The 41,697-nt window shown below is 63.0% G+C and carries 27 protein-coding genes; 7 read left to right on the top strand and 20 right to left on the bottom strand.

The features are described 5' to 3' along the window. The 4 genes from BEP01S_RS04370 to BEP01S_RS04355 form a co-directional block, all read right to left on the bottom strand. Entirely contained in the window at positions 1–1,827 is a 1,827-nt protein-coding gene (locus BEP01S_RS04370; RefSeq protein WP_062240801.1) for a dipeptide ABC transporter ATP-binding protein, read from the bottom strand. Further along, complete coding sequence (locus tag BEP01S_RS04365) at positions 1,824–2,885, bottom strand: ABC transporter permease (RefSeq protein WP_236853216.1); 1,062 nt, start codon at positions 2,883–2,885, stop codon at positions 1,824–1,826. The genes BEP01S_RS04370 and BEP01S_RS04365 overlap by 4 nt, the downstream gene beginning before the upstream one ends. After that, entirely contained in the window at positions 2,885–3,976 is a 1,092-nt protein-coding gene (locus BEP01S_RS04360; RefSeq protein ID WP_062240799.1) for an ABC transporter permease, read from the bottom strand. Before BEP01S_RS04360 ends, BEP01S_RS04365 begins: the two co-directional genes overlap by 1 nt. A 140-nt stretch (positions 3,977–4,116) precedes the next feature. Then, positions 4,117–5,751 carry an ABC transporter substrate-binding protein gene (locus BEP01S_RS04355; RefSeq protein ID WP_062240796.1) on the bottom strand — a complete coding sequence of 545 codons (1,635 nt, stop codon included), beginning with the start codon at positions 5,749–5,751 and terminating at the stop codon, positions 4,117–4,119. Positions 5,752–6,126: 375 nt separating this feature from the next. Between BEP01S_RS04355 and BEP01S_RS04350 the strand changes: the two genes are divergently transcribed. Next, positions 6,127–7,665, top strand: a complete 1,539-nt coding sequence (locus BEP01S_RS04350; protein WP_062240795.1) for an alanine/glycine:cation symporter family protein — start codon at positions 6,127–6,129, stop codon at positions 7,663–7,665. 243 nt (positions 7,666–7,908) lie between these two features. Here BEP01S_RS04350 and fbaA read toward each other — a convergent pair whose 3' ends face one another. Both fbaA and BEP01S_RS04340 read right to left on the bottom strand, forming a co-directional pair. After that, positions 7,909–8,934, bottom strand: coding sequence for a class II fructose-bisphosphate aldolase (fbaA, locus tag BEP01S_RS04345; RefSeq protein ID WP_062240792.1), 1,026 nt, complete (start codon positions 8,932–8,934; stop codon positions 7,909–7,911). Positions 8,935–9,125: 191 nt separating this feature from the next. After that, positions 9,126–11,087, bottom strand: coding sequence for a BCCT family transporter (locus tag BEP01S_RS04340; RefSeq protein ID WP_083532510.1), 1,962 nt, complete (start codon positions 11,085–11,087; stop codon positions 9,126–9,128). 186 nt (positions 11,088–11,273) lie between these two features. Between BEP01S_RS04340 and BEP01S_RS04335 the strand changes: the two genes are divergently transcribed. The 4 genes from BEP01S_RS04335 (at position 11,274) to BEP01S_RS04320 (ending at position 16,037) form a co-directional block, all read left to right on the top strand. Continuing rightward, complete coding sequence (locus BEP01S_RS04335; RefSeq protein ID WP_062240791.1) at positions 11,274–12,608, top strand: MFS transporter; 1,335 nt, start codon at positions 11,274–11,276, stop codon at positions 12,606–12,608. Positions 12,609–12,745: 137 nt separating this feature from the next. After that, the gene (locus BEP01S_RS04330) at positions 12,746–13,420 is read left to right on the top strand and encodes a TetR/AcrR family transcriptional regulator (protein WP_062240789.1); all 675 of its coding nucleotides are present in this window, start codon (positions 12,746–12,748) and stop codon (positions 13,418–13,420) included. Further along, complete coding sequence (locus BEP01S_RS04325; RefSeq protein ID WP_083532509.1) at positions 13,417–14,355, top strand: ABC transporter ATP-binding protein; 939 nt, start codon at positions 13,417–13,419, stop codon at positions 14,353–14,355. The genes BEP01S_RS04330 and BEP01S_RS04325 overlap by 4 nt, the downstream gene beginning before the upstream one ends. Next, positions 14,352–16,037, top strand: coding sequence for an ABC transporter permease (locus BEP01S_RS04320; RefSeq protein WP_174521214.1), 1,686 nt, complete (start codon positions 14,352–14,354; stop codon positions 16,035–16,037). The genes BEP01S_RS04325 and BEP01S_RS04320 overlap by 4 nt, the downstream gene beginning before the upstream one ends. 3 nt (positions 16,038–16,040) lie before the next feature. Here the strand turns inward: BEP01S_RS04320 and BEP01S_RS04315 are convergent, their stop codons facing one another. Continuing rightward, the gene (locus BEP01S_RS04315) at positions 16,041–18,338 is read right to left on the bottom strand and encodes a response regulator transcription factor (RefSeq protein ID WP_062240787.1); all 2,298 of its coding nucleotides are present in this window, start codon (positions 18,336–18,338) and stop codon (positions 16,041–16,043) included. Between the two features lie 265 nt (positions 18,339–18,603). Between BEP01S_RS04315 and BEP01S_RS04310 the strand changes: the two genes are divergently transcribed. Continuing rightward, the gene (locus BEP01S_RS04310; RefSeq protein ID WP_062240786.1) at positions 18,604–19,809 is read left to right on the top strand and encodes a lipid II:glycine glycyltransferase FemX; all 1,206 of its coding nucleotides are present in this window, start codon (positions 18,604–18,606) and stop codon (positions 19,807–19,809) included. Between the two features lie 46 nt (positions 19,810–19,855). Here the strand turns inward: BEP01S_RS04310 and BEP01S_RS04305 are convergent, their stop codons facing one another. After that, positions 19,856–20,890 carry an ATP-grasp domain-containing protein gene (locus tag BEP01S_RS04305; RefSeq protein ID WP_062240784.1) on the bottom strand — a complete coding sequence of 345 codons (1,035 nt, stop codon included), beginning with the start codon at positions 20,888–20,890 and terminating at the stop codon, positions 19,856–19,858. Between the two features lie 286 nt (positions 20,891–21,176). Between BEP01S_RS04305 and BEP01S_RS04300 the strand changes: the two genes are divergently transcribed. Next, the gene (locus BEP01S_RS04300) at positions 21,177–22,433 is read left to right on the top strand and encodes a type III PLP-dependent enzyme domain-containing protein (protein WP_244882044.1); all 1,257 of its coding nucleotides are present in this window, start codon (positions 21,177–21,179) and stop codon (positions 22,431–22,433) included. A 59-nt stretch (positions 22,434–22,492) separates the two neighbouring features. Here the strand turns inward: BEP01S_RS04300 and BEP01S_RS04295 are convergent, their stop codons facing one another. The 12 genes from BEP01S_RS04295 to BEP01S_RS17320 all read right to left on the bottom strand — a co-directional run bounded on the left by BEP01S_RS04295 (position 22,493) and on the right by BEP01S_RS17320 (position 40,750). Then, positions 22,493–23,614 (bottom strand): ATP-grasp domain-containing protein, encoded by a 1,122-nt coding sequence (locus tag BEP01S_RS04295; RefSeq protein ID WP_157070512.1) that lies wholly within the window; start codon positions 23,612–23,614, stop codon positions 22,493–22,495. A gap of 70 nt (positions 23,615–23,684) precedes the next feature. Beyond that, entirely contained in the window at positions 23,685–25,223 is a 1,539-nt protein-coding gene (locus tag BEP01S_RS04290; protein WP_157070511.1) for an O-antigen polymerase, read from the bottom strand. 20 nt (positions 25,224–25,243) lie between these two features. Beyond that, positions 25,244–26,794 (bottom strand): tyrosine-protein kinase domain-containing protein, encoded by a 1,551-nt coding sequence (locus tag BEP01S_RS04285; protein ID WP_062240768.1) that lies wholly within the window; start codon positions 26,792–26,794, stop codon positions 25,244–25,246. A gap of 108 nt (positions 26,795–26,902) precedes the next feature. Beyond that, positions 26,903–28,081: a glycosyltransferase family 4 protein gene (locus tag BEP01S_RS04280; RefSeq protein WP_039212073.1), complete on the bottom strand. Its 1,179-nt coding sequence runs from the start codon at positions 28,079–28,081 to the stop codon at positions 26,903–26,905. Between the two features lie 4 nt (positions 28,082–28,085). Further along, positions 28,086–29,447, bottom strand: a complete 1,362-nt coding sequence (locus tag BEP01S_RS04275; RefSeq protein ID WP_083532508.1) for a lipopolysaccharide biosynthesis protein — start codon at positions 29,445–29,447, stop codon at positions 28,086–28,088. Then, complete coding sequence (locus tag BEP01S_RS04270) at positions 29,434–30,036, bottom strand: sugar transferase (RefSeq protein WP_244882043.1); 603 nt, start codon at positions 30,034–30,036, stop codon at positions 29,434–29,436. Before BEP01S_RS04270 ends, BEP01S_RS04275 begins: the two co-directional genes overlap by 14 nt. Before the next feature lie 98 nt (positions 30,037–30,134). Continuing rightward, complete coding sequence (locus BEP01S_RS04265; protein WP_039212069.1) at positions 30,135–30,749, bottom strand: arsenate reductase/protein-tyrosine-phosphatase family protein; 615 nt, start codon at positions 30,747–30,749, stop codon at positions 30,135–30,137. Between the two features lie 349 nt (positions 30,750–31,098). After that, on the bottom strand, positions 31,099–32,313 hold the full coding sequence (locus BEP01S_RS04260; protein WP_083532507.1) for a DegT/DnrJ/EryC1/StrS family aminotransferase: 1,215 nt from the start codon (positions 32,311–32,313) through the stop codon (positions 31,099–31,101). Continuing rightward, positions 32,310–34,193: a nucleoside-diphosphate sugar epimerase/dehydratase gene (locus BEP01S_RS04255; protein WP_062240762.1), complete on the bottom strand. Its 1,884-nt coding sequence runs from the start codon at positions 34,191–34,193 to the stop codon at positions 32,310–32,312. The genes BEP01S_RS04260 and BEP01S_RS04255 overlap by 4 nt, the downstream gene beginning before the upstream one ends. Positions 34,194–34,492: 299 nt before the next feature. Next, positions 34,493–37,180, bottom strand: a complete 2,688-nt coding sequence (locus BEP01S_RS04250; RefSeq protein WP_062240761.1) for a helix-turn-helix domain-containing protein — start codon at positions 37,178–37,180, stop codon at positions 34,493–34,495. 283 nt (positions 37,181–37,463) lie between these two features. Then, positions 37,464–40,031 (bottom strand): LuxR C-terminal-related transcriptional regulator, encoded by a 2,568-nt coding sequence (locus BEP01S_RS04245; protein WP_062240759.1) that lies wholly within the window; start codon positions 40,029–40,031, stop codon positions 37,464–37,466. Next, positions 40,016–40,750 (bottom strand): helix-turn-helix transcriptional regulator, encoded by a 735-nt coding sequence (locus tag BEP01S_RS17320; RefSeq protein WP_373277893.1) that lies wholly within the window; start codon positions 40,748–40,750, stop codon positions 40,016–40,018. The genes BEP01S_RS04245 and BEP01S_RS17320 overlap by 16 nt, the downstream gene beginning before the upstream one ends. Positions 40,751–41,697: the final 947 nt, after the last annotated feature.

Below are 41,697 nucleotides of genomic sequence, written 5' to 3'. Positions count from 1 at the left end.
TCAGGGGGTGGTGCGGAGGGTTCTGGCCAGTTCGCGGCGCTCAGCCTGCTCCTTCGGGTCCGGGACCGGCAGCGACGCGATGAGACGCTTCGTGTAGTCGTTGTCCGGTGATCCGAGCACCTGCTCACCCGTGCCCTCTTCGAGCAGCTCACCGTGGAAGAGCACCCCGATGCGGTCGGAGAGCATATCGACCACGGCGAGGTCATGGCTGATGAACAGGGCCGCGAAGTCGAAGCGGTTCTGCAGCTCGACGAAGAGCTCGAGCACCTTCGCCTGCACCGACACGTCGAGAGCCGAGGTCGGCTCATCGGCGATGAGCAGCTCCGGATCGAGCGCCAGCCCACGCGCCAACGACGCCCGCTGGCGCTGACCGCCTGAGAGCTCGTGCGGATAGCGGGCCGCATACGCCTTCGGCAGCTGCACGGAATCGAGGAGTTCGAACACTCGCTGCGACCTGTCGGACGGGCTCATCTCCCGCCGGTGGATCGCGAACGGTTCGGCGATGCACTCCCCGATCGTCAGGTGCGGGTTGAACGAGGCCGCTGGGTCCTGGAACACGAACCCGATCCGTCGCCGGATCTTCGAGAACTCGCGCTCCTTGAATCCGACCATCTCGTGCCCGAGCACCGAGAGGCTGCCGCCGCTGGCCCTGGTCAGGCCCGCGATCGCACGCCCGATCGTGGTCTTGCCCGACCCCGACTCACCGACGAGCCCGTAGACCTCGCCGGCCTTGATGTCGAAGCTGACCTTCTTTACCGCATGGAAGTCCGATTTGCCGATTCCGCCCGGATAGACGATGTCGAGATCGCGTGCGGTCACGATCGATTCGCGTGCGTCCCTCCCCTTCGCCGAGGCGGTCCCGGCCGAGGTCTCACCCGCTGAGTCGGTGCGGCGTGAACCGGCACCGGCCGATGTCTCACCCGTCGACGACGGATCCCCCGCGGTCGCACCGGACCGGGGTTCCGCCTCGGCGGCGGCCGCCTTGCGACTGCCGGCCACGGTCGACCCGATCCGCGGCACTGCCGCGAGCAGCTCACGCGTGTACTGCTCCTGCGGATCATTGAAGAGCTGCTCGACGGACGAGACCTCGACGAGGTCGCCGCGCAGCATCACGGCCACGCGATCGGCGAGGTCGGCGACGACGCCCATGTTGTGGGTGATGAGGACGATGGCCGTGCCCGTCTCGTCCCGCAGTTCGCGCAGCAGGTCGAGGATCTCCGCCTGCACGGTGACGTCGAGGGCGGTGGTCGGCTCGTCGGCGACGATGAGCTTCGCGCCGAGAGCCAAGGCCATGGCGATGACGATGCGCTGCTTCTGCCCGCCCGAGAACTGGTGCGGATAGTAGTCGAAACGGCTTTCGGCATCGGGGATCCCGACCTGCTGCATGGCCGTGACGACGCGTGCCTTGAGGTCGGCCTTGCTCGCCTTCCTATCGTGGGCGCGCAGGCCTTCGGCGATCTGCCATCCGACCGTGTACACGGGGTTGAGCGCGGTCGACGGCTCCTGGAAGACCATCGCCACATCCCGGCCGCGCATGGCCCGCAGCTCATCGGCGGAGACGCTGAGCACGTTCTGCCCGGAGATGACGATGGCTCCGGAGCGCTGTGCCGTCTCCGGCAGCAGCCCGAGGATGGACCGGGCGGTCACGGTCTTGCCGGACCCCGACTCACCCACGATCGCCAGCACCTCACCGGGTGAGACGCTCAGCGATACGTCTTTGACGGCGTGGACGTCCCCGCCGTCGGTGGAGAAGGTGACGTCGAGGCCGTCGACGTCGAGGATGCTGCCGTTCGCCGAGGCAGTCTGCTCGTGTTTCTGCTTGCTCATGCCGAGACCTCCGCAGGCTTGGTGTTCTTGACCTTGGCTTTGCGTCGCACGCGCAGACGCGGGTCGTTGAGGTCGTTCATCGACTCACCGACCAGGGTGATTCCCAGCACCGTGAGCACGATGGCCAGGCCCGGGAACACCGCCGTCCACCACACGCCGGACGTGACGTCCGGCAGTGCCTTGTTGAGGTCGTATCCCCATTCCGACGCCGAGGTGGGTTCGATGCCGAAGCCCAGGAACCCGAGTCCGGCCAGGGTCAGGATCGCCTCGGAGGAGTTGAGTGTGAAGATCAGCGGCAGGGTCCGTGTGGCATTGCGGAAGATGTGCTTGGAAATGATCCGTGTCTTCGAAGCACCGAGGACGATCGCCGATTCGACGAACGGTTCGGCTTTCAGACGCAAGGTCTCGGCACGGACGACGCGGAAGTACTGCGGAATGAAGACGACCGTGATCGAGAACGCGGCTGCGGCGATGCCGCCCCACGCGCTCGACTGTCCGCCGGAGATCGCGATCGACATGACCAGCGCCAGCAGCAGGGTCGGGAAGGCGTAGACGGCATCGGCGATGACGACGAGGATGCGGTCGAGCCAGCCGCCGATGTAGCCGGAGATGAGTCCGAGGATGACACCGGCGAAGATCGACATAATCACGGCCACGACAATGACGGCTACAGCGGTCTGGGCGCCCCAGACGACGCGGGAGAAGACGTCGTAGCCGCCGACGGTCGTGCCCCAGATGTGAGTGCCGCCGGGTGGCAGTTTCGAGCCGAAGTTGCCCTCGGAGGTGCCCAGCTGGTTGAAGCCGTAGGGGGCGATGAGCGGAGCGAAGATCGCGCAGATGAGCACGATTCCGCACAGCACCAGTCCGGTGATGAGCATTCCGCGCTGCAGGCCGACCGACTGGCGCAGGTGGGAGATGATCGGCAGGCGGGAGAACCAGGATTTTTTGGCCCGGTCATCGAACGCCAGTGCAGGGACACCCGAGCCGGGCGCCTCCTCGGCGAAGGTCTGGGGTGTCTCGTCCGGGACTTGGTTCTGCGGGTTGTCTGGAGTGGTCATCAGTACCTCACTCTCGGGTCGATGAACGCGGCGATGACGTCGACGAGGAAGTTCGTGAACGCGACGATGACGGCGAGGAACACGACGATTCCCTGCACAGCCACGAAGTCGCGGGCGGTCAGATACTCGGCGAGTTTGAACCCGAGTCCCTTCCATTCGAACGTCGTCTCCGTGAGCACGGCGCCGGCGAGCATGAGTGCGATCTGCATACCCATGACGGTGATGATCGGGATCAGCGCCGGACGGTATGCATGCTTGGTGACCAGGCGGTATTCGGAGATTCCGCGGGATCGGCCGGAGTCGATGTACTGCTGTTCGAGCGTGCCGATGAGGTTCGTGCGCACGAGCCGGAGGAACACTCCGGCGGTGAGCACGCCGAGCGCGATGGCCGGCAGCACAGCGTGGGCGAGCACGTCGCCGAGGACGGAGAAGTTGCCGATGCGCAGGGCGTCGATAAGGTAGAACCTCGTCGGCCCGACGACACCGGACATGATGTATTCGGTCTCCGTAGTGCCGCGGCCGGCGACGGGCAGGATCGGCAGGAAGACGCCGAAGATCAGCTTGAGGATCATGCCGGCGAAGAACACCGGGGTCGCATAGCCGAGGATCGCGAGCACACGCAGTGCCGCATCCGGGGCCTTGTCACGGTGGTAGGCGGCGAGCATGCCCAGCGGGATGCCGAGGATGAACGCGACGATGAGCGCGTAGAAGACGAGTTCGACGGTCGCTGCCCCGTAGTTGAGCAGAATGGACGAGACCGGCTGCCCGTCGGAGACCGCGGTGCCGAAGTCACCCTTGAGCAGGTTGCCCAAGTATTCGAAGTACTGGACGAGAATCGGCCGGTCGTAGCCGGCTGCGTGGACGCGCTCGGCCAGTTGGGCCTTCGTCAGGCGTCCGCCCAGCGCTGCGGTGATCGGGTCACCGGTGATGCGCATGAGGAAGAACACCAGAGTGGTGAGAATGAAGATGGTGGGAATGATGAGGAGGAAGCGGATGAGGACATAACGTCCCAGACCGCCTCCCGAGGGCTTCTTGACCGCGACCGAAGTCTCGGCGGCCTCAGCCCCTGGTTCGCTGATGGCAGCAGACATATGTTCCTTTTGGGATGTGTTTCGATGCGCCCGCGGCAAGGGACACCTCGGCAGGATCACTGCAGGTGTACGGACCTCGCCGCGAACGCGCCACGAGGTGCAGGCGAACCGGTCGGCTCACCTGCACCTCGTGTGGGTGATCACTTGCTCAGCAGTGCCAGACGGAACTGGAAAGCGGGGTCGAGGGTGTCATCGACGCCCTTGACGTCCTTGCCGGACACGGCGATCTGGTTGCCCTGCAGCAGCGGCAGGGTCGGCAGTTCGTCGGCCAGCTGACCCTGGATCTTCTTCAGAGCCTCTTCGCGCTTGCCCTCATCAGCGATCGAGGACTGAGCGTTGAGCTCCTTGTTCATCGTCTTGTCACGGTAGTGGTTGGCGAGGAACGACGGAGTCTCATCCGTGTCGTAGAAGAACGGCACGAGGTAGTTGTCGGCATCCGAGTAGTCCGGGAACCAGCCCAGCTGATACATCGGGTAGACGTCGTCGGTGCGGTCCTTCGAGTACTGCACCCACTCGGTCGACTGGAGCTTGACCTTGAACAATCCGGTCTTGTCCAGCTGGTCCTTCACCAGAGCGTACTCATCGCCCGAAGAAGGTCCGTAGTGGTCAGGGTTGTACTGCAGCTTGAGCTCGACCGGGGTCTTGACTCCGGCGTCCTTGAGCGCCTTCTTCGCCTTGTCGACGTCTGCTCCGCCCTCGCCGTCGCCGTATTCGGCCTTCAGCGGCTCGTCGGAGCCGGGAAGCCCGTCGGGCACATGCGAGTACAGCGGGGTGAAGGTGTCCTTGTAGACCTGGCTGGCGATCGCCTGACGGTCGACGGAGTCGGCCATGGCCTTGCGGACCGCGAGCGCCTTCTTCTCATCGGCTTCATCGGTCTTCGCACCGAAGGGCATCGTGTCGTAGTTGAACACGATGTAGCGGATCTCGCCGCCGGGACCCTTGTGGACCTTGAGGTCCTCGTTCTTGCCGAGGTCCTCGACGTCGGTGGCCGAGAGCGAACGCCAGGCCACGTCGATGGTGTTCTCCTGGACGTCGAGCTTCATGTTGTTCGCGTCCGAGTAGTACTTCATCTGCACGGTCTCGGTCTTCGCGGGCTCGATGAAGCCCTTGTAGTCCGGGTTGGCCTTGTAGGTGATCAGCTCGTTGAACTTGAAGCCGTCGATCGTATACGGGCCGGCGAAGGCCTTGCCGTCGACGATCTCCTGGTCCTTCGTGACCTTGTCGGGCGAGAACACGTCTTCGTCGACGATCGGTCCGGCCGCGCTGGCCAGCACTCCCGGCCAGGTCTGGTCGTTCTTGCGCTTGAGGTTGAATACGACGGTCTTCTCGTCCGGGGTCTCCACGGACTTCAGTCCGCCCAGCAGCGAGGAGGGCCCGTTGGGGTCCTGGATCTTCAGCTGCCGGTCGAAGGAGAACTTCACGTCCGAGGACGTCAGTTCGTTGCCGTTGGCGTATTTGAGCCCGTCCTTGAGCTTGACCTCGTACTTCGTCGGCTCGGTGAAGTCAGCCGATTCGGCGATCGAGGGGTTGAGCTCGGCCGTGCCCGGCTTGTAGGCGAGGATATACGGGTAGATCTGCTGTTCGACGAGCGAGCTTCCGTTGTCGTACGCAGCAGCCGGGTCGAGAGCCACGACCTTGTCCGTGGTTCCGACCGTGAGCATTCCGCCCTTGTCGTCCCCGCCGCCTCCTCCGGTCGTCGAGGTCGAGCAGGCGGAGAGGAGCAGAGCTCCGGCTGCGGCGATGGCCACAGCCTTTGCACCGGTTCGTCGTTTCATGGTGTTCCTGTCATTTCAAAAGTGCTCTTCGTGTCTTCTTTGCTCGAAGAGATCCGCACCACATCATACGGTCCCCGTCCCAAATAGTGAACTGACCCACATGAAGTGATCCAGTTCGCAATGACTTCGCAACAATTCGCCGAGGCGGCCCTGCCCGACACAGCGAAACCTCTTTTGCCGGAACGGGAAACTGCGTCGGCGAACGCGATTTGCGTCACCGATGACAATCGGTTTGACTTATGAGGTGCATCACAGAGAACACATGGGAAACACTCGTGATACTGGCCGCTGAATCGCCGGCCGGCGCTCTGGCACAGACGCTAGATAAGCAACACCGTGTCGGCGATCCCGGCGCGGAAGAACGAATGGAGAAGCGTGTCCGCTTTCATCGACTGGCTCAACGGAGTTGTGTGGTCCTCCGCCCTCGTCTACCTGTGTCTCGGCGCGGGTGTCTATTTCACGATCCGCTCCCGCGCGGTTCAGATCCGCCAGATCCCAGCCATCTTCAGGCAGATGTTCAGGGGCAAGAGCTCCAATGAGGGAGTCTCGTCCTTCCAGGCCCTCGCGATCTCTCTGGCCGGCCGTGTCGGCGTCGGCAATATCGCCGGCGTCGCCACCGCCATCGGCTTCGGAGGCCCGGGTGCCGTCGTCTGGATGTGGATCTCGGCCCTCCTCGGCGCTTCGACGTCCTACGTCGAATCCACCCTGGGACAGATCTTCAAGGAACAGGACCCCCGCACCGGTGAGTACCGCGGCGGCCCGGCCTTCTACATCGAGAAGGCCTACCGCCACACCAAGGCCCGCGGCCTGTTCAAGGTCTACGGCATGGTCTTCGCTGCCGTGACCGTCATCGCCATGTCCTTCATGCTGCCGGGCATCCAGTCCAATGCGATCTCCGGCGCCGTCGAGAACGCATGGAGCGTCCCGACCTGGGGCACCGCCATCGCGCTCGTCATCATCATGGGCTTCATCGTCGTCGGCGGAATCAAGCGCATCGCGCACTTCGCTTCGCTGGCAGTGCCCTTCATGGCCGTCATCTACATCATTGCGGCCATCGCCGTGACGATCATCAACGCCGACCAGATCGTTCCGGTCGTCCAGCTGATGTTCACCTCGGCCTTCGGCATCGATGCCGGACCGGAAGCGGCCTTCGGCGGCATCATCGGCATGGCCGTCCAGTGGGGCGTCCAGCGCGGCATCTACTCGAACGAAGCCGGGCAGGGCACCGGACCGCACGCGGCATCGGCTGCCGAGGTCTCGCACCCGTCGAAGCAGGGACTCGTGCAGGCCGGCTCGGTCTACATCGACACCCTCTTCGTGTGCTCGGCCACCGCGTTCATGATCCTCTCGACCGGCATGTACAAGGTCTTCGATGCCGACGGCACCACGATCATCGGCTCCGGTCGCGGACAGATGGTCGAAGAGATCGCTGCGACTCCGGGCGAGAAGTGGCCGCAGGCCGGACTCGACTCGATGATCCACGGCTTCGGCGCCAGCTTCATCGCGATCTCGATCTTCCTCTTCGCACTGACCACGATCGTCGCTTACTACTACATGGCCGAGACGAACCTCGTGTACCTGCTGGGCAAGGTCAAGAACACCTTCGTGCTCGCCGTCGGCAAGCGCGTGCTGCAGCTGCTCATCCTCATCGCCGTCGCCGTAGGCGCGATGTCGGCATCGGGCAGCGCTTGGGCGCTCGGTGACATCGGCGTGGGCCTGATGGCCTGGCTGAACATCATCGGCATCCTCATCCTGCAGCAGCCGGCGTTCAAGCTCCTGCGCGACTTCGAGCGCCAGACCAAGCTCGGCCTGGACCCGGTGTTCGAGCCGGAGAAGATCGGCGTGCGCAACGCCGACTTCTGGGATCAGCGCGTGGCTCGCCTCAAGGCCGGCGAAGCAGTGCCGAAGGGCTGATGCCGCCCCTTGCGATCGGCTGACGACAGGTCGTCAGCCGATACGAGGGACACATGAGGCCCGGGACAATGGCGTCCCGGGCCTTTTGGCATTCACCCTCCGCACTTTGATAGTGGCGAAAAGTCTGATCCTGAGGCGGAAATCAGACTTTTCGCCACTATCAATTGCTTCAGCATGGACAACAGCGGCCGCCGCCCGATATGGGCGACGGCCGCTGTCTCGCTCTCAGTCAGCTGCGAGGGCTCACTTCTTCAGGCTGGTGCCTGCCGAGCCGAGGTTCTGGCAGGCTTCGACGACGCGTTCGGCCATGGCCTTCTCCGCCGCCTTGCCGTAGGAGCGCGGGTCGTAGAGCTTCTTGTCGCCGACCTCGCCGTCGATCTTGAGCACTCCGTCGTAGTTGCGGAACATGTGCTCGACGACGGGGCGGGTGAAGGCGTACTGGGTGTCGGTGTCGATGTTCATCTTCACGACTCCGTGGCGGACCGCCTCGGCGATCTCCTCTGCGCTCGAACCCGAGCCGCCGTGGAAGACGAGGTCGAAGGGATCTTTCTTGCCGACCTCGGCGCCGACTTTCTCCTGGATCTCACCGAGGAGCTCGGGGCGCAGCTTCACATTGCCGGGCTTGTACACGCCGTGGACGTTTCCGAAGGTCAGAGCCGTGAGGTAGCGGCCCTTCTCGCCGGTGCCCAGCGCCCGCGCGGTGGCCAGTCCGTCCTCGACGGTGGTGTAGAGCTTGTCGTTGATCTCGTTCTCGACGCCGTCCTCTTCGCCGCCGACGACGCCGACCTCGATCTCGAGGATCGAGTGCGCGGCTGCCGATAGCTCGAGCAGCTCCTCGGCGAGGACGAGGTTCTCGTCGAGGGGTACGGCCGAACCGTCCCACATGTGCGACTGGAAGTAGGGCTCGCCGCCGTTCTTCACGCGCTCGGTCGACGCGGCGAGGAGGGGCTTGACCCAGGCTTCGACGGCGTCCTTCGGGGCGTGGTCGGTGTGCAGCGCGATGTTGACGTCGTAGCTCTTGGCCACCTCGGCGGCGAAGACGGAGAACGCGATCGCACCGCGCACACGGTCCTTGACCGTCGGCCCGGACATGTATTCGGCGCCTCCCGTGGAGATCTGCACGATGCCGTCGGAACCGGCTTCGGCGAAGCCGCGGATGGCGGCGTTGATCGTCTGCGAGGAGGTGCAGTTGATCGCGGGGTAGGCGAAGCCCTGGGTCTTCGCGCGGTCGATCATCTCGGCATACACTTCGGGGCTGGCAATGGGCATACTTGCTCCTTGGTCGGGGTCGGCCGTTTCTGCTGCCACCAGCCTACTCGTTCCGTCCTGCCCATGGCAGGAGGTCCCAACGGGACCTTCCCTCGCCGAGGATGCCCACCCCTGGCATGGCCCGTGAACGATGAAACCGCTCGACCGGTCGGTCGAGCGGTTTCATCAGAGGTGAGCCGCCTCGGTGCGGGTCAGGACTCGGTGTCCGGAGGGGTCTCCGCCTCCCGGGTCGGGACCTCGCGGACGCCGCGCTTGGTCTCTCGGGAACCAGACTTCGATCGCTGTTTGCCAAGCAGACCCTGCGAACTGCTGAGGCGGTAGTCGATGCGTTCGTCGACCTTCTCGCCCAGGTACTCGTCGAAGTCGTCGGCCAGGTGCTCACCGACCGCACGGTAGCGAGCGGCCCGTTCGATCGCGGCCGTCCGCTTGGCCTCCATGCCGAAGGCCTTGAGGGTCGAGACGCAGACGAGCAGCAGCACGATCGAGAACGGCAAGGCTGTGACCAGTGACCCCGCCTGCAAGGCGGTGAGCCCGCCGGCCATGAGCAGTGCGATGGCGATCGCGCCCTCCATCAGCGCCCACAGCACGCGCGACCAGATCGGCGGGTTCGGGTGACCGCCCGAGGCGAGCATGTCGACGACGAGCGAGCCCGAATCCGAGGAGGTGATGAAGAAGATCGCCACGAGGATGATCGCGATGACCGAGAGGATCGAGCCCAGCGGCAGGTCGCCGAGCACGTCGAAGAGGACACGCTCGGCGACGACTCCCTCATCCGGATCGACGAGATCGCCGGAGCCGAAGATCTGACGGTAGATACCGGTTCCTCCGAGGACGGAGAACCAGAAGAAGCCGACGATCGAAGGGACGAGCAGGACGCCTGCGATGAACTCGCGGACGGTGCGCCCGCGGGAGATGCGGGCGATGAAGACACCGACGAAGGGTGCCCAGGAGATCCACCAGCCCCAGTAGAAGAGGGTCCAACTCGAGTTCCATTCGGCGCCTTCCTTGCCGGAGTAGGCACCGATGTCGAAGGTCATGTTGAGGACGTTCGCCAGCCAGACGCCGAGCGATTCGACGAAGTTCTGGAACAGGAACAGAGTCGGGCCGAAGACGAGGACCGTGACGAGCAGGACGCCGGCCATCGTGAGGTTGATGTTCGACAGCCACTTGATTCCTGCGCCCACACCCGTGACCACCGAGGTGGTGGCGAGGAGGGTAATGATAACGATGAGGATGATGAGGAACGGTTTTCCATAGTCGCCGACGACCTCGATGTGTTTGAGACCCGCCGAGATCTGCTTGACGCCGAGGCCCAGCGAGGTGGCGATACCGAAGACGGTGCCGAAGATCGCGATGACGTCGATGACGTCGCCGGCCCAGCCCTTGACCTTGTTTCCGAGCAGCGGCTCGAGCGCCCAGCGGATCGACAGCGGGCGACCGCGGCGGTGGATGGCGTAGGCCAGAGCCATACCCAGCACGGCATAGAGAGCCCAGGGGTGCAGACCCCAGTGGACGAAGGTCTGTGCCATGCCCATCTGGGCGTTCTCGATCTCGCCGCCGGGCCAGCCGGGCTTCGGTCCGGTCGTCGCATAGGTCAGGGGTTCGGCCACACCGTAGAAGACGAGGCCGATGCCCATACCGGCAGCGAAGAGCATGGCGAACCAGGACATGACGCCGAATTCGGGTTCGTCGTCGTCCTTGCCGAGCTTGATCTTGCCGAACTTCGAGAAGCCGACGACGATCGCGAAGCCGACGAACAGCCCGACGACGAGCATGTAGTACCAGCCGAGCTGAGTGACGATCCAGTTCTGGATGTTCGAGATGACATTGCCGGTGCCCTCGGGCAGTGCCACGGAGAATACGACGATGCCGACGATGATGATCAGCGCCGGCCAGAAGACGCGCGGGGCGATCATGCCCTTGCCGATGCGCACTCCCTGGCGCTGCAGCTTCTGAGTGATCGCGTCATCGGAATCGGATTCGCCGATGTGGTACTTCTCAGGCAGGTGCAGTTCGACGGGGTCGGGTTCGCCGAACAGCAGCTGCTCTTCTGGACCCGGGCCGAGCCCGTTACCCGGCTGGGAGTTCGTGTCGGAGTCGCTCACTTCGTCCTCCTGATCGAATGATGGGATTACCGCTTCACTCTGCCCCATTCCTCAGCCACCTTCAAGGCAACTTTCAGCTGGAACCCGCATGCCAGGGGTGTTATCCCTGGTCACGAATGGAGTTCATCAGTTCCGGAATCGGGAGACATTACTTAAGGGAATGAAAGTGCGAACGAGAGAATCAGCCCGAGATTGAGACCTCGTTTCGGACTCTGCATTCAGTACAGTGGCCTCATGGCCTCGACTCTGACTCCGCCCGGTTCGGGAACCGGTTCGGGCAATCGCCTGCGCATCTTCAACTGGGCTCTATGGGACTGGGGTTCGGCGTCCTTCAACGCCGTGATCATCACCTTCGTCTTCGCTCCGTATCTGACGAAGTCCGTCGCAGCCACCGAGGAGGCAGGCTCCTCGGCCTTGGGCTGGTCGATGGCCGCGGCCGGTTTCGTCATCGCCGTCATCGCTCCGGCCGCCGGCACCCGGGCCGATGCCGGAGGTCGGCATCGCCTGTGGCTGGGCGTGCACACGGCAATCGTCGTGCTCACGATGTTCGGGCTCTTCTTCGTCCGCGATTCCCCCGACTATCTGTGGCTGGGTCTGCTGCTCCTGGCCGTGGGCAGCGTCTTCTTCGAATTCGCCGAGGTGTCCTACAACGGCATCATGGTCCGCATATCCCACCCCGACAACGTCGGCAAGGTCTCCGGATTCGGTTGGGGCATGGGCTACGTCGGAGGGCTGGTCCTTCTCGTCATCCTCCTCGTCCTCGTCATCCAACCCGAGGTCGGCTTCCTCGGCGCCAGCGACGAGGAGGGACTGCGGTTCCGTATCGTCGCGGTCCTGTCCGCCGTGTGGTTCGCAATCTTCGCGATCCCCGTCCTGTTCTCGGCACCGGGAGCGAAGGTCAAGGGCACGTCGGGCGGGCACCCGATCCGGGCGTTCATCGCCGACTATGCGGCCCTCGTGCGCCGGCTGATCCGGATGTGGTCGACGGAGCATCAGACACTGCGGTTCTTCATCGCCTCGGCGGTGTTCCGGGATGGTCTGGCTGCGATCTTCTCGTTCGCCGGTGTGCTCGCGGCCGGCAGCTACGGGTTCTCCGCTTCGGAGATCATCATCCTCGGTGTGGCAGCGAACGTCGCCGCCGGTGCCGGTGCGATGATCGCCGGGTGGTTCGACGATCGGCTCGGGCCGAAACCCGTCATCATCGCCGGTCTCATCGTCATCATCGCAGGTGGGCTGCCGATCCTCTTCAGCGCCGAGGCGGCCGTGTTCTGGGTCTGCGCCCTGATCCTGAGCTTCTGCGTCGGTCCGGTCCAGGCGTCGAGCCGGTCGTTCCTGGCCCGCATCACTCCGCCGGAGTCGGCCGGGGAGAACTTCGGCCTCTATGCCACGACCGGACGAGCCGTGAGCTTCCTGGGGCCCGCGATGTTCGCCTTGGCGATCACGATCTTCGGCTTCCAGCGGGCGGGAACGCTGGGCATCCTCATCGTTCTGGCTGTTGGTCTGGCGCTCATCATCCCGGTGCGACCCGACGCCCCGGCGCATTCCATGCAGGCGCGCACGGAGGGCTGAGACCCGTTTCCTCAGCACCGGGAACCGCGATGCCCGGCATCGCCCTGGTCCCCCGCTCCCCTACCCATAGTTCTTGGTCCCGCGTTATTCGCCCAAACTGTTGACTTCATAGATTGAACGCGCGTTTAATATTAAACATGCGTTCAACCAATTCTGACTCTCGTCCTCGCCGGTCTCCGAACTCCTCGCCGGAGACAGCGCAGAAGATCCTGTCTGCCGCAGTGGCAGAGTTCGCCGAACACGGGTTCACGAAGACGACGATCCGCGGCATCGCTGCCGCTGCCGAGGTCTCCCCCGGTCTGGTCATCCACCATTTCGGGTCGAAGGACGGGCTGCGCAGTGCATGTGACGACCACGTCTTCGACCTCATCACGAACGCGAAGGCACGCAACGCCGAATACGCCACGATGGCCGTGCAGATGATGTTCAGCGATCCCGAGCTGGCCACCTCGGTGGACTACCTCGTCAAATCCCTGCTCGATCCCAGTGAGCACGGTCAGCGGTACTTCGACCACTACGTCGACCTCGTCGAGTCCTATATAACTGACGGCTTCGCCGGATACACCTTCCGCCAGAGCGAGGACCCCCACGGACAGGCCGCGATGATCGCGGTCATGGCATTGGCGCCCTCTCTGCTCGACCACAGGCTGAAGTCCGTCCTCGGCACCGCCGACACGACGGAGACCATGACTCGACTCGCCCCGCACCTGCTCGATCTCTATCTGCACGGAGTCCTTGAATCCGTTCCCGACACCACACCGGAGCCCACTCAAGGGGAGTCCGAACCCGCCTCAGGAGAAGAAGAGCCATGAGCACCCTGACTCGCACCCGCCGCATGGACGACCACGATGGAGCCGCACCGTCCGCGATCTCACTTCACGGCGTCGTGAAGTCCTTCGGTCGCGTCCGCGCGCTCGACGGACTCGACCTCGATGTCGCTCGCGGGGAAGTCCATGGCTTCCTCGGCCCCAACGGAGCCGGCAAGTCGACGACGATCCGGATACTGCTCGGCATCCTGCGACATGACGCTGGAACGGTGCGCCTCCTCGGCGAGGATCCATGGGCGAAGGCGGTGCCGCTGCACCGTCGCCTGGCCTATGTACCGGGCGATGTCGAACTGTGGCCGGGACTGACCGGCGGGGAGGCGATCGACCTGTTCGCCCGGCTGCGCGGAGGCGTCGACACGCGCCGACGTGATGAGCTCATCGAACGTTTCGACCTCGATCCGCGGAAGAAGGGCCGGACCTATTCGAAGGGCAACCGGCAAAAGGTGGCACTCATCTCTGCGTTGGCCTCGGATGTCGAACTGCTCCTCCTCGATGAGCCGACGGCCGGTCTCGATCCGCTCATGGAGGCGGTGTTCCAGGACTGCATCCGGCAGGCGAAGGAGGCCGGGCGAACGGTGCTGCTGTCCAGCCATATCCTCGCGCAGGTCGAAGCTCTGGCCGATCGGGTATCGATCATCCGCTCCGGTCGCATCGTCGAGACGGGAACCCTCTCCGAGCTGCGGCACCTGTCGCGGACGACAATCACCGTCGGGCTCGAACATGATGTGCCCGCCCTGGCCGAGATGGCCGGAGTCCACGACCTCGTGCGCGAAGGTTCGCGACTGCATTTCAGCGCCGATACGGCGCAGCTGCCCAGCATTATGCGGGCGCTCGGCGAGCATGATGTCGAGTCGCTCACCGCGACCCCGCCGACCCTCGAACAGCTGCTGCTGCGTCATTACGGCAAGGAGGAGTCATGAATCTGCTGGCCGCAAAGCCCGACCACCATCATGGTGCACATGAACGTGTTCGGCGAGGCCGCCTCGGCGAGGGGAACCTGGCGGGGCTGGGCCACCTGCTGAGGTTCATGCTGCGCAGGGACCGTTTCTGGCTGCCGATCTGGGTGCTTGGGCTCTCTGCGCTCACCGCGTACTTCGCGAATGCGATCGCGGTGGTCATGGATGGCGATTCGCTGCAGGCGATGACGGCGTTTGCGAAGAATCCGGTGATGGCGCTCATCACGGGACCGGGATATGGGCTCGATCAGGTGACGATTCCGCGGTTCATCGTCGGCATGTACGGGGTGTTCCTCATGATCGGGGCTGCCCTGATGTCGATCCTCACGGTCTCCCGGCATACTCGCGCCGAGGAGCAGACCGCGCGGGCCGAGCTCGTCCGTGCCGGGGTCACCGGTCGGCATACTCAGCTCATTGCGGCCCTTGTGCTCACGGTGTTCATGAATCTCCTGCTCGCTGCTGGGATGGCGGCGGCGTTCGGATTCTCTCAGGCCGAACCGGATTCGTGGTCGGCGACGGTGCTGTTCGCGGTCGGGATCGGCGCGGTGGGCTGTGTCTTCGCGGCCGTCACTGCGGTCACGGTGCAGCTGAGCGCTTTCGCCAGGGCCGCCTCATCGATGGCCGGCGCGGTGTTGGCGCTCAGCTTCGTGCTGCGTGGGATCGGCGATATGTCGCACGTTTCCGGAGGTTCGCTTGACTGGCTTTCGTGGCTCTCACCATTGGGGTGGGCGCAGCAGACTGCGCCGTTCACCCTCGATCGCTGGTGGCCGCTGCTGTATTCGGCCGGCCTGTTCGTGGTCCTTGTCATCGTGGCGGTGGCACTGCAGTCGCGTCGTGACCTGGGTGCCGGAATCGTCGCCGAACGGTTCGGCAGGTCGCAGGCAGGACTGCTGCTGTCGACGCCCTTGGGTCTGGCGCTGCGCCTGCAGGCATCGGGCCTGTTCTGGTGGTCGCTGAGCATGCTGATCATGGGCGTGGTGTTCGGCTCGTTCACCGGGCCGATGAATGAAGGTGCGGCGGGAATGCCGCCGGAGATCCTGTCCATCATGGGCGGACAGTCGGGGATCGTCGACGGCTACCTCGGTTATATGGCCCTGTACTTCGCGATCATCGTCGCCGCTTATGCGGTCATCGCCGCTGGTGGACTGCGGTCAGAAGAGTCCTCGTTCCACGCGGAGCCGGTGCTCTCGACAGCGGTTTCCCGCAGCGGCTGGTTGACCTCCTGGGCGGTGGTGACGCTGTTCGGGGCGGGATGGCTGATGGGCATGGCCGGCCTCGGCGAGGGGATCGGGGCGGCCGTGTCGATGGGCGATTGGTCCCTGCTGTGGCCGACCCTGCTCGGGCACCTCGCGCAGACGCCGTCGATCTGGGCACTGCTCGGTTTCGCCTACCTGCTCTATGGCTTCGCCCCGCGGCTGATGAGCGTGAGCTGGATCGTCTTCGCCGCCTCGGCGGTCCTCGCATTGTTCGGCGGGCTGATGCAGCTCGACAAGACGGTCCTCGATTTGTCCCTCTTCACCCATATCGGCCAATACCCGGCCCAGGACATCTCCGCCGAGGCCGTGCTGTGGCTGGCAGGGATCGCTGCGGTTCTCATCGGTGCGGGGATACTCGGGTTCCGGAGGCGGGACCTGGTCACAGCGTGATCGTCAGTCGTGCTGCTCGGTCAGGTAGCCGAACGACCGGGCCCGGATGAGCACATCTGCCCGGTTCGAGACTCCGAATTTGCGGTAGAGGGCGGAGAGACGGTTCTTCACCGTGCCTGTCACCTGATGAAGCTCTTCGGCGATCTCGGCGACGGACAGGCCGCGTGCCAGGAAGTCGATGAGCTGGGCTTCGCCCGCACTCAACTGCGGCGTTTCAGCTCTGTCGACAGAGACCGAACCGATTTCACGCAGCCGCTCCATCAGCTGGGCCGGTGAGGTGAAAGTCTCGGAGAACTCGTTCGCGGCCTCCGCCCATACGGGCGAATCGGCCGTGAGGTCGATGAGTCGACTGCGATCAGGCAGCGGCAGAAGTGCCAGCGGCAGCAGCGAGCTCACCCAGGTCGAGAGGCTCACCGCCATTGGGAAGTCACTCTTCGCGGCAGCCGCGTCCCCAGTGCGCAGCTTGGCCGCTGCACGGATGGCCGCGAGCTCTGCGCGGCTGCGCGGACCGAGCGAACGGTGGTAGAACCAGGTATCGGCACACGCAATCGCCTCGTCGTTGCGGCCGGCCACAAGCTTCGAGCGGACGTCGAGGACGATGCGCGAGTCGCACGTCGGCGAGAGCTTCTCGCGGTCGAGCTCGGCCCATCGCAGCTGACCGAGAGCGATGAAGACCATGCTTCTCCCGAATGCCAGCAGATCCGTCTCAGCTTCGGAGAGGACTCCGCTGTCACGAAATCGCTCCGCATCGTCGTTGACGAAGAGCAGATCTGATTCGGCCTCTGCGGACAGCACCGCCAAGGTCCGTGCAATGAGGGGCAGATAGACCCACAAAGTTCGCATTTCTGGGTACGCAGACAGTGCGTCGAATTCTGCCTGGGCCCGTTCCAAGTCGAGACGATCGAGGGCTCGCAGCGCCGCGGCGATACGCAGCGGCGGAGTGACGAGCTCGTCGATGATGACGCTCGGCGGTGTCTCTGAACGGCCAGTGCTGATGCCGATTTCGGCCCCGGCTCGGCTGAGTTCGGACGGTTCTGCGGCCAATGCGAGATGAGCATCGGCTCGCTCACAGTCGCCGCTGACGGCCGCGATGAGAGCCGTCCACGCGATGATCGCCGGAAGCAGGAAGTCGCCGTCGATGTGACCGGCCCGAGCGGGCCCTTCGATCTCATTGAGCAGAGACAGTGCCCGGCGAGACTCGGATGCATGGTGGAGTGCGATCGCGGTGAGGAGTCGGACGACGGAACGCCCGCGCACACTGCGCATCTTCGTCGCGGCCCGGATGCCCAATTCTGCGGCGTCACTGTGGCGACCGGAATCGGCGAGACCGATCAGCTGACGGACAGTGCCGATGACATCGGTCGGCAATCCGACCGTCCGAGCTTCTCCGCTCTCCTCTTCTCCCGGTGTCGAAGCGCCGAGGATCGCCGGCAGGCGAGACCTGAGCAGTCCCGGACCGGTATGCCTGATCGCGGCGGAACGGATGCGTGCCGGATCGACAGCCGAATCGGCATCGATATCCTCGGCGAGTGTTCCGTAGAATCCGAGCCCGGGCCAGTCCGCGCGAATCTTGGGCGGCAGAAGACGGAACGTGGTGCAGGCGGTCCGCGGCGTAAGCAGGAACATCGGTATGCCCACCGCCTCGGTCACTCGCAGCAGCTGAGGCCAGCAGCCGCCGTGACGAGCCAAGAGCAGCACATCGCTGAGGAGTTCGGGCTCGACGGTGCCTGCCGATTCCATATGTTCGATGAGCACTTCGAGAAGAGCGGCGATCACTGGTTTCCCACCCGCTGTAGTGGCGAGGTCATGGCGCAGCTTGGCAGCGATGAGGGTGGGGACCTGCAGCAGTGAGCCCCGCACCAGATCCTCGACACGGGTGAGTATCCCGCTGGAGTGGAGTCGGCTCAGCACACCGTCAGGATCGTTGACGCCGATTCCGCCGAGGAGGTCGTCAGCCACCGCGGTCAGTGCCCGCACGGCAGTCTTCTCTGACACATCGCTGAGTTGAGCGAGCACCGAGGCTGCTGCTGTGTCACCAGGTCCCAGCTCGAAGGACAGACGTGGGCACAGCTCGACGACCCATTCGGCGAAGGACACGGATTCGGGGTCCACTGTGACCCCAGCGGTGGCAGCGGCGCGGAGGACCGCCTCGGCGAAGCGAGCACGACCGGCGCATTCCGTCCACAGCAGATGGCTGAGATCGGTGTCGACCGGGCCCACGCCCGAGGATTCGAGTTCGACGATGAAGTCTCCCAAGCTGAGGCGGGGATCCTGCGCGGTCCCTTCAGCATTCGAGCTCATGGTCGCCCATCCTCCATCTCGGCGGATCACACCCGCGTCACGCTCATCGACGTACACGTGAGCTCCCCTCTTACATCCCGCTGTCAACGTTCGGACGACCAGCACGTAGCTTGCTGACCTGCCCGGACTCCCAATGTGCCGGTGAATCGTCGGCAATTGTCGACTAACCGGAGCAATATGCGGTCATCCGCCAATGGAGTGCGGAAGCACGAAAGCTGCACTGTGATCTGCGGTCATCCCCTCCGCGCCTCCCTACTCTGATTCCATGCATACTGTTGAATGCCTTGAAAGCACCGAGTACCAGCGGTTCCTCGAAAACTTCGAGACCGCAAGCTACCAGCAGACTCCGCAATGGGGAGACGCACGCAGCCAGATCTGGGACTATGAGGTGCTGGGCATCCGAGACAGTACCGGAGCGCTGGTCGCTGCGACGCTCGTCAAGTACAAGAACCTGCCTGGGACTCGGTTCCGTTTTGCCTACATTCCGCAGGGCCCACTGATCGACTGGGCCGCCCCGGGTGCGCTAGAGCAGCTGCAGGCCTTGACTGCTCATCTGCGCGCGAGGAACATCTTCGCCGTCAGGATCGCTCCGCCGTTGAAGCTGCGAAGCTGGCATGCCGACACGGTGAAGAAGGGACTCACAGATCCCAGCGTTGTCCGATTCGACGATCTCGCTCCCGACGACACCAATCCTGTCGGGAGTGACATCGTGCGCCAGTTGTCACGACTCGGCTGGAAGGAAGTCCGCGGCAATAAGGAAGCCGAAGCCAGCCAACCTCGGTTCAATTTCCACCTTTCGCTGGAAGGCGGCTCAGAACAGGCCGTCTCGTCACGGATGTCGAAGACGTGGCGGAAGAATATCCGCAAAGCCGAACGCGCGGGGGTGCAAGCGCAGACCGGAGAACTGGCGGATCTCGATGAAGTGCTCCGAATATTGGCGGAGACAGCTGACCGCAACCATTTCAATGCAAAGCCTCGAAGCTACATCGAATCAGTCCTGACAACCTTGGCCGTGGACTTCCCCGGTCGGATCACGTTCGATGTCGCCAGGCACAATGGCGAGGTACTCGCCGCCGAGGCCACAGCGCAGATCGGCAGAAGGGTGCAGGGCATCTTTGCTGCGACGAGCACGCTCAGGCCCGAGGTACGGCCGTCGAATGCCCTCTATTGGGAGATCATCCGACGCGCCGTCGCAGACGGAGTCGAACTCATCGATATCGGCGGGGGCCAAGATACTTTGGACCCCGATGTTCCGACTGCGGGCCTGATCCACTTCAAGGCAGGTATGGGAGCAGATGCGCACGAATACATCGGCGTCTGGGACCTGCCGCTGCGGCCGCGGATCTACACTGCATTCTCTTCCCTGCTGACGCTGCGGGACCTAGCCCAATCGGATGCCACGCACAAGATGCGTGACCTCGTCAGCCGCCTCGGCGAATACTCGCACCGGGGCGTGAAGGTCGGCAGCTGAGGCGACATCAGCTCACCCTCATCGAGCTCTCGCCTGGCCCTCTTCGTCAGCCCGTGACGCGGATACTCTCAAATTTCGCGGAGACGACGTTCCATTCGTATCGGTTCCAGCTCTCACCGATATCAACCCCGAAGGCCTGTGCTAGATAGTAGAGAGGCACATCTGCGCCGGCAAGGTGGACGAATGGATACCCACCGCCGAATCGGGGGTTGATGTCGATCACGGATGCCTTGCCCAAGTCATCGACGAACACGTCAACGTCGATGAGCCCCGTCAGATCTGAAGCTCCGGCAATCCGCTCAGCGATTCGAGCAAAGGGGGCGGGGTCGACGGTCACGGCTTTGTCCGTCTCTCCGGCTCTCATTCGAACCTTGCGGCGGGCGAGAACTCCGCTGAGCGTTCCGCCGTCTGTCAGGCTGCCGATGATGTCGACACCATATTCAGCTCCCGGGAGCTTCGGCTGCACCACGACGCCATCCCTGGTACCCGGATGCCCACCCGCTGCCGGGGCTGAAAGCGCAGATTCTGTCACCGCCTGACCGACGTGGTCTGCTGAGACCACCCGCAGGCCCGAGGACCCACTGCCGAATCTGTGCTTGACGACGAACTCGTCGGCCTGAGCGCTCAGCTCATCGATTCCTTGGTCATCCGCGCCGCTGATGGTCGTCGGCGTCGGAACCTCAACGGCGGTGAGCATCTTCGCCATCTGCAGCTTGTCTGCACAGCCGGCCTGCCAGGCCGCCGATACTCCCGGCACCAGCACGCCGCTGTCCCGAAGAGAGTTCGCGAGTCCACTATTCACATGAACATGCATGAGCTCGTAGTCATTCGCCGACACGAAGATCTTGGCGTCGAATTCGGCAACCAGGCGCATCAGCTCTGGACCGTAGTCGGGATCATCGTATTTCGGCAGACTCCGGCCGACGTCGCCGTAGGAAGCAGAGGAGCTTGTCGGATCGTTTTCGGCAACGATCACTCGCCCGTCGATGCCAAGAGCGTCGAAAGCCTCTCGAAACCAGTCGATGAGATACAGGCGTCTCCCGGCTGAGCTGATGATGATCGTCGCTGGCTTTGCTGTCACACTGTCCTCCTCGAACTGGTCCGAGTCTCCCCGATCACATAAGACGGTCTCTGTACAAATGGAATTCGCCCGGGCCGAATTCGTCAGTTACATTTTTTGCACATCGGGGCGCAGGATATTACTGCGAAATTCCGATTCCATTCTGCCCGAATCAGTTTGTTTCTATTTCTATCATCAGACATTCCGATGACAGCATGCGGTTCTCCGCAATAATCAGTGAAACGACTCCGCATCCCAGCTGCTCTCCATAGACTGATTGAAGACACGACGCGAAATACAGAAAAGAGTGGTTGAAGTGGCGCAGCACGGGACCCGGCAGCACGAGCCCCAAACGCCGGCTTTTGTCCTGGACTCATCAGTCCTCGAAGAATTCATCGATAGATTTCGCCAAGCACTTTTGAATCATTGGCCGAATTCAGTGCTGTCATATTCTTTCAAAACAAATGCACTGCCTTGGCTTCTGTCTTTTATGAATACGCAGGGCGTCTGGGCAGAGGTGGTGTCGGATGCCGAATACCAACTTGCACTGTCCGTGGGATATCGCCCGGATCGCATCGTGTTCAACGGCCCGGTCAAGAGTCGGCAGCGATTGCGCCAAGCACTCACCCACGGTTCAGTCGTCAACCTGGATTCGAAGCGAGAGGTCAGATGGGCCGCCGAGCTCGCCGAGGAACAGCCTGAGCAGAGACTTTCCGTGGGTTTGCGCGTCAACTGGAATCTCGAAGAGAGATGTCCTGGGGAGAGCACCACGTCGGGACAGCACAGCCGTTTCGGGTTCAATGCGGAAAACGGTGAGCTCGGCGCAGCGATGTCTGAGCTGAAGGCCGCAGGGGTGAGGGTTGCAGGTCTCCATATGCACCGGAATTCGCTCACACAGAGTCTGTGTGTCTATCAGGCATCGGCGGAGCTCGCTGCCGAGCTCATCTCCGAGTTCGACCTCGATCTCGATTGGATCGATATCGGCGGCGGGTTCTTCGGCAGTCCTGCAGGAACTCCCACGTTCGACCAATATGTGTCCACGATTCGCGACGGCCTCGAGGGAACGGTCGACATCGGCCGAACTCAATTGATCGTCGAACCGGGTGGTTCGCTGATTGCAGTGCCTGTGGAATTCCATTCCCAGGTTGTCGACGTCAAAGACGTCGGAGATCACCGGTATGTTGTCACCGATGCCAGCCGTACCGATATCGATCCTCTCTTTCGGCGGCAGAGGGTGTTCGATGTGCGCATCGATTCCACTTCCGAGGAATCGATTCCCGAACAGGTGATCTGCGGCTTCACCTGCATGGAAGACGACCGCCTGACAGTCGTGAAAGACGCGCCGCAGCTGTCCGAAGGTGACCGGATCGTCTTCTACCGGGTCGGTGCCTACACGATGTCCTACCAGTCTTCCTTCATCGAGTTCCCTCCAGCTGTCTTCGTCCGGAACGACGATTCTTTGACATTGGTGAGGCGGAGGGGCTCGGTGGACGACTATCTGAGCGGACATTCGTGGCTCGATGCCTCTGCATCGATACCCGCCGCGGTCGCAGCTGGTTCTTGACAGAATCTCAAGCTGGATCCTGACGCTTCGAAGCAGCTCATGCCGGCTGTAGGCCGGCACTATCGACGGAGAACGGAGAATTCGTCTCTTCTCGCCGTCGTCACCCCGACTTCATAGTCCAGCAGTGTTGGAGCATCGGCCAGTCCCGCCAACTCACGGACCAGATAGGCGGGTACATCCGCTCCCGCAAGGTGACAGAACGGGTACCCTCCGCCGAACCGCGGGTTGATATCGATGATATTTGGGGAGCCTTCGGCGTCTTCTTTGAAGTCGACGTCGATCGGTCCCACCGGTTTGAGGAGTTCTCCGAGTTCGACAAGTGCCTGAGTGAAGCGATTCGCTGCGACTGTTGTGGCGACATCGGTGTCTCCGCCTCTCATCCTGTCTTTGCGCCTCGCAAGTGCCCCATTCAAACGGCCGGTTCCGTCAAGGGAGAAGACTCCATCGACGCCGAACTCCGCTCCAGGCAAGAGGGTCTGGATGATGACGGCGTCTTCGCCGTGAGTTGTCGGTCGTCCCCCTGCATCTTTTGCCGTCTTCGCCGATTCGATGACCATTTCCTGCAGAGTCTCACCAGTGGCAATGCGAAGCCCGTCTGATCCGCTTCCGAAACGATGCTTGACGATGAAACCGCCGCCCGAGTTCGACTCCTGCGCCACGTCAGCCTCACTGCCGAGCCACGTCGCAGGAGTGGGAAGCCCTCGGTCACGCAGCCTGGCAGCCATCAGGTGTTTGTCGAGGACGATGTTCTGCGCATCGGCGTCGAGTGCTGCGACTGTGCAGCCGACCCTACTCAGCTCTTCTGCCAGGCCACTGGCCAGCACCTGAAGCTCATAGTCATTCACCGAGACAAAGAGGTCAGGCGTTTCCTTCCGAACCCAGTTCAATACCTCTTCGCGATACTCAGGAGAGTTGTATGCCGGCATCACCACGCCACGGTCTGCCAGGGACAGGGTCGGAGCCGTACGTCGATACTCGAACGCGATGACTTCGCCGTGGATTCCCTCGGTCCGCAAGGCCGTCTTGAACCACTCCACATAATGCGCCCGGTGCGCGGCAGAGGCAATGACAACCTTCAGCCCGTTCGAATTCTTCATCCGGAATCCTCCTTCAAGTGCGTTTCGACATTCACACCGACCGCTCAGATCAATGTATCCAAACAGGCAGTACTGGCTGAGCACGAAGTCAGCTTCAAGCGTCGACGCACGTATGCTTTTCTCTTCTCATCCGAAGTCGGACCGAGATCGACGATCATCGTGGCACCGAGGCGGTTGAGAACTTCACATATCGAGTCGGTCGACGGTGGCGACGGCAGAGAGAACCGGCGGGTGACTCAGCCCTGCGAGGTCGCACCTTCTGTACGGCTGAATCCTCTCTTTCGGCAAGTCGCTCATGCTCCTCTGGTTGGAAGGTGACGAATTGTGGAGAGACCTGCCGCGGAACGTAGAAGGTGAACAGCCAGAGGACGACGAGTGCTGCAATTCGCGCGTACATTCGCACCATCCAAGTGTGGAAACCGGACCAGACTATGTCTCCGACTCCACCCAATAGGGCTGCGAAGAACACCAGGAGCAGGAGGTCGCGTGGCCCCTGAGCCGCACGTCGGTAGCTGCGGATCGTCCATGAGTCGATGCGATCGAGCATCAGGGCGAGAAGCGGAACGCCGATCATCAACCCCAGCGCTCCGAAATTCCACCACAGATCACCGTAGACGGTTGCCACCGTGGAAAACCCGGTGCCGTACAGTTCTGGGTCGGTCAGAGCAGCGAGCTGATAGCCGATGGCGTCGGGCATCCAGTCCGGCGCAAGCCCATCGGGCAGAGCCGCCCCCAACGGTGACAGCAGCGATGCTCCGAGAGTCGGGAGACCTCCCAGATCGAAGTCATGTATCAGAGACCCGAAGTTGCCGATGCCGACGAACATCGACGAGAGACCTGTGTCGTTCCCGTGCTCGCCGCTCAAGGAGGTTTCGTATTCCTTGCGCCATACCCCCAACACCGCAAGGATCATCGGAGCGAGGAAGACTCCGACGACTTTCAGCCATTGACGTCCGTACCGGAGGAAGAAGATGTAGACAGCCGCCAGAATGAGCGCTATTGCCCGTAGGCGGCCGGTCCCCGAGATGACGGCTGTCGGATACACCAGAAGTGCACAGACGATGGCCACGATGTTCCAGGGGCTCCCCAGGCCGCGCGGGCTGAGCAGAAGCGCTATGCAGATGAGCAGGATTGCCGATGATCCGAATCCATCCGCCAGCACGCCCAGCCGATCTCCGAGAAGTACTGTGGCTGCGAGAGTGAGGACTCCGGCGCCGAGGGCCCACCTTACAGTGCGGACCGGCAGCACCACCTCATCCGGTCTCCCTATCTTATCGGTTCTCAGGCAGAGCATTCCGATCCCGATCTGCGTCAGCGTAGCGCAGAACAGAGCCGTATTGAGGGAGGATTCAGGGTGGGAGCCGACGATGAATGACGGATCTGGGATGACGAGCAATCCGCTGACTCCGACGATTGCTGCACTCGATGCCATGAACAGTCCCGGCATGGTGATCCGATCGCGTCCGAGCATCACAAACAGTGTCATGCCGTGGGCAAATGAGACCGCGGCGATGACCCCGCTCGAAGATGCGGCTGCTTCGATGTCCGCAGAGAACCATATGCGAGCAATGACGACGATCAGCGCACAGACTGCGGTCAGTGATACCGCGAAGATCGAAGAACGGGCAGGGTCCTGGAGGGCACCTGTCGGGGCTTCGGCGCGGTGCCGCTGAGTACGGACAGCCGACAGCACGTCATTCACCTTGCGTGAGCTCAATCATTGCTGATCGCCCATATCCCAGGGAAGACAGATCGACGGCCCGGATCCGGACGCAGAGAGCTGTCAGAAACTGAAAGAGGGATCTCGCGGTCCGAAACTGGAGGAGCTGCCGACTGCCGGACCGCCAGCTGCTTCGAATGGCTGGTCTCCGGCTCAGCACTGTGAGCCCAAGTGTCGGGTTCTTTCCGCGTCGAACGCGGGTCATAGCTGCTGCCGTAGGTCTGCGAATATGCTGTCCCTGAGGTCCGGGGTACCCCGTTGAGCACGATTCCGAGAAGGCGGGCCTGCACGAGTTGGATCTTTCGCAGCGCCTGAGTGATCTGCGTTCGACGTACAACCCCGTTCCGTGCAACGAAGACGGTTCCGGACACTCGAGTAGCCATCGCCACTGCGTCGGTCGCGGCAAGCACTGGTGCAGAGTCCAAGACGACGACGTCGTACTGCTTGGCGGCTTCTTCGAGGAATACTGTCATCTGCTCGCTGTCCAGCAGTTCAGCCGGGTTCGGGGGTATCGGACCACTCGCAAGAATGGCAAGATTGGCCAGTTCCATTGGCTGGACGACGTCTTTCAGCTCGGTATCCCCGATCAGCACTGTCGACAGGCCTGCGCCCCCTTCAATACCGAGATACCGATGCACCGAGGGATCGCGCAGGTCAGCATCGACGAGAAGCACGCGTTCGCCGCCGCGGGCGAGAGCGGATGCGAGGTTGATAGAGGTCACCGATTTTCCTTCGCCTTTCACCGAAGACGTGACGAGCAGCGATCGGCTCTTGCCTCGCGGCTCGAGGAAACGAAGATTCGACCGAAGTTCCCGGTACGGTTCAGCCTGGACATTCTGCGACCCATGTTCTGAGACGAAGACGTGGTTCTCTCCTGCGGAGATCAACGGGACCGTTCCGATCACCGCTGCGTCTGTCAGCTGCTCGATGTCATCTGCCTTGCGCACCTTGTTATCCAAGCGATCTCTGAGCACTGCCGCCAACATCCCTGCGAGTATTGCGGCGATCAGACCGAGCACGAAGTTCTGCGTAAGATTCGGCGAAGCCGGCACTCTCGGCGCCGTCGCAGGAGTGACGACCGTCAACTGGACTGTCGCTTTTCCGCTGGTGGTTTCGAGATCTGCGACCTGTTCCTGCAGGCTTTCAGCCACCGCATTCGCAAGTTTCGCCGACTCTTCAGAACCACCCGCTCTCGCAGTGATCGAGATGAGCAGCGTGTCTTCGGGGACGTCCGCTGAGACGCTGTCAGCGAGCTGTCCGGCGTCGATATCCAAGTCGAGAGATCTGATGGCAGAATCAAGCACAATAGGAGTAGTAACGAGATCCGCATAGGTGTCAATCTGCTGCCGGGCATAGTCGGCTGCTGCCGAACGATCGGTGACGGAGTTGCCGGGATCAGTTCGGACGAAGACGTTTGCGGACGATTCGTACACCGGTGTCTGCAGCGCCGTGAATCCGGCAACCCCAGCTATCACAATGAAGGCGGTCGACAGAGCGTAGACCCACCGTTCACGGAGAATCGTCAAATAGTGCTGAACAATCATGATCGTTCACTTTCTGCGCGACAGTGTGTGGTTGGCTGAAAGGTCTGAGAACGGGGATTTCGCCGCTGCCCGTATGTATGGATATGTCCACCTGGTGAGCGTCCACGATCAGCGCGCATCGAGGACCACCCCGCCGAGTCGTTCGTACGTCACTGACCGGTCGAAATGGTCTTCGGCCATTCGTCTTGATCCCTGGCCGCGTTCTGCCAATCGACGGTCATTGGCCATCTTCTTGAGGGCCTCTGCAAATGCGGACGGAGTCGATTCGCAATTGATGCCCGCTCCATACTCGGTGAGAAGATCTTGGTACTCGGCACACTGCTGAGAGTTGACGACGGGGAGTCCTGCGGCTGCATAGTCGCAGACTTTGTTGATGATGCTGGCCGCCGAGTTCGCAACGATTGGGTTGATGGCGATATCGCACCCCCGCAGCCGCGAGACCATCTCCGGGTAGTCGAGTTTTCCGTAGAACACCACGTCCTCATCAAGATCTTCTGTTTCTCTTCGCCAGCGATCTTCGAAGGGGCCCGTTCCCATCACGTGCAGGCGCATGCGGATGCCTTCCCTCCTCAGTTCGCGAAGAGCCCCGAATACCGAAGGCAGGTCATAGCTGTGTCCCAACGTTCCGATATATGCGAGCTCTGCGGTTCCTGCCTGCGTGGGCCGCAGAGCCGGATAGGCGTCGAACTTCGTCAGATCCGACCCGAGATACACGGTGGAGACAGTCGAATCGCCTCTGCGTGCCGAACTGACTCGTTCTGAGTAGGTTTCAGAGACAGTCACCACCGCATCCGCCGCTCGATAGATCGCCTCGGCACGTCTGCGGATGGGGATCATTGCCTGGCGCACCATCCAGCGTGGTCGCAAGACCATTTCAAAGGCCTCTGGCCACAGGTCCTGCACATCGAGGATGAATCTGACATCGTTCTTCTTCGCGAATTCGGCTGCGGCTTGAGCCACTTCGAGAGAAGGCATGGAGCAGTAGATGACGTCCGGGACCTTCCGCTGACGCAGGTATTCAGCAAGGTTCCTGCCGAGGGCTCGGTGGCTGCGCAGACGGCCGGCAGAGACGTTGCTCCGATACGACGGTTCATGCACATAGGTGGTCGAGTACAACGGGCTCCGTTCCACCGAAGTGTCGCGTTGTGTCTTGAACGCGTGCTGGAACGAGGACGTGACCAGCTCGACTTCTGCACGGCGGCGAGCAAGAATGCTCGCCAAGCTGTCAAAGCGATCGTTCGGCAGCCATCCGGTTGCTGTGTAATGGGCGATCATCAATACGTCCATGACTTCACTTCCTTGTCCGGTCTGGATATCGGTCTCTGAGTTCGACGTCAGCTCTTGCGGGCATTGCTGTCGCGGATTCGATGTCTGTCAGGTTCGCACCACCACTGATCTCGTCATCGCCGAGCCCAGCTGTGTGCGACTGCTGTGACTTGCGTTTGATGACACGCAAGAGCGTGAAGGCGCCGGCAGCTGCGCAGACGGCATATCCGATGATGGACCCGTATGCCGCGCCGAACATGCCGTAGTGCGGAATCAGAGTGATGTATGCGATGAGCGAAGCCACGGTGCCGATGATCTCAACGACCGACACCGTTCCCGGGGAATCCGCAGCGATGAGGAGGCCCTGTTGGACACGTGTGATACCGAAGATGACGGCGGATATCGCCAATGGAATGATGGCGGCTGCAGCCGGCGCATACGATTCCGGCAGAACGAAGACGATCATTGCATATGCCGCGACTGCAAGTACCGCGGCAGAAGCCACCAGCAGCAGAACGCTTCGGGCAATGATCCGCACCACCGGAAAAGAGTGGGAAGAGAAGCCTTGAGACCAACTCCGCAATGAAGCATCAACCCACTGCTGCACCGGCCAGGTAGCCATCTCGAGAACAGTGGCAACAGTGACGTACAGGCCGAGTGCAGCCGAACTGCTCAAGATCGGCAGAAGCAGACGATCGGATCGCAACATAGCGGAATTGCTGAATTCGGAGGGGAGCAGGACCCAGCCTCGCTTGCGGAGTCCTCGCTTCTCTGCTCGAGTGGGTTCCAAATGCTTCGGCGGGCGGGGTGCGACGAACAGGAGAACCACTGTCGGTACTGCGGAGGCCGCATAGGCCCACATCCACACCACTGGGTCGTTCACACCGATCAGCACCAGCAATACCGCTCCGACGACGATGATCAGCTGGGTGGCGATCGCATTGACGGCAAACCATTTCCACTCACGGCTGCAGACATAGGCGACGCGCAGTGCATGCACCAATGAATTGAGCGCAACATAAGTAGCAATCGCGATCACCCCCAGCCACATCCATCTGGTGCTGAACGGTGACAGCGCGGCTGCGATGAAGGCAATGGGCAGAACGCAGAGGGTGCCGGGCGTCACCATGCGTGCAAAGACGCGATATTCGGTGCCGAATGCTCCAGACCGAGAAGCGATAAATGGCCGTTCGAGCCCCATGACAGCGAAAACGGAAAGGAAGTATGCCAATTGCAGTGCAAAAGCCAGGTCGCCGCGCCCCGCTGGGCTCAATACGACAGCGGCAAGCAGATTGACTGCGACTGCACCACCGGCCGCCAGGATCTGGGCCGCCACCAAAACAGCTGCGGCAAATTTCGTGCTTCTCTGCCCTTCACTTATCGACATCACTGGTGTCCTCCCATCCAGTGAATTCCGGCATGGTGTCGTGGCCGTGTTTGCTTATTCCCCGCCGCCCGACGACTGTCCGCACCGTCTGCAGAAGGATGGAGAGATCGAGTCGCAGACATCTGCCGTCGACGTATTCCACGTCGAGACGGAAACGGTCTGCCCACTCAAGTTCGTTGCGCCCTTTGACCTGTGCCAATCCGGTGATGCCAGGACGAACCTCATGCCGCCGAGCCTGCTCAGGTGTATAGAGAGCGAGATATTCGACAATCAGTGGTCGCGGACCGACAAAGCTCATATCACCGCGCATGACGTTCCACAGCGAAGGAAGTTCGTCGAGGCTCGAGGCTCGAAGGAAACGGCCGAGTCGAGTCAGGCGCTGCCCGTCAGTCACACGCTCTCCGTTGGGCTCCACCATGGTCCGGAACTTCAGAATGTCGAAGACCTTGCCGCCGGCCCCTGGCCGAGGCTGCCGGAAGAGCACCGGTCGGCCGTGTACTGCCAGGACGACGAGGGCAACTCCGGCGATCACAGGCGACGCCACGATGAGTCCGACGACGCTGAAGCAGATGTCGGCAATCCGTTTCACATGGTCATAGGAAGTCCGTGCCTTCGGTTTGTGCAGTCGTTCCGATGTGCGCACACGTCCCGCACTCATCACTGCTGACTGTCTTCTGCCTTTCAGCATCACTCCCCCTCCCCGAGGTTCAGCGCTCTTTGGAACAGAACCGAAACCCCTTCGACGGCAGGGGCGAGCTGGAGTGCTGAAAGTGCGTAGATGTCTCGAGAGCAGCCGTACGGGTCAACGACATCATCGTGCGCTGGAAGCGTGAGATTCCGCCTCCGACTCCGACGCCGACCGGCTGCTTCGACGGCGGCCCGCAAGCGGGCTGCCCGGTCAGCTGTGGGAACTGCGCCTTCGTTCACAATGTCCTCATCCCGGGTGACTGCCGCGAGCCCCGAAAGCTCTCGGATTGTGAAGGTTCGGCGAACGATTCGAGGGTTGAGCTCGACGACCTCACGCCTTTGCTCGCGTGTCATCGTAAGCACGAGATCGGCAGCGCCGAGCAGATCTTCGTCCACTTGCCGTGCACGTTCGGCCCGCTCTTCGATCACTCCCATGAACCCCGCGACCTCCCACACTTCCTCCGGTGTCCGATGGCCCAGGGCCGCACGGGTGCCGGCTGACTGAACACGGATCTCGCGGACGTCGGAGAATCGCTGTGCAAGCACGAGCTCTGCCAGAATCGACCGGCAGAGATTTCCTGTGCACACCGTGAGGACGTTGAATTCTTCCGACATCAGTTCTTAACCGTCCGCCAGCAGCTGACATACGGAACAACGGATTCCACTCGACCGGAGTTCTCCATGCCTGTACCTTCCTTGACTAAGGACTCGGTGCGACTGATCCGAACCGAAGTATGCGATTCCCTTGCAGCAGCTCACAGAATGACGCCGCTGTACCCGGCCCTTGGCCGAAGCCCGGAAGCGAGTTCGAACTCACGCTATCGTCGAAGATTTTCTCGAGGCTCCTTCCGGGCTCTGCCCTGCGGAGGTCCGCAGAGGGAGTGCGGATATCCACTCTCGCTCTGCGTTCTCCCTGGGCAAGAAGCGTTGACCTGCTGCCTCAGCAGGTCAAAGTTCATTGCCGTTATCGCGGAGCTAGGCAGCCTCGCTGTCCGAGGAACACGGTGACAGTCGCGATGACGCGTTCGACATCGTCATCGCTCATCGTCGATCCACTCGGCAGATTGAGCCCGGAGGCGAAGATGCCTTCGGAGACTTCACCGCCGTACATCCGCGCTCCGGCGAAGACCGGCTGCAGATGCATCGGGTTCCACAGTGGCCGCGTCTCGATATCGTGCTCGGCCAACCATGCACCGAGCTCGCCGGCGTTGAATCCCGTGCGACTCTCGTCGACGAGGATCGCCGACAGCCAAGCGTTGTCACGGTGTTCGTTGACGTCACCGAAAAGTGAGACCCCGTCAGTCGCCGCGACGATCGAGTCGCGATAACGGCCGCGGATCTCCCGACGCCGTTCGACCAGCCCCTCGAGTCGGGCCAGCTGTGCCCGCCCGAGTGCGGCAAGCAGATTACTCAGACGGTAGTTGAAGCCGACCTCTCTGTGCTCATAGTGCGCCACCGGCTCTCTGGCCTGCGTCGACAGATACCTGGCGTATTCAGCCAAGCGCTCATCATTCGTCAGCAGAGCACCCCCACCCGAGGTGGTCATGATCTTGTTCCCGTTGAAGGACACCACCGCAGCCTCGCCGAGGCTGCCGCAGGCGTGGTCTCGATAGCGGGATCCCAGCGATTCCGCGGCATCGACGAGGACCGGAACGTCGAATTCGGCAGCGATCGGAAGAATCCGGTCATAGTCCGCGGGCCGACCCAGCAGATCGACAGGGACGATGGCTGCCGGCTTCGCTCCGCTCCGAATCGAGTCCTTCAGCGCGCGATGGAGCTGGATCGGATCCATGTTCCCGTCGTCGACGCAGTCGACGAACACGGGTTCGGCCCCGCAGTAGGTGATGGCATTCGCCGTCGCGGCGAACGTCATCGTCGACGTGATCACTCGGTCTCCCGGCTTCACTCCGAGGCCCAGCAGACCGAGATGCAGGGCCGCCGTGCCAGACGAAAGTCCGACCGCGTGTGCGACTCCCACCCTGTCTGCCAGTTCCTTCTCAAAGGCTTCGAGGTCCGGGCCGACAGGCGCTATCCATCCGCTGCGGAAAGCACGGAGCAGATATTCTTCTTCGAGTTCTCCGACATCCGGTCCCGAGAGCAGAATCCGTTTGGCGGCCGGGATGGTCTGAGACGAAGCAGTCACCTGAGGCTTCGTGGACACGGCATCCGAAATCGTCATGACCTGACCTCATCGTTGACCAGATTGACCGGTGCCGGCACGTAAGCGGGTCCACCGACGGGTTCCCGACGGACGACCTCCGGCTGAGGACGGCACGAGCGGGCACAGAAGTCGTCGATGACGCTGCGGTCTGCCGTGAACTCAGGAAGATCAACAGGTGAGAGAACCGGTGCCTCAACACGGCTGATCTTGTCGTGAATGCGGATGACGGTGCCTTCGTAGTCCCCGAAGAGCTCTTCGTCGAGCTTCTCACCCTCGCGCAGACCGGTGTAGACGATCTCGGTGTTCTGATTCGACATCGCAACCAGACTCCGCGCGATGTCGACGATGCGCACGGGCTCGCCCATGTCGAGAACCATGACGTAGCCGTCTTCGCCGATCGTCGCCGCCTGCAGCACCAGCTGGCAGGCCTCCGGAATCGTCATGAAGAACCGACGGACCTCCGGATCTGTGACCGTGATCGGACCGCCCTGTCGGATCTGTTCCTGGAACGACAGGAGCACCGACCCGCGGGATCCCAGAACATTGCCGAAGCGGACCGAGAGATAGGTGCCCGGGGACTTCGCTGCGAACCCGCTGACCAGACGTTCAGCGATCCGCTTGCTCTTCCCCAGCTCACTCGTCGGTGCGGCGGCCTTGTCCGTCGAAATGTTGACGAACGTCTCGACTCCGACTGCACGAGCTGCTTCGAGGACGTTGAGGGTGCCGTGGACATTCGTCTTCCACGCCTCCTCGGGGAACCGCTGCAGCATCGGCAGATGCTTGAGTGCCGCCGCATGGAACACGATCTGCGGCTTCGCCTCGGCGAAGATATGATCAAGCGCGTCCCGGTCGCGGATGTCGGCAAGCACCGTGTTCGGCGACATCAGCAGCGCCGAACCGTAGAGCGTGAGTTCGACACCATGCAGAGCCGTCTCATCCCGATCGAGCATGACGAGACTCTCCGGGTGGAGAGCGAACAGCTGCCGGCAGAGTTCGCTGCCGATCGATCCGCCGGCTCCGGTGACAAGCACACGTTTGCCTGCCACCTTCTTAGCGATCTCAGCCAGATCGGTGTGCACCGGTTCACGACCGATGAGATCCTCGACCTTGATATCGCGGATATCGCCGATCTCGACCTTGCGATTGACCATCTCGGCCAACGGAGGGATCGTCCGCAGCCACTTCCCTGTCGATTCCAGACGTTCACGGCATTTCTGCAGGAATTCCGCATCGGAATCAGCGATCGCGACGATGACTCCGGCGACATTGAGCCATCCGGCCACCTCGGCGATGTCATCGCTCTTCCCACGGACACGGACACCGTGGATGCTCAGATGGCGCTTACTCGGGTCATCATCGATGAGCCCGACGGGAAGATACTCACCATCAGGGTTCGAAAGCATCTGACGGATCAGGGATTCGGCGGCGTCGCCGGCTCCGACGACGAGCACTCGCTCACCCTGCAGGGGACGGGTCACGATCTGGTGGGCCCAGCGGATGAGGTACCGGCTGCCAGTCATGAAGATCACTGCGGAGAATACAGTGAGCAGAACGAATGGAGCATCCCCCAAGGTGACAGCCATCAGTCCGCACGCGATGATCAGCGCGATGACCGCGACCCCGCCGTATTCGGCGAAGCTTCCGTAGTGATAGCGACTGCGATAGAGCCCGGTGAGCAGGCCGAGGAGCAGCTGCAGAATCGCTACCGTCGCGAGCGCGGAGCCGAGTTCGACTCCGCTCACGGCCCCCTGCCCCATGACCGCCGAGGCGAGCAGCCCGGCAGCTGCCCAAGCGACAAGGTCGAGGGCGAGCTGGAATCTCGTCTTTCCCCTCCAGATCCGCGTGGTCAGCCGTGCCGGCCACGTCGCACCAGAAGTCGCTGCAGGTGGCGAAGCCACCCCCACAGCGCTCCCCCGGCTAAGTGGATTCGGATGTTCTGACACAGTCATCGTGATCTCCCATACTCGACTGAACCGGCCCAGCTGTTGTGGCTGCCGGGCATCGTCGGTAAGAGCCGGCGATGCAGTGATTCCAACTGCGGAATGCGTCGACTTCACGCTAGGAGTGCGATGACTCTGATCCGGTGCTTGCGGAGGGGAGACTGCGGTCATCCGCGATGGCGGTGCGGGTCCCCGCGGGGCGTTCTGCCGCAGACGGCGCGAACCGTCTGCGGCTCATGCTCCGCACCGGTGCCGGTTCAGACCGCGGCGAGACGCGGGTTGCCCGCGAGCCGCGAGACGAGCTCAGTCCGTGACCCGACACCGAGTTTGCGGTAGACGGCGGTGAGCCGAAGTTCGACGGTGCGTAGGGACACGAAGATCCGTTCTGAGATCTCCCGGTTCTTCATCCCGGCACGGACCAACTCGACGACCTTGAGCTCCTCATCGCTGAGTTCGCCGAGGCGCGGCAGGTCAGGCAGCGTCGGTGCCTTCGGCTCTTCGACGATCTGCCCGTTCCGGAGATGGTCGGCGAGGCGACTGGCTCCGACCTCCCGAAGCAGTGCCGCAGCAGCGAGCCTCTGTTCGCGGGCTTTCAGCATCGACCCGTTATCGGCCAGTCTCGCGGAGAAGGCCGCATGAATGGCTGCCTTTTCGAAGACGAATTCCGAGGTGCTGGCCTGCCGGAGTGCCCGTCCGAACAGGTCGGTGGCAGTCTCCCCGGCGGCCAGAAGCGCTTCGCTCCGACTGACGACAAGATCGGTCCACTGAGAGGGGCATGCCTTGGCGCGGTCGCGCAGCTTCTGGAGCAGAAGAGTCGCATGCTCTCTTCTACCGATACCCACCAAGGCTTCGATGAGGTCGCCCTCGAAACGACGTACGTTCGGGTTGGTCTCGTCCGCGGACAGCTGTTCGCAGCGCCGAAGGTGTCCGATCGCTTCGGCCGGACAGTCGGTGCGCATCAGGTATCTGCCCTGAAGCGCATTGAGCTCGGCCAGCAGGCGGTGGTTGTTCGTCGCCGAAGCCCAGACCGCCGTCCGTTCCTCGACGAGCCCTGCTTCGCCGGTGCGTCCGGTCAGCAGCAGCTTCCACGAGTGCAGCAGCAGAATCCGATCCTGCCGAACGACGACGAGTCCTCTGCGCTGGTCGGCCTCCGCTTCCGCGATGACCCTGTCGATGACCTCGACCGCCTGACTGATCCGGCCGAGGCGCATGTCCAGATCAGCACGGACACAATCCACCTGCCGCTTCCAGACCCTGGCCGCTGCACAGGTCTCACCGATGAGATCGAGTACGGCGGTCGCGGCTTCATAGTGCTCGGTGAGCACCAGCCCCTGGGCCACGGCGAGGCCGAAGCTCGGTCTGATCGAATCCTGATGTTCCTGCAGGCTCGCGAATCCCGCGAGCGCCGACCTGTCGTCCCCGCTGTTGCTGTCGAGCAGGATGTGCACGGCGCGGACAAGCTGCTCGTCGCTGTCACGGACGTGCTCAGCGGCGGCTTCGGCAAGTGTCAGAAGCTCCTGCGCTCGCACGAATTCGCCGCGTTCACAATGGCAGAGCGCCAGAGTCAGCTGCAGGCGCGCTACTTCGGCGGGCGCCTGCTCCGATTCGCAGCTGCTCCACGAAGTGAACAGCGAGGACGGCAGCGTCTGCGTCTCGAGGAAGACGTTGCGGACCTCGAGCGTCCGAGCGCGGACGACGACCGCGGCCCGGCTCGACCGGGAGGCGATCCGCACATAGCGGCGCGAGAAGGCGAACTGCCCGTGATCGGACAGTGTCTCGGCGATCTCGACCAACTGACCGCGCAGCTCCTCGATGTCGTCGCAGACTCGGATGGCCCGTTCGGCGAATTCGGCACCTCCGGCAGTGAGTCCGCGGCGCACCAGGCCGAGAGCGTGCGCCGCCAGCTGCTGTGCGGTGTCCTCACCCGGGTCGATGAACGAGACATGCCATGCCTCGATCTGCGGCCATGTGTCGGCACAGTCCTCGGCCAGGACGAGGTGGGTCCGGCGTCGCTCGCTCGCTCCCATCGACTGCTGCACCATGGCACGGACGAATCCGTGCGGTATCCGCAGAAAGGCTTCCCGACGTTCGATCGTGCCGCGCGATTCCAACTCGTCGACGGCTTCCCAGAACCCGGGCAGCCTCCTGGCCAGAGGCCGCAGCGGTGTCAGCGGCGACAGCGACAGGCATCTGAGCAGCGCATCGGCGCCATCGCTCAGCCCCTCGACGTAGTCGGCGATCATCGGTCGGCTGGCCGGTCCCACTCGCACCGGGATCGACAGCGCGATCTCCCCGCGCATCTCGCTGGGCGCCATCTCCTCGAGGATGTGGCTGACGGCCAAGGGACGACCAGCTGCGGCGTGGGCGGCGACCTGGGCCGCCTCCTCGGCGATGCGCGTGTGTCCGAAGCGGGCCAACGCGAGGTCGCGGGCGAGCTCGATGAGCTCGGCGATGCTGAGATCCGCGAGTTCGATCTCCGGCACCGAGGCGAACGGACCGTCATCGTCGATCGACCGAACCGTGATGACGATGTGCAGACGTCCCGACTTCAACCGGCGCAGCGCCTGACCGAGCACCCGCTGCGAGTCCATGTCCATGTCATCGGCATTGGGCACGAGGATGAGCGTGTCCTCATCTCCGGGGATCGATCGGAGAGCCGCCATCATGCTCGGCACGACCTCATCGGCAGCGAGCTCCGACGGATCGGAGGGTCCGTTCGCGGATGCGCTGACTGCAGCGAGCAGACTGCCTAACCCGGACAAGGGCGTGTCCTCGTCGAGCGGACTCGATGCGGCCCTGATGACCGTCCCGTCCCACTCCGACTCCAGCGCCCGCAGAATCGAACGCCTTCCGGACCCGAAGCCGCCGGTGAGAGCAGCGGCACGGTGTCGGGAGAGAAGGGAGCGGAGGTCGCCGACTTCCTTACGACGAATCACCTGACGCATGATCCACCGCCCGTCGTCTCGTCCGGGGAGATCGTCCGCACAACGGTGACCGGCCCGGGGATGGCCGCTGCCGTTCGCACGGCGCGGGGAACGGTTCGCTGAGGAGGCTGAGGTGTGATATCCATACTCCGATACTGCTCGCCGGCGGCCGTCCCGGACCAGGTGGTCGATACGGGAGTCCCCGTCAGGTCACTACTCAGTCACCGCAGGGTCACCACTGGAGCACCGTTGCGAGTACTCGCTCGTGTCCGAAATCCCGCAGTTGCGCATACTCGGTTCGAACTCAGGCGCGCAGTCGGCCTTCGGTATCCCGCATCGCCTCGGCGACCTGTTCTCTGCGCTCGATCCCGAGTTTTCGGAACAGCCGGTACGTGTGTCCCTCGACCGTTCGCACCCGCACGCCCAGTTCCGCAGCGATCTCCGCATTCGTCCGACCGGCGACGATGAGCGCACTGATCTGCTTCTCCCGGGCAGTCAGCCCCGTGACCTGCCCACCCGGTCTGCGGCTCTGGCCGGCTCCGAATCGTGCGGCCAGTGCGACACATCTGCCCGCCAGGTCCGGCATCGACGGGCCGTATTCCTCCGCAAGGGACGTCAAGGCAGCACGATCATGATCGCGCAGAGCAGCGCCGAGGCGGCCGACGATGTCGAACTCACGCCCGGTTCCGTGCGCGGCCGCTTCGCACATCGCCTCGGGGGCGATCTCATCGAAGTGCAGGAAGAGATGCAGGCGGATGAGGACGACGATCGCCGCTGCCCCATCGGCTTGGGCTTCGTCCAACATGCGGCGCAGCTCGTGTTCGTACCTGGGCTCCCCTGTGCGAATCGCACGTGCCGTCGTCCGCAGCACGAGCGCCCGCCGATATTCGTGGTACAGAGCTGTCACGGGCAGCTCGTCGAAGCGGGCATGCAGATCGTCGGCCTCAGCCGCCGTTCCCACCCGAGACACCGCATATTCGGCCTCTGCCAATGCGATGGGAAGCTGCGTGCCCATATTCCAATAGGTCAGCGATTCGATCGCGGCTCGCAGCGCCTTCATCGCCCCCGGAAGGTTGCCCTCAAGCAGGTGGGTCTGCGCCCACAGCAGGTCGATCGGTCCCGATCGGGCTGACAGATACGCGATGTCATGCGTCGGCAGCGCTGTCATCAGCTCCCTCGCCTCGGCTACCCGTCCCAGCTGCAGCAGAGTGCGCCCCCGCAGCATGACCACATGGAGCACTGCCGTGCTGTCGAAGTGGAATTCGGCCTGCAGGGATTCGAGGAGGGTGAGCGCTTCCAAGGTGAGGCCCGAGTCGAGCATATGTGTTGCATGCAGCATCGTGTCGAGGAGATGGAAGCTGCCCGGCGCGACGCTCTCGTGGGAGAGTCCTTCGAAGACATCCACCGTGATCGGTCGTTCTTCGGCCACGAGCGCAGCGACTCGGTCGAACAGCTTGAGCCCGAATTCTGCATCCACTCCCCCTCCGGGGTGTCCGTCACCGTCATCCTGCAGCCGTTCCAGTGCGGTGCGGAAGTCCGCAAGCCGCAGCGCGGGGGACATCGAGCTGAGAGCGCGATTCATCCACACCACGAGTGAGTCTACGACCAGCTGTGCGCAGCAGGCCGTGCGAACGCCGTGGGCCAGGAAGTCGAGGCCGAGCGGCGCCTTGTTGCATCCGCAGTAGAGCAGGGCGACCGAGAGCAGCTCGTGCGGACTCAACCGCTCCGTCGGGATCTCCCCGATCAGCCGCATCGCCCGATGCCAGTCTCCGAGACGGGCGGCGGTCAGTGCGGCCTCGATGGTCTTCGACTCGCTGACCTCTGCTCCACAGATCAGCCCCCATTCGGCCCTGACCACCTGCGACCACTCCGAAGGCGCATCTCCGCAAGCGTCGATGAAATCGAACCACTCTCTGCTCCGACCGGTCGGAGTTGTGAACCTGATCGTGTCCGAGGCGTGGTTCTCGACCGCCCTATAGATATGGGACCTCTGCGCGTCGATCTTCAGCTCGCCGGCGGCCACGAGCGCATCCGCGGCTTCCCCGAGTCCCGACTCGAGCAGTGTCGAAAGTTCCACCTCTCCCGCAAGGACGACCAGCTCGAGAGCGTCCGTCTCCTGCGGCGAATGGTCGGCAAGACCGATCCGTGCATAGTCGCGGGCACGCGCATCGTAGTCGATGTCGAGTCCGTCGAGGATCCACACTCCGCGGCGCATGAGGAAGCGCGAACGTCGTGCGGTGTATTCGAGGAGTTCGATGAGCCTGCCCGGATTGCGCTGCGAATGGAAGTCGACGATGTCGACCACGGCCTGGGACACGATGTGACCGAGGCGGTGTTCGATCATCGACCGATAGTCCTCAAGCGGCAGAGGGCCGAGCACGAGATGCTGGAGCACATGGTCTTCGACCAGAGTCGAGAACGGCATGACCCCACTCTCGGGATTGGACCGCGACATCGCGACAAGCCTGATCGAGCCGACGCTGGCCAAGTCGGTCAGGACCTCCTGCGAGCGGGAGTCGAGCAGGTGGGCATCGTCGACGAAGACCGCCTGCAGGCTTCGAGTCGAGGTGAGCCGGGACACGATTCGTCCCAGCAGCGTGGACGGGTCGCTGTCGAGGTCGACGAGCAGACCGAATACGCCGAACTCGGTGTTCTGGTGCACGCGGTCCCCGCGGATCCAGATTCCGTCGCTCCCGTCCTCGAAGGCCGTTCTCGCCAGGAGAGTCTTGCCGACGCCGATCTCGCCTTCGATGAGGATGCCGGAGCATTCCGAGCAGCGCAGCGACTGACGAATCAGTTCGAGTTCGCCCTTGCGCCCGAAGATCTCTGCTCCGTCACGAGCACTCGAGGCGGCGGTCAGCTCTTCAGCCATTCCGTCACCACCTCTCGCAGCTCCTGTCGATTGGCCACATGCACTCGGCGGTAGAGGCGCCCGAGGTGCCATTCGACGGTTCGGGTCGACAGGTGCAGCTCATCTCCGATCTCTGAGCTCGTTCGGCCCTCGACGATACCCGTGATGATCGAGTGCTCGAGCTCGCCCAGATTCGCGTGGAACCGTTTGCCGTCGGCATCGAAGTCGAGCACGCGCCGGCTCCGGCCCAGCAGGATCCGGGCTTCTTTGGTGGCGGCAGCATCACCTGAGGCAACGGCGCGTTTTCGGGCTTCGCCGGAGAGCTGGGCGCAGAGCACGACCGCGCCGAAGATCAGCGCCTCACGGGCCGCGGTGATGAGCGCCTGCAGATCGTCAGTGCTGAAGGCATGTGCCACGGCGCGCAGCAGGCGACCGAGGGAGCCGTCGACCCTGCCGGACGACGCGGACAATCCGCCGATGGCCTGTTCGTGCCCGAGTCGACCGGCCTCGAGCCAGGCCAGGCATGCAAGGGTGTGCGCACCGTGTTCTTTTGCCCAGGCCCCGAGCTCATAGAGTTGTGGGGCTGCCGGCCCCGGCGACGTCTGCGCCAGTGCCTGCAGATCGAAGAGTCTGGCTTCGAATGAAGCCCACCACGAATGCCGACTGGCTTCGGCCTCCTCGTCGACAGCGATCGAGACGACCTCCGTCCGCTGGTCTGTCAGCACAGCCGAGAGAGACATAGCCGACCTGGCCATTCCCGCAATATCGACGATGTCGCAGGGGTCGGCACCGAGATTGAGTTCGCCGAGGATGCAGTGGGCTTTCGCCGCGTTGCCGGTGCGCAGGTCGATGAGCGCGTTCGTCAGCCTGGTCAGCCGCCGACTGGAGGTCAGTTCATCCATTGCCGTCCGCGCCTCGGCCCAGTTGCCGGCGATGAAATTCGCCACGAAGAACTGCGGGATGGCATCTTCCCGTTCGAACGATTCGGGTCCGGGAAGTCCGAACATCAGCCGGGCCTGCGCGATATAGCTCAGTCCCAGTTCGATCCGCCCGGACATCACTTCTGCCACGCCGAGGAACGCACATGCGCGCAGACGGTGGCGCACCGAGCTCGCATGGTTGAGATAGACGCTCTCGGCCAGAGCGCAAGCAGCGGCGATACGACCTCCTTTGAGGTCGAATCGGGCACGCGTCGCGTCGAGCCGACCGAGGTCGGTCGGCGATTCCAGTCGATCTCGGACCCAGGCCAACCGCAGTCGCTCAGGAGTCCGTGGGTCCGTCAGTCGCAGTTCCATAGCGGCGAGGCGGGACAGAAATTCCCCCGACGCCGTCCCCGGGTCCAAGCACACTTCGGAGACGAGCGGGTCGATGATCTCCCTGGCCTGTCGGAGCCGGCCCGCTCCCCATTCGCAGCGGGCGAGCTCGAGGTTGAGTTCGGGACCGCGATAGCCGCTGGTGCGGATGACGTCCGCGGCTTCGAGGTACCTGCCGCGCGCGTTTCCCCACATGGCGGCTTCCAACACCTCCTTGGGAGTCGGCACCCGCCCCAAGGAGATCGACCACGAGACGTAGCCGAAGAGCGCGCTCCCATGGAGTACCGAATGGTCCGCTCCGGCATCGAACCGGGTGAGCAGCTCGAGACTGCGAGAAGGCGGAACCGCGGAGCGGACATTCTCAGCCGTGACGG

Origin of the sequence: Brevibacterium epidermidis NBRC 14811 (genome assembly GCF_001570805.1) — a bacterium.
GTDB lineage: Bacteria > Actinomycetota > Actinomycetes > Actinomycetales > Brevibacteriaceae > Brevibacterium > Brevibacterium epidermidis.
This window is presented reverse-complemented; position numbering and strand designations above follow the sequence as displayed.

Bases quoted from the DNA above. Each gene is read 5' to 3' on its own strand.
- BEP01S_RS04370 (WP_062240801.1), bottom strand. From the start codon at position 1,827: ATGAGCAAGCAGAAACACGAGCAGACTGCCTCGGCGAACGGCAGCATC.
- BEP01S_RS04365 (WP_236853216.1), bottom strand. From the start codon at position 2,885: ATGACCACTCCAGACAACCCGCAGAACCAAGTCCCGGACGAGACACCC.
- BEP01S_RS04360 (WP_062240799.1), bottom strand. From the start codon at position 3,976: ATGTCTGCTGCCATCAGCGAACCAGGGGCTGAGGCCGCCGAGACTTCG.
- BEP01S_RS04355 (WP_062240796.1), bottom strand. From the start codon at position 5,751: ATGAAACGACGAACCGGTGCAAAGGCTGTGGCCATCGCCGCAGCCGGA.
- fbaA (WP_062240792.1), bottom strand. From the start codon at position 8,934: ATGCCCATTGCCAGCCCCGAAGTGTATGCCGAGATGATCGACCGCGCG.
- BEP01S_RS04340 (WP_083532510.1), bottom strand. From the start codon at position 11,087: ATGGGGCAGAGTGAAGCGGTAATCCCATCATTCGATCAGGAGGACGAA.
- BEP01S_RS04335 (WP_062240791.1), top strand. From the start codon at position 11,274: ATGGCCTCGACTCTGACTCCGCCCGGTTCGGGAACCGGTTCGGGCAAT.
- BEP01S_RS04330 (WP_062240789.1), top strand. From the start codon at position 12,746: ATGCGTTCAACCAATTCTGACTCTCGTCCTCGCCGGTCTCCGAACTCC.
- BEP01S_RS04325 (WP_083532509.1), top strand. From the start codon at position 13,417: ATGAGCACCCTGACTCGCACCCGCCGCATGGACGACCACGATGGAGCC.
- BEP01S_RS04320 (WP_174521214.1), top strand. From the start codon at position 14,352: ATGAATCTGCTGGCCGCAAAGCCCGACCACCATCATGGTGCACATGAA.
- BEP01S_RS04315 (WP_062240787.1), bottom strand. From the start codon at position 18,338: ATGAGCTCGAATGCTGAAGGGACCGCGCAGGATCCCCGCCTCAGCTTG.
- BEP01S_RS04310 (WP_062240786.1), top strand. From the start codon at position 18,604: ATGCATACTGTTGAATGCCTTGAAAGCACCGAGTACCAGCGGTTCCTC.
- BEP01S_RS04285 (WP_062240768.1), bottom strand. From the start codon at position 26,794: ATGATTGTTCAGCACTATTTGACGATTCTCCGTGAACGGTGGGTCTAC.
- BEP01S_RS04280 (WP_039212073.1), bottom strand. From the start codon at position 28,081: ATGGACGTATTGATGATCGCCCATTACACAGCAACCGGATGGCTGCCG.
- BEP01S_RS04275 (WP_083532508.1), bottom strand. From the start codon at position 29,447: ATGTCGATAAGTGAAGGGCAGAGAAGCACGAAATTTGCCGCAGCTGTT.
- BEP01S_RS04265 (WP_039212069.1), bottom strand. From the start codon at position 30,749: ATGTCGGAAGAATTCAACGTCCTCACGGTGTGCACAGGAAATCTCTGC.
- BEP01S_RS04260 (WP_083532507.1), bottom strand. From the start codon at position 32,313: ATGACGATTTCGGATGCCGTGTCCACGAAGCCTCAGGTGACTGCTTCG.
- BEP01S_RS04250 (WP_062240761.1), bottom strand. From the start codon at position 37,180: ATGCGTCAGGTGATTCGTCGTAAGGAAGTCGGCGACCTCCGCTCCCTT.
- BEP01S_RS04245 (WP_062240759.1), bottom strand. From the start codon at position 40,031: ATGGCTGAAGAGCTGACCGCCGCCTCGAGTGCTCGTGACGGAGCAGAG.
- BEP01S_RS17320 (WP_373277893.1), bottom strand. From the start codon at position 40,750: ATGTCTCTCTCGGCTGTGCTGACAGACCAGCGGACGGAGGTCGTCTCG.